This window comes from Stutzerimonas stutzeri, from assembly GCF_024448985.1.
Taxonomy (GTDB): domain Bacteria; phylum Pseudomonadota; class Gammaproteobacteria; order Pseudomonadales; family Pseudomonadaceae; genus Stutzerimonas; species Stutzerimonas stutzeri_AP.
Genome location: NZ_JAMOII010000003.1, coordinates 340,302 through 387,765 on the forward strand (window position 1 = coordinate 340,302; position 47,464 = coordinate 387,765).

The 47,464-nt window shown below is 60.5% G+C and carries 38 protein-coding genes (1 of these 38 running past the window's edge); 23 read left to right on the forward strand and 15 right to left on the reverse strand.

The genetic code is table 11. From position 1 onward, the window contains the following. Both ccoO and ccoN read right to left on the reverse strand, forming a co-directional pair. On the reverse strand, positions 1-570 hold the 5' portion of the coding sequence (gene ccoO / locus NA647_RS07155) for a cytochrome-c oxidase, cbb3-type subunit II (RefSeq protein ID WP_256057033.1). The gene continues 42 nt to the left of window position 1, outside the view; the window shows 570 of its 612 coding nt (coding positions 1-570); its start codon is at positions 568-570; its stop codon lies off the left edge, out of view. Positions 571-584: 14 nt separating this feature from the next. Beyond that, positions 585-2,009: a cytochrome-c oxidase, cbb3-type subunit I gene (ccoN, locus tag NA647_RS07160; protein WP_256057034.1), complete on the reverse strand. Its 1,425-nt coding sequence runs from the start codon at positions 2,007-2,009 to the stop codon at positions 585-587. A gap of 81 nt (positions 2,010-2,090) precedes the next feature. Here ccoN and NA647_RS07165 point away from each other — a divergent pair, with 81 nt between their 5' ends. Continuing rightward, positions 2,091-2,774, forward strand: a complete 684-nt coding sequence (locus NA647_RS07165; protein ID WP_256057035.1) for an alpha/beta family hydrolase — start codon at positions 2,091-2,093, stop codon at positions 2,772-2,774. A 273-nt stretch (positions 2,775-3,047) separates the two neighbouring features. Here the strand turns inward: NA647_RS07165 and NA647_RS07170 are convergent, their stop codons facing one another. Together NA647_RS07170 and acnA are read right to left on the reverse strand one after the other, a co-directional pair. Continuing rightward, entirely contained in the window at positions 3,048-4,616 is a 1,569-nt protein-coding gene (locus NA647_RS07170; RefSeq protein ID WP_256057036.1) for a methyl-accepting chemotaxis protein, read from the reverse strand. Positions 4,617-4,808: 192 nt separating this feature from the next. Next, on the reverse strand, positions 4,809-7,484 hold the full coding sequence (gene acnA / locus NA647_RS07175; RefSeq protein WP_256057037.1) for an aconitate hydratase AcnA: 2,676 nt from the start codon (positions 7,482-7,484) through the stop codon (positions 4,809-4,811). Positions 7,485-7,782: 298 nt separating this feature from the next. On the opposite strand from acnA, the gene rlmM reads away from it, so the two are divergent. Then, positions 7,783-8,832: a 23S rRNA (cytidine(2498)-2'-O)-methyltransferase RlmM gene (gene rlmM / locus NA647_RS07180; RefSeq protein ID WP_256057038.1), complete on the forward strand. Its 1,050-nt coding sequence runs from the start codon at positions 7,783-7,785 to the stop codon at positions 8,830-8,832. A 208-nt stretch (positions 8,833-9,040) separates the two neighbouring features. After that, positions 9,041-9,292 carry a sulfurtransferase TusA gene (gene tusA / locus NA647_RS07185; RefSeq protein ID WP_256057039.1) on the forward strand — a complete coding sequence of 84 codons (252 nt, stop codon included), beginning with the start codon at positions 9,041-9,043 and terminating at the stop codon, positions 9,290-9,292. A gap of 12 nt (positions 9,293-9,304) precedes the next feature. On the opposite strand, the gene NA647_RS07190 is transcribed toward tusA, so the two are convergent. From NA647_RS07190 to coxB, 3 genes are read right to left on the reverse strand one after another with little or no spacing between them, the layout of a single operon-like run. Beyond that, the gene (locus NA647_RS07190) at positions 9,305-9,664 is read right to left on the reverse strand and encodes a hypothetical protein (RefSeq protein ID WP_256057040.1); all 360 of its coding nucleotides are present in this window, start codon (positions 9,662-9,664) and stop codon (positions 9,305-9,307) included. Continuing rightward, a complete protein-coding gene (ctaD, locus tag NA647_RS07195; RefSeq protein ID WP_256057041.1) occupies positions 9,664-12,195 on the reverse strand; it encodes a cytochrome c oxidase subunit I in 2,532 nt (843 codons plus the stop codon). The genes NA647_RS07190 and ctaD overlap by 1 nt, the downstream gene beginning before the upstream one ends. Continuing rightward, complete coding sequence (gene coxB / locus NA647_RS07200; RefSeq protein ID WP_256057080.1) at positions 12,192-13,085, reverse strand: cytochrome c oxidase subunit II; 894 nt, start codon at positions 13,083-13,085, stop codon at positions 12,192-12,194. The genes ctaD and coxB overlap by 4 nt, the downstream gene beginning before the upstream one ends. A gap of 135 nt (positions 13,086-13,220) precedes the next feature. Between coxB and NA647_RS07205 the strand changes: the two genes are divergently transcribed. Continuing rightward, positions 13,221-13,685, forward strand: coding sequence for a DUF2231 domain-containing protein (locus tag NA647_RS07205; protein ID WP_256057042.1), 465 nt, complete (start codon positions 13,221-13,223; stop codon positions 13,683-13,685). Positions 13,686-13,760: 75 nt separating this feature from the next. Here NA647_RS07205 and NA647_RS07210 read toward each other — a convergent pair whose 3' ends face one another. Further along, the gene (locus tag NA647_RS07210) at positions 13,761-14,174 is read right to left on the reverse strand and encodes a CopD family protein (RefSeq protein WP_256057043.1); all 414 of its coding nucleotides are present in this window, start codon (positions 14,172-14,174) and stop codon (positions 13,761-13,763) included. Positions 14,175-14,286: 112 nt separating this feature from the next. Further along, positions 14,287-15,138: an ion transporter gene (locus NA647_RS07215; protein ID WP_256048285.1), complete on the reverse strand. Its 852-nt coding sequence runs from the start codon at positions 15,136-15,138 to the stop codon at positions 14,287-14,289. Positions 15,139-15,390: 252 nt separating this feature from the next. On the opposite strand from NA647_RS07215, the gene moaA reads away from it, so the two are divergent. The 8 genes from moaA (at position 15,391) to fliS (ending at position 28,159) form a co-directional block, all read left to right on the forward strand. Continuing rightward, positions 15,391-16,386 (forward strand): GTP 3',8-cyclase MoaA, encoded by a 996-nt coding sequence (gene moaA / locus NA647_RS07220; protein WP_256057044.1) that lies wholly within the window; start codon positions 15,391-15,393, stop codon positions 16,384-16,386. A 449-nt stretch (positions 16,387-16,835) separates the two neighbouring features. After that, positions 16,836-20,324, forward strand: coding sequence for a chromosome segregation protein SMC (gene smc, locus NA647_RS07225; protein ID WP_256057045.1), 3,489 nt, complete (start codon positions 16,836-16,838; stop codon positions 20,322-20,324). 180 nt (positions 20,325-20,504) lie between these two features. Further along, a complete protein-coding gene (gene zipA, locus NA647_RS07230) occupies positions 20,505-21,323 on the forward strand; it encodes a cell division protein ZipA (RefSeq protein WP_256057046.1) in 819 nt (272 codons plus the stop codon). 383 nt (positions 21,324-21,706) lie between these two features. Then, complete coding sequence (gene ligA, locus NA647_RS07235; RefSeq protein WP_256057047.1) at positions 21,707-24,073, forward strand: NAD-dependent DNA ligase LigA; 2,367 nt, start codon at positions 21,707-21,709, stop codon at positions 24,071-24,073. Positions 24,074-24,609: 536 nt separating this feature from the next. Then, entirely contained in the window at positions 24,610-25,488 is an 879-nt protein-coding gene (locus NA647_RS07240; RefSeq protein ID WP_256057048.1) for a flagellin domain-containing protein, read from the forward strand. A gap of 66 nt (positions 25,489-25,554) precedes the next feature. Next, positions 25,555-25,914, forward strand: coding sequence for a flagellar protein FlaG (locus NA647_RS07245; protein ID WP_256057049.1), 360 nt, complete (start codon positions 25,555-25,557; stop codon positions 25,912-25,914). A gap of 56 nt (positions 25,915-25,970) precedes the next feature. Beyond that, a complete protein-coding gene (gene fliD, locus NA647_RS07250; RefSeq protein WP_256057050.1) occupies positions 25,971-27,416 on the forward strand; it encodes a flagellar filament capping protein FliD in 1,446 nt (481 codons plus the stop codon). Between the two features lie 356 nt (positions 27,417-27,772). Beyond that, positions 27,773-28,159 (forward strand): flagellar export chaperone FliS, encoded by a 387-nt coding sequence (gene fliS, locus NA647_RS07255; RefSeq protein WP_256057051.1) that lies wholly within the window; start codon positions 27,773-27,775, stop codon positions 28,157-28,159. 86 nt (positions 28,160-28,245) lie between these two features. Here fliS and NA647_RS07260 read toward each other — a convergent pair whose 3' ends face one another. Next, positions 28,246-28,527 (reverse strand): pyrimidine/purine nucleoside phosphorylase, encoded by a 282-nt coding sequence (locus NA647_RS07260; protein WP_256057052.1) that lies wholly within the window; start codon positions 28,525-28,527, stop codon positions 28,246-28,248. Between the two features lie 117 nt (positions 28,528-28,644). Next, entirely contained in the window at positions 28,645-28,986 is a 342-nt protein-coding gene (locus tag NA647_RS07265) for a DMT family protein (RefSeq protein WP_019339363.1), read from the reverse strand. A 284-nt stretch (positions 28,987-29,270) separates the two neighbouring features. Here NA647_RS07265 and NA647_RS07270 point away from each other — a divergent pair, with 284 nt between their 5' ends. Then, on the forward strand, positions 29,271-30,911 hold the full coding sequence (locus tag NA647_RS07270; protein ID WP_256057053.1) for a Na+/H+ antiporter: 1,641 nt from the start codon (positions 29,271-29,273) through the stop codon (positions 30,909-30,911). Positions 30,912-31,180: 269 nt separating this feature from the next. Here the strand turns inward: NA647_RS07270 and NA647_RS07275 are convergent, their stop codons facing one another. Further along, on the reverse strand, positions 31,181-31,597 hold the full coding sequence (locus tag NA647_RS07275) for a hypothetical protein (RefSeq protein ID WP_256057055.1): 417 nt from the start codon (positions 31,595-31,597) through the stop codon (positions 31,181-31,183). A gap of 305 nt (positions 31,598-31,902) precedes the next feature. On the opposite strand from NA647_RS07275, the gene NA647_RS07280 reads away from it, so the two are divergent. Then, positions 31,903-32,247: a gamma-glutamylcyclotransferase family protein gene (locus NA647_RS07280; RefSeq protein WP_272889588.1), complete on the forward strand. Its 345-nt coding sequence runs from the start codon at positions 31,903-31,905 to the stop codon at positions 32,245-32,247. Positions 32,248-32,308: 61 nt separating this feature from the next. Here NA647_RS07280 and NA647_RS07285 read toward each other — a convergent pair whose 3' ends face one another. After that, entirely contained in the window at positions 32,309-32,734 is a 426-nt protein-coding gene (locus NA647_RS07285; RefSeq protein ID WP_256057056.1) for a VOC family protein, read from the reverse strand. A 112-nt stretch (positions 32,735-32,846) separates the two neighbouring features. Between NA647_RS07285 and NA647_RS07290 the strand changes: the two genes are divergently transcribed. After that, entirely contained in the window at positions 32,847-33,740 is an 894-nt protein-coding gene (locus NA647_RS07290; protein WP_256057057.1) for a LysR family transcriptional regulator, read from the forward strand. 79 nt (positions 33,741-33,819) lie between these two features. On the opposite strand, the gene NA647_RS07295 is transcribed toward NA647_RS07290, so the two are convergent. Next, the gene (locus tag NA647_RS07295) at positions 33,820-34,824 is read right to left on the reverse strand and encodes a LacI family DNA-binding transcriptional regulator (protein ID WP_256057058.1); all 1,005 of its coding nucleotides are present in this window, start codon (positions 34,822-34,824) and stop codon (positions 33,820-33,822) included. Between the two features lie 157 nt (positions 34,825-34,981). On the opposite strand from NA647_RS07295, the gene NA647_RS07300 reads away from it, so the two are divergent. The 8 genes from NA647_RS07300 to NA647_RS07335 all read left to right on the forward strand — a co-directional run bounded on the left by NA647_RS07300 (position 34,982) and on the right by NA647_RS07335 (position 45,228). Then, positions 34,982-36,142 carry a Gfo/Idh/MocA family protein gene (locus NA647_RS07300; protein ID WP_256057059.1) on the forward strand — a complete coding sequence of 387 codons (1,161 nt, stop codon included), beginning with the start codon at positions 34,982-34,984 and terminating at the stop codon, positions 36,140-36,142. A 9-nt stretch (positions 36,143-36,151) separates the two neighbouring features. After that, on the forward strand, positions 36,152-37,225 hold the full coding sequence (locus tag NA647_RS07305; protein ID WP_256057060.1) for a sugar phosphate isomerase/epimerase family protein: 1,074 nt from the start codon (positions 36,152-36,154) through the stop codon (positions 37,223-37,225). 42 nt (positions 37,226-37,267) lie between these two features. Further along, positions 37,268-38,506 carry a nucleoside permease gene (locus tag NA647_RS07310; RefSeq protein WP_256057061.1) on the forward strand — a complete coding sequence of 413 codons (1,239 nt, stop codon included), beginning with the start codon at positions 37,268-37,270 and terminating at the stop codon, positions 38,504-38,506. Between the two features lie 204 nt (positions 38,507-38,710). Next, a complete protein-coding gene (locus NA647_RS07315; protein WP_256057062.1) occupies positions 38,711-39,550 on the forward strand; it encodes an AraC family transcriptional regulator in 840 nt (279 codons plus the stop codon). Positions 39,551-39,645: 95 nt separating this feature from the next. Continuing rightward, the gene (locus NA647_RS07320) at positions 39,646-40,239 is read left to right on the forward strand and encodes a LysE family translocator (protein ID WP_256057063.1); all 594 of its coding nucleotides are present in this window, start codon (positions 39,646-39,648) and stop codon (positions 40,237-40,239) included. A gap of 206 nt (positions 40,240-40,445) precedes the next feature. Beyond that, positions 40,446-42,110 carry a phosphoglucomutase (alpha-D-glucose-1,6-bisphosphate-dependent) gene (pgm, locus tag NA647_RS07325; protein WP_256057064.1) on the forward strand — a complete coding sequence of 555 codons (1,665 nt, stop codon included), beginning with the start codon at positions 40,446-40,448 and terminating at the stop codon, positions 42,108-42,110. A 579-nt stretch (positions 42,111-42,689) separates the two neighbouring features. Next, positions 42,690-43,460: a 3-hydroxybutyrate dehydrogenase gene (locus NA647_RS07330; protein WP_256057065.1), complete on the forward strand. Its 771-nt coding sequence runs from the start codon at positions 42,690-42,692 to the stop codon at positions 43,458-43,460. A gap of 139 nt (positions 43,461-43,599) precedes the next feature. Further along, positions 43,600-45,228: a methyl-accepting chemotaxis protein gene (locus NA647_RS07335; protein WP_256057066.1), complete on the forward strand. Its 1,629-nt coding sequence runs from the start codon at positions 43,600-43,602 to the stop codon at positions 45,226-45,228. Between the two features lie 432 nt (positions 45,229-45,660). On the opposite strand, the gene NA647_RS07340 is transcribed toward NA647_RS07335, so the two are convergent. Continuing rightward, a complete protein-coding gene (locus NA647_RS07340) occupies positions 45,661-47,148 on the reverse strand; it encodes a sigma-54 interaction domain-containing protein (RefSeq protein WP_256057067.1) in 1,488 nt (495 codons plus the stop codon). Positions 47,149-47,464: the final 316 nt, after the last annotated feature.

A 47,464-nucleotide genomic window follows, 5' to 3' on the forward strand; every position in this document is an offset into this window, starting at 1 on the left:
AGCCACCATGGCATCCATTTCGGTCTTGCCCTTGACCGCGTCCTTGGCACTGGCGATGTCTTCATCGGTGTAAGGCACGCCCAAGGTGCGTAGCGCCGTCATCTTCTTCGCGGTGTCCCGGCCATCGAGGTTGTTTTCCACCAGCCACGGATAAGACGGCATCTTTGATTCCGGCACCACGTTGCGCGGGTTATAGAGGTGCGCACGGTGCCAATCATCGGAGTAGCGGCCGCCGACACGGGCCAGGTCCGGACCGGTACGCTTGGAGCCCCACAGGAACGGGTGGTCGTAGACGCTTTCGCCAGCGACCGAGTAATGGCCGTAGCGCTCGGTCTCGGCGCGGAACGGGCGGATCATCTGCGAATGGCAACCGACACAGCCTTCCTTGATATAGATGTCACGGCCTTCGAGCTGCAGCGCGGTGTAGGGCTTCATGCCTTCCACCGGCTCGTTGACCACGTCCTGGAAGAACAGTGGAACGATCTGAGTCAGGCCGCCGATGCTCACCGCGAGGATCATGAATAGGGTCAGCAGACCGATGTTCTTCTCGAGTTTCTCGTGTTGTTTCATTTCGGTTCGGCTCCTCAGGCGATCTGCGCGGCGGCTTCGTATTCGGCCGGCTTGGCGACACGCACGGTGCGCCAGGTGTTGTAGGCCATCAGCAACATGCCGGCGAAGAAGACCGCACCGCCGATCAGGCGAATGACGAAGCCCGGATGGCTGGCTTCAAGTGCTTCGACGAAGGAGTAGGTGAGCGTGCCGTCTTCGTTGATGGCTCGCCACATCAGGCCTTGAGCGATGCCGTTGACCCACATCGAGGCGATGTAAAGCACGGTGCCGATGGTGGCCAGCCAGAAGTGCGCGTTGATCAGACCAATGCTGTGCATCTGCGCCCGACCGAACACCTTCGGAATCAAGTGATACAGGGCGCCGATCGACACCATGGCAACCCAGCCGAGGGCGCCGGCGTGTACGTGGCCGATAGTCCAGTCGGTGTAGTGGGAGAGGGCATTGACGGTCTTGATGGCCATCATCGGACCTTCGAAGGTCGACATGCCGTAGAACGCCAGGGACACCACCAGGAAGCGCAGGATCGGATCGCTACGCAGTTTGTGCCAGGCGCCCGACAGGGTCATCATGCCGTTGATCATGCCACCCCAGCTCGGCGCCAGCAGAATCAGCGACATCACCATACCCAGGCTTTGCGCCCAGTCCGGCAGCGCGGTGTAGTGCAGGTGATGCGGGCCGGCCCAGATGTAAACGGTGATCAGCGCCCAGAAGTGAACGATCGACAGGCGATAGGAATACACCGGGCGTTCGGCCTGCTTCGGCACGAAGTAATACATGATCCCCAAGAAGCCAGCGGTCAGGAAGAAGCCCACGGCATTGTGACCGTACCACCACTGAACCATGGCGTCGGTGGCGCCGGCGTACAGCGAGTAGGACTTCATCGCCGTGACCGGAATTTCAAGGTTGTTGACCACGTGCAGGATCGCCACGGTCAGGATGAAGCCACCGAAAAACCAGTTGCCAACGTAGATATGCTTGACCTTACGCGTGGCCAGCGTGCCGAAGAACACGATCGCGTAGGACACCCAGACGATGGTGATCAGAATGTCGATCGGCCACTCCAGCTCGGCGTATTCCTTGGAGCTGGTAAAGCCCAGCGGCAGGGTGATCGCGGCGAGCAGGATCACCAGCTGCCAACCCCAGAAGGTGAACGCTGCCAGTTTGGGCGCGAACAGTGTGGCCTGGCAGGTGCGCTGGACGGAGTAGTAGGAGGTTGCGAACAATGCGCAGCCACCGAAGGCGAAAATCACCGCGTTTGTGTGCAAGGGTCGTAAGCGACCGAAGCTCGTCCAGGGCAGGTCGAAGTTGAGCGCGGGCCAGGCAAGCTGTGCGGCGATGAGAACGCCGAGCCCCATCCCGACGATTCCCCAAACCACCGTCATGATGGCGAATTGGCGGACCACCTTATAGTCATAGGCGGTACTGGTTGCTGTGTTCATGTACGGGCTTCCATCCACGGTAATGAGCATGTTTTTCGTCGCGGTAAGCAGACGTTTCTTTCACTGAAAAGCGGGGCAAGGATGAGCAAAGGGCAAATGGCCGGTATTGACGCCGATCAATACTCGCAGGGCGATGAAATCCCATTCATCAGAGCCGACCAGCCACAAGGCGAGGCGTGCGGCAGCTTGATTCTGGCGCACGGAGCGGGCGCGCCGATGGACAGTCCGTTCATGCAACAAATGACCGAACGGCTTCTGGCACGCGGGGTAGCGGTCTTTCGTTTTGAGTTCGCCTACATGGCCGAGCGCCGCGCGACCGGGCGCAAACCGCCGCCCAATCCACAGGCGCAGTTGCTGCAAGAGTGGCGTGCGGTGTATCGCTCGGTGCGACAGCAAACCGCAGGTCGGTTGGCGATTGGTGGCAAGTCAATGGGGGGAAGAATGGCCAGCCTGCTGGCCGATGAATTGGAGGCTGATGCGCTGGTGTGTCTGGGCTATCCGTTCTACGCCACGGGCAAGCCGGACAAACCTCGCGTGGCGCACCTTGCCGAATTGCGCGCGCCGACGCTGATCGTCCAGGGCGAGCGCGATGCCTTGGGCGATCGGGAGACGGTTAGCGGTTATGCGCTAGCGCCAGCGATTCGCCTCCATTGGCTCGCGGCCGCGGACCATGATCTCAAGCCGCTGAAGCGCTCGGGACTGACTCACGAACAGCATCTGGACAGTGCCGCAGGCGAGGTTGCGGCGTTTCTGCGTCATCCATAGCGCCGTCCGAGGGTGTCTGGCTTCCCGAGCAAGGACTCGGTATCCCCCTGGCTCCTGCGGGGCTGCGGGGTTCGCTTAGGCTGAAGAACGCCGCACCCCGGCACAGAAATGCGGCGTTTCGCCTGATTGAACGGTATTACCGTAGGGCCGAACTTGTTCGGCCTTCTCAATCTTTGGCCGAATGAATTCGGCCCTACGTTCAGGCTGAACGGACAGACCCTAGACAGCAAAACGCCCGTGGCAACACGGGCGTCATAGAGGCACGACCTCTGCTCAGCGATTGAAACGCTCCACCAGGGTGTATTGCGAGCGGGCTGTGTTGGCCAGATCCTCGGAAAGCAACGCCGAACTCTGTGCATCGCCCGTCGTCTGCACCGCGAGACGCGCAATATTGCCGACGTTGTGGCTGATTTCGTCTGCCACCGCGCTCTGCTGTTCGGTTGCCGAGGCAATCTGCGACGTCATGTCGATGATGCTTTCCACCGCCGTGCTGATGCCGGCAAGTGCCTTGTCCGCGTCGACCACTTGTTCCACGCCACGGCTCGCCTGCACGCGTCCTTGCTCGGTGGTCTCGACGGCATGCCGTGCCTGCACCTGCAGTTTTTCGATCAGCTGATGGATCTGGCCGGTGGCGGCAGCGGTGCGTTGGGCCAACTGACGGACCTCGTCGGCGACCACCGCGAAACCGCGGCCGCTTTCCCCGGCGCGTGCCGCTTCGATGGCCGCATTAAGCGCCAGCAGGTTGGTCTGGTCCGCGATGCTCTTGATCACATCGACCACTGTGCCGATTTCTTCGCTGTTATGCGCCAGTGCCGAAACCGCATCGCCGGTTTCCGTCACGGCATGGGCCAGCAGTTCGATGGCCTTGCGGGTCTGAGCACCGATTTCACGGCCTTGGGCCGTCAGCTGGCTGGCCTGCTCCGTAGCCCCGGCGGCCAGAGCGACGTTGCTGGCGACTTCCTGGGTCGTTGCGGCCATCTGGTTGATGGCCGTGGCGACCTGCTCGGTTTCGTGGTGCTGACGAGCCAGACCGTCCGAACAACTGTGCGCCAGTTCATCAGCCCGCTTGGCCTGCTGCTGCAGTTGCACGGCACTGTCCTGCAGGCGAGTCAGGCAGGTTTTCAGCCGCGCATGCTCGCTGAGCATCGCCATCTCCAGCCGGGCTTCGACGCCCTGACTGTCGGTGTACATCCGGGCGATCATCGGGTCGCTCATCGATTGCTCGGCCAGACGCACCAGACGATTTACGCCACGCATCTGCCAATGGCGCCCGGCCAGGCCCAGCGGTACGGATAGCAGCGCAGCCAGCGCGAAGCCCCATGCGTGATTGAGCCAGAAGCCGACCATGAAGCCGATCTGGCTGGTCAGAATGAACGGCAGCCAGTTGACCACCAGCGGCAGCAATTTCTCTCGCCGTGGCACGCCGCTTTTGCCGGCATTCAGCCGGGCATAGAGCGCTTCGGCCCGCTGTATCTGTTCGCGGGTGGGCTTGGTACGGACCGACTCGTAACCGATCACATTGCGCTGCATATCCAGCACCGGCGTCACGTAGGCGTTGACCCAGTAATGGTCGCCGTTCTTGCGTCGATTCTTGACGATGCCCATCCAGGGCTTGCCTGCCTTGAGCGTCGTCCACATATGCGCGAATACTGCGGAAGGCACGTCCGGATGACGGATCAGGTTGTGCGGGGAGCCGATCAACTCGCCGCGATCGAAGCCGCTGACTTCGGCAAAGATATCGTTGCAGTAGCTGATTTTGCCTTTCAGGTCGGTAGTGGATATTAACGTTTGCTGATCGGGAAATGCATATTCGCGCTGGGTGATGGGCTGGTTGTTTCGCATATGGAATACGCCTGGCAAATTCGAGATGTCTTGCGTGCTTCTGATTGTTATACGGTCGGTTGACCGTGCTGTTTGTCTTAACGGCACGCAAACCGATTAGTTGAGAAGTGATGGATAAGTGGTCACCGCAAAGTAAAAACGCCCGCCGCAGATCAATGCGAACGGGCGTTCCGGCGGCGGCGCGGCGAGCGCTCAGGCTTCGATCAACTGCCTTAACACATAATGCAGAATGCCGCCGGCCTTGAAGTACTGGACTTCATTGAGGGTGTCGATGCGGCAGAGCACCTGGAAGTTATCTCGGGAACCGTCTGCACGCTCGACATCCACCGTCAGCAACTGACGCGGCTTGATGTCGGCACCAAGACCGCGAATCGAGAGTTTCTCGTTGCCGGTCAGGCCCAGCGATTGCCGGGTCTGCTCGCCAACGAACTGCAGTGCCAGCACGCCCATGCCGATCAGGTTCGAGCGGTGGATGCGCTCGAAGCTTTCGGCAATCACTGCCTTGACGCCGAGCAGGTTGGTGCCCTTGGCTGCCCAGTCCCGGCTGGAGCCGGTGCCGTATTCTTTGCCCGCAACCACCACCAGCGGCACGCCTTCGGCCTGATAGCGCATCGCTGCATCGTAGATCGACATTCGTTCGCCGCTCGGTTGATGCAGTGTGTTGCCGCCTTCTTCGCCGCCAAGCATTTCGTTCTTGATACGAATGTTGGCGAAGGTGCCGCGCATCATCACTTCGTGATTACCACGGCGCGAGCCGTAGGAATTGAAATCTTCCGGCTGCACGCCGAGCTGTTGCAGGTAAACGCCCGCCGGGGAGCTGGCCTTGATGTTGCCGGCTGGCGAGATGTGGTCGGTGGTGATTGAGTCGCCAAACAGCGCCAGGATGCGTGCGTTCTCGACGTCCTTCGGCGGTGCCGGCGGTTGGCCGATGTCTTCGAAGAATGGCGGGTTCTGCACGTAGCTGGAGTTGTTGTTCCACTCGTAGGTGTCGCCCGCCGTTACCGCGATGGACTGCCAGTGTTCGTCGCCGCTGAAGACGTCCGAATAGCGGGTACGGAACATCTGTCCGTCAATCTTGCTGACCGCTTCGTTTACCTCGGCGCTGCTCGGCCAGATGTCCTTGAGATAGACAGGCTGATTCTGCTCGTCGTAGCCCAGCGGGTCCTTGTCCATGTTGATTCGCGTCGTGCCAGCCAGCGCGAAAGCCACCACCAGCGGCGGCGAAGCCAGCCAGTTGGCTTTCACTAACGGATGCACGCGCCCCTCGAAGTTGCGGTTGCCGGAGAGCACCGAGGAAACGACGAGGTCGTTGTCGGTGATCGCCTGGCCAATGGCTTCGGGCAGCGGTCCAGAGTTGCCGATGCATGTCGTGCAGCCATAGCCGACGAGATTGAATCCAAGCTGATCTAGATAGGTGGTCAAGCCGGCACGTTCGAGATAATCGGTGACCACCTTGGAGCCGGGCGCGAGGGAGGACTTAACCCAGGGCGCGCGCGTCAGGCCGCGTTCGAGCGCCTTCTTCGCCACCAGCCCGGCGGCCATCAGCACATTTGGGTTGGAGGTGTTGGTGCAGGAAGTGATCGCCGCGATCACCACCGCACCATGCTTGAGGCCGAAATCCTCGCCGGCCACGGGCACCGAGCTGCTGGCCTGCTGGGTTTTGCCACTGGTTTCCAGCAGAGGATCGAAGCTGGCACCAATATCCCCTAGCGAAACCCTGTCCTGCGGGCGTTTGGGGCCGGCGAGGGACGGCTGTACCTGGCTTAGCTCAAGTTCCAGGGTGGCGGTAAACACCGGATCCGGAGAATTGCTGTCCCGCCACATGCCCTGAGCCTTGCTGTAGGCCTCGACCAAGGCGATGCGGTCTTCGTCACGCCCAGTCAGGCGCAGGTAATCGATGGTGACTTGGTCGACCGGGAAGAAGCCGCAGGTGGCGCCATACTCGGGGGCCATGTTGCCTATGGTCGCGCGGTCAGCGAGGGGGAGGTTGTCAAGACCGGGGCCGAAGAATTCGACGAACTTGCCCACCACACCGTGCTTGCGCAGCATCTGTGTGACGGTAAGGACCAAGTCCGTGGCGGTCACGCCTTCGTTGAGCTTGCCGGTCAGGCGCATGCCGACCACTTCAGGAATCAGCATCGACACGGGCTGCCCGAGCATGGCCGCCTCCGCCTCGATGCCACCGACGCCCCAGCCCAGCACGCCGAGGCCGTTGATCATGGTGGTATGCGAATCGGTGCCGACCAGGGTGTCCGGATAGGCGGTGGTTTCGCCATCCTCTTCCTTTGTCCACACCACCTGGCCCAGGTATTCGAGGTTGACCTGGTGGCAAATGCCGGTGCCCGGCGGCACCACGCGGAAATTGTCGAAGGCCTGCTGGCCCCAGCGCAGGAACTCATAGCGTTCGCCGTTGCGCTGCATTTCGATTTCGACGTTCTGCTCGAACGCCTGATCGCTGCCAAAACGGTCCACCATCACCGAATGGTCGATCACCAGATCCACCGGCGAAAGTGGGTTGATGCGCTGAGGATCGCCGCCCGCTCGGGATACGGCATCGCGCATGGCAGTCAGGTCGACGACGGCCGGCACGCCAGTGAAATCCTGCATCAGCACCCGCGCGGGACGATACTGGATCTCGCGCTCGGAGGTGTGAGTCTTCAGCCATACCGCCAGCGAGGTGAAGTCATCGGCACGCACCGTGACGTTATCCTCCCAGCGCAGCAGATTCTCCAGCAGCACCTTGAGCGAGGTCGGTAGACGACTGATGTCGCCCAGCTGCTTCGCTGCTTCGGGCAGGCTGTAGTAGTGATAGGTCTTGCCGTTAACCTCCAGGCTTCGACGGCAGTTCAAGCTGTCCAGGGATCGCATTCGTCTCTCCTTTTTGCCCGCACGGTCGGGCTGGCTGGATGGGAAGCGTTATGTTGAAGCTAGCTTCTGATGGCATGTTTCGCCACGAAGCTGGCCGCCGACCAGCGTCGACGGCAATGGAGCGCCTCGGTGTTTGCAGGCGCCTGACGGGGCTGTATTCGGGCCCGATTGATTCCAGCTAACTGTTCACTGGACCGGGGCAGCGAGCCTGGGGTTCCCCACTCGGCTATGATGTGCGGCTTTGGTCGCAGAGCGCTTGAGCGCCAATATGCCTTTGCGCTGACTACAGGGTTCGTACATGAAAACATTGCTGCTGCATTGCCGACCGGGCTTCGAGAACGAAGTCTGTGCCGAAATCAGCGACCAAGCCGCACGCCTTGATGTGGCGGGGTACGCCAAGGCTAAACCGGACAGCGCCTGCGCTGAATTCATTTGTAGCGAGGAAAATGGTGCTGAGCGGCTGATGCGCGGCGCGCGCTTCGCGCGGCTGATCTTCCCCCGACAATGGGCTCGAGGCGATTATCTGGCGCTGCCGGAGACTGATCGAATCAGCGTGCTGCTCGACCATCTGAAATCCTATCCAGTCTGCGGAAGCCTCTGGCTGGAAGTGCTGGACACCAATGACGGTAAGGAGCTGTCGACCTTCTGCCGCAAGTTCGAGGCGCCTTTGCGCAAGGCGCTGACGAACGCGGGTCGATTGAGCGTGGGCGGTGACGGCCCGCGTTTGCTACTGACATTCAAAAGTGGTCGCGAAGTTTTCCTTGGTATCGCTGAGGCAGATAACAGCGCCATGTGGCCGATGGGTATCCCGCGTCTGAAATTTCCGCGGCAGGCGCCAAGCCGGTCGACGTTGAAGCTGGAAGAGGCCTGGCATCACTTCATTCCACGTGATCAGTGGGACGAGCGGCTGGCGGCGGGCATGACTGCAGTGGATTTGGGCGCCTCGCCGGGCGGCTGGACCTGGCAGCTGGTCAACCGTGACATCGAGGTGATGGCCGTGGATAACGGCCCGATGAACGAAGCGTTACTCGAGTCGGGGCTGGTTGGCCATTACCGGGCCGATGGGTTCGCCTTTCGCCCCAAGCGTGCGGTGGATTGGATGGTCTGCGATATCGTCGAGAAACCCGCAAAAAATGCCGCTTTGCTGGAGATCTGGATTGGCGAAGGCCTGTGTCGCGAAGCGGTGGTTAACCTCAAACTGCCGATGAAACAACGCTATGCCGAGGTGAAACGTTTGCTGGAACGCATTGCCGATGGGCTTGCCGAACGAGGGGTGAAAGCGAGCATCGGCTGCAAGCAGCTATACCATGACCGCGAAGAAGTGACCTGCCATCTGCGTCGGCTGTGACGCGCTTGGCCGAGTGACCGCGCGATCCGTCTGGGCGACAATGCCGACCTGTTTTAGCAGGCCGTTGAAAAACTACCTGCGTTGGCAATACTGCGTTAAAAACAGCCTCAGAATGCTCATTTAGAACACCTAAACTCCGCTTCTTCGGCTGTTTTTGCCTTGCCTGCCTCGCCTACGTTTTTTCAACGACCTTTTAAGGGAGTTTGTGATGTCTCAATCTGTTGAACTGTCCGCCGACGCTGTGCTCGATGCCAGCGGCCTCAACTGCCCCGAGCCGGTGATGATGCTGCACAACAAGGTGCGCGGCTTGGGTGGGGGCGAATTGCTCAAGGTCATTGCGACCGATCCGTCTACCCAGCGCGATATACCGAAATTCTGCGTGTTTCTGGGTCATGAGCTGGTCGACCAACAGGCTGAAGAAGGAACCTACCTGTACTGGATTCGCAAGAAGCTCGATTGAGCTTCTGAGTTCTCACACGCATGGCGGCAGAAACGCCAGCTGCAGGCCGACAAACACCGTCGACAACGCCGCGATGAAATGAATCCCCGATGCGACCTTGGTGACGAATACTTGGCGTTCGTCGAGATCATGTGGTGGCCGTGAGAGCCTCCAGGACCGCCACCCCAGCCAAAGCAACAGAGCAACCACTAGCACGGTGAATATGCCGAAACTCGCATTCAGCCAATTGAAGATTCCCAGATTGGGATCAGGCGGTGCGATCGAACAGACCACCGCATGCGAGCCGTACATCGCGGCGAACCAGAGGCTCCAGATGGTCAGGCCAAAGGGAATTTGCATCGGATGGAACACTGACGTGCGCCGGTAGCTCATCAGGCACCTCCCCAGGCTGACGGGAACAGAACGATCGCCGCATAGGCACTCCAGACCACACCAAGGTTGTAGTACCAGAGCTGTTCGACGACGACCGGCTCGTAGGGCGCCATCTCACCCACGTAACCGTGATGCACCCGCAGCATCTGCAGCAACGTACAGATGGTCGCCAGGCCGCAATGAATCAGGCTGTAAGCGAGGATCACGAAGATCACCGCGTCGTGGGCGGTTTCGGTCACCTGCAATTTGGCGCTCAGCAACACCCATAACAAGGTGCCGAATTGCGCCACACCGATGGCTGTTACCACGCCCAGGTTGCCCATCAGGCCGCTGATATCGCCACGGCGCAGCCGCGCCGGTATGACACGCATCCACAGCGTACCGAGGGTCAGTAGAACGGCACTGGCGAGCATCAGCCAGCCGTTCAGCTGCGACTGCTCCGGTACCTGCCATTCCGGTGAGACGGTCCACAGATAGAACCAGCCGAACAGCAGCGACAGGTATAGCGTGCCATTAGCCAGCAAAGTGACGCCCATTCCCCAAAGCCCCGGGCCGTCGAAGGTGCGCGAATGCAGCGGAGGCTCGCCGGGTTGGGTGCGTGCATCCGGTGCGGCGGTTGGATGCGCGCCGTTTTCCCAGGACCAGCGGAACAGCACGATCAAGGTAGCGACCGTCGCGATCAGGGCCCCCCAGTAGACCTTGTTCAGAAGGCTCAGGCAGAGCGCGGCGAGAAATACCGAGGCCACGAACGGCCACCAGCTATTTCCAGGCAGATGAATGACCTCACGTACCTTGCCACTCAGCGGGTCCGAGCCCCAGGTCTCCCTCCGTCCGTGATCGATGGTCGTCAACGCATGTTCGGCGCGGTCGATGCTGTGGGGCAGATCCGGATCCTTCCACAGCGGATGACGATCAGTAATGTCCGGCAGGCTGACAAAGTTGTACGGGCTCGGTGGCAGGCTGGTCGCCCATTCCAGCGTGTCGGCGTTCCAGGGATTGGTCTTGGCGGGCTGACCGAAGCGGAAGTGCAACACGATGTCCAGCAGTATGGTGCCGATGCCGATGGCCATGATGAAGCTGCCGATCGATGAAATCAGATTGGGTATGTCCCAGCCCAGACCGGTGTCGTAGGTATAGACCCGGCGCGGCATGCCTATCAGGCCGGTCCAGTGCATGATCAAGAAGGTGGTGTTGAACCCGATGAATACCAGCCAGAACCCCCAGCGGCCCAAGCGCACGGAGGGCATGCGGCCGGAGAAATGCGGCAGCCAGTAGTAGAGTCCGGCCATCAACGGAAAGAACATGCCGCCCACCAGCACGTAATGCATGTGCGCGACGACGAAATGGGTGTCGTGAACCTGCCAGTCAAAGGGCACCAGCGCCACCATCACGCCGGTCAGGCCGCCGCAGACGAAGACGATCAGAAACCCGACCAGCCAAAGCATCGGTACGTGATACACCGGCTTGCCCAGCCACAGGGTTGCGATCCAGGAGAAGATCTGCACCCCGGTGGGGATGGCCACCAGCATGCTCGCCGCCGAGAAGAAGCCCAGCGCCAGCGCCGGGATGCCCACCGTGAACATGTGATGGACCCAGAGCCCGAAGCTGAGAAAGCCCGTGGTCAGGACGCCCAGCACCACCCAACGATAGCCCACCAGCGGACGCTGGCAGAACACCGGCAGCAGCGTCGAGACGATCCCCGCGCCGGGCAGAAAGATGATGTAGACCTCGGGATGGCCGAACAGCCAGAACAGGTGCTGCCAGAGCACCGGGTCGCCGCCCTTGGCCGTGTCGAAGAAGGGCAGGCCGGCGGCGCGCTCCAGCTCCAGGAGAATGCTGCCCAGGATCAGCGGTGGGAAGCCGATGACGATCATCATCGCCATCACCAGGATGTACCAGGCGTAAATCGGCATCTTGTGTAGCGCCATGCCGTTGGTGCGGGTGCGCAGGATCGACACCACCAACTCGACACCCGCGCTTACCGCCGAAATTTCGACGAAGGTAATGCCCAGCAACCAGAAGTCCGAATTCACGCCCGGCATGTGCGAGGCGCTGGACAGCGGCGTATACATGAACCAGCCGGCCTTGGGCGCTACGCCGAGAAATACGCTGGACAGCAGAATGATGCCGCCGAACAGATAGCAGAAATAACCGAGGGCCGAGAGCCGGGGAAAGACCAGATCTCGCGCGCCGAGCATCTTGGGTATCAGATAAACCGCCAGGCCTTCCATCATCGGCACGGCAAACAGAAACATCATCACCGAGCCGTGCATGGTGAAGACCTGGTTGTAGACGTCCGGCTCCATCAGCACATAGCCGGGCATGGCGAGCTGCGTGCGGATCAGCATCGCCATCAGCCCGCCGATCAGGAAGAACACGCCCCCAGTGACCATGAAACGCAGGCCGATACTGGTATGGTTGACGATAGTCAGCGCACGCCAGCCGCGCGGGTTGCCCCAGACGTCATTGAATTGATCGTGAAGCTGATCCGGATCGGTAGAAGGGGCGCTGCCCCGGAACGAAGAAATCATGGAGCGAGCGTCTCCAGCCAATCGGCAATCTGATCTAGGGTTTCTGGCGGAACGTCATCATGAGCAGGCATGCCGTTTCCGAATTTGAGCGACTTGTGTTCGCGCAACCAACGGCGCAGTCCTTCGTGGTCGTTTTCGATCACCCCGGCGCCCAGCGACGGGCGGCTGGCCAGGTCGGTCAGGTCCGGTGCTCGATTGCCGTCGGTTATTCCCGCGACGCGATGGCATTGGCCGCAGCGTTCGTCGAAGACCTGACCGGCCCTACCGGGCGCGCGCTGCGTGAAGTTGAGGTTTTCCCTCGCGGCGATCCATGCGTCGAAGTCGGCGGTGGTCTGGGCTTCGACATGGAGCTTCATGTGGGTGTGCTGAAGGCCGCAGAACTCCGAGCACTGCCCATGAAAGATCCCGGCATGCCCGGCTTCGATGCGAATGACGTTGGTTCGACCCGGCAGCATATCCATCTTTCCGCCAAGACGAGGGACCCAGAACGAGTGGATGACGTCCGCGCTGGTGACGTGCACGTCTATCAGGCGACCGGCAGGGATGATCAGTTGGTTGGCCGTGGTAACGCCGCTGTCGGGGTAGTGCACTTCCCACCACCATTGATGGCCGGTGACCTCCACCTTCAGCGGTTGCTCGCCGTCCACCGGAAGCGGAATCATGCCGCGGCCGGTGGGGATGCCGAATATCAGCAGCACGATGATGCTCACGCTTGGCAGCACGACGCCCCCACCGATGATCCACCAGCGATTGTGCCGTATCGCCTGTTCTTCGCTGGTCTGGCGTGGCTTGCGCGCCAGCGCATAGATCCAGAGTGCGCTGACGACCAGTAGCACCAGCGTGGCAAAGGCGAACATGCCCCACCAGACATTCGCCACCTGTCTTGCCATGGGACTGGCCGGATCGAGTGTGGATAGCGGGCCGCCGCACCCGGCCAATAAAGGAACTGCCAGCGCCAGTGTGGTCAATTTCAAGAAGCTGCCGGCTCGTTCGGCGCGTTCCTCTTCCTGCCGCTGGAGTATCGGATGCCCAATGATCAAAGTTCCATTCATAGCCGCGCCGCGATTGCCGGACACCCACTGCATCCGATGCTGATCCATTTTCCTGTAGCGGCCCTGACTGGGCTGCTGCCGGTGGATCTGGCCCATATCTGGACGCTGGATGATTTCTGGTGGCGTGCCGGGCTCTGGCTCGCCGGTGTGGGCGCGCTGGGCGGCTGGGTCGCGAGCATCTTTGGTCTGATCGACCTGCTTACGGTGCGCGAAATTCGTCAGAAGATCACCGCCTGGTGCCATGCGATCCTTGCGGTGATGATGCTTTCGCTGGCTTCGCTCAACTGGTTGCTGCGCTTCCAGAATGAAGGGGAAAACATGCATCTGTGGGCTCTGTACCTGTCCGCCATCACAGCCGCATTGATATCGCTGGCCGCCTATCTGGGCGGCCGGCTGGTCTACGAGCACGCCGTTGGGGTCGACCTGGACAAGGTCTGAGCCGGATTGCTGTTGATAAGGCTTGAATCGTTCGGTCATGGGCGCTATTCGGTTCGATCGCGGTTGAGTCATGGACTAGAACGGCTTGGCCAGTACCAGCCAGAGCGTCGCGGTAGTGAACATGGCGATGACCACGCCGAGCACGCGGCAACGAGTGGTCACGCTCTGTTCTGGAGTGCGTTCGATATGCAACACAAGCACACCGCAAAGGGCATGACACAGGACCATGCCCGCGACGGTGCTGAGTTTGACGATCAGCCAGCCCGCCATGATTCCGTCGCGCAGAAACAGGGCCGTTCCCGAGCCGATGGCGATCAGCGCAGCCGGCGTGCCGACAAGGTTGAACACCATGCGCGTGAGATGGGCATGGTCCCGGTAAAAAAGCGCATCGGTACGCTTGGTGCCGGCGGCAATGAGCGCAGGCAGGTACAGGAGAGTGCCGCACCAGCACAGCAGGCTTGCGAAGTGCAGCAGTTTGAGCAAGGGCATTCGCGTCTCCATCCGGCCCGCGGCAAGTCAGAGGTTGTGACAACCCTCGACCGAGGCGGTTCGGATGAACGCAGTGGCGCTTGATTCCAGGAACGTCTTCTTCGCGCGCGGCTCAGCTTTCGGCGTCGGGTTCAGGGCGCTTGAAGAGCTGAGTTCCGCACCGGCTGCAGAACGCTGCGTTGGTTTCGTGGCTGAGCTTTTCACAAGTGGGGCAACGATGTTGCAAGCTGTCAGCACGCATTGCAGTAGCCAGCTCGGCAGTGAAAATGCCGGTAGGTACGGCGATGATTGAATAACCCGTGATCATCACCAAGCTCGCCACCGCCTTGCCGAGTGGAGTTTGCGGCACGATGTCACCAAAACCGACGGTAGTGATCGTGACGATCGCCCAGTAAATGCTCATCGGAATGCTGGTGAAGCCTCTCGATGGCCCTTCGATCACATACATCAAGGTGCCGAACACCAGCACCATGGTGGTGACGCTGAGCAGAAAGACAACAATCTTCTGTTTGCTGCCGCGAAGGGCAACCATTAAGAAGTTGGCCTGACTCAGATACTGAGTCAGCTTAAGCACGCGGAACACTCTCAACATCCGGATCGCACGTACCACCAGCAGGTACTGCGCATCCGGCAACAGCAAGGCGATGAACGCGGGGAGTACCGACAGTAGGTCGATGGCTCCGTAAAAACTGAAGATGTACTTGCGCGGCTCCGGGTGGGTATAAATCCGCACGAGATACTCGATAGCGAAAACGGCGGTAAAAAACCATTCGAGACCGAACAGAAACGTGCCGTATTCCAACCGGTAGATCGCGATGCTATCGAGCATCACAACCACGAGGCTGGCGAAAATGAATACCAATAGCCACGTGTCGAATCGTTTACCTGCCGGCGTATTGGTAAAGAAGATGATGACGTAGAGGCGCTCCCGCCAGCCCATCGAACGGAGGGCGTCGTTGTCCATGTGCGTAAGCTCCCGGCAAAACGGAGAAGGCGAATATCCTAACGTGCGAACCGCACCGGCAAAACATCGTTGCGGTCGGCGGTCAGAAAAGCTGGACGGTTTTTCGTTTTTCTTGAATGGGCGGTCAGAGGAGGGGCTTTATAGTGGATTACACCGATCCAAGCTCGATAGAGACCATTTGGCTCCGTACCTTTGCCACGCGTCACGTTCCGGCATAGTCTTAGCCCGCGCATCAAGTGTTTGGAGAGCGACATGCCAGATTCCCAGTTGGTCGATCCATTCGGCCGACGCATCACCTACCTGAGACTGTCGGTCACCGACCGCTGCGACTTTCGCTGCACCTATTGCATGAGCGAAGACATGGTCTTCGCGCCGCGCGCGCAGATTCTCACGTTGGAAGAGCTTTACGCTGTGGCAGATGCGTTCATCAGTCTCGGCGTCAAACGTATCCGCGTGACGGGTGGCGAACCGTTGGTGCGAAAAGGGCTGCCGAGTCTGTTGACTCGTTTGGGTGCGCGCGAAGAATTGGAAGATTTGGCCATCACCACCAACGGCTCGCAATTGCCAGTACTCGCGACAGTCCTGCGCGACGCGGGCGTCAAACGACTTAATGTCAGTCTCGACTCGCTCAAGCGCGAGCGATTCGCCGAGCTGACCCGCCGTGACATGCTTCACCAGGTCATCGAAGGTATCGATGCAGCGCGTAGCGCAGGTTTCCGCCGGATCAAGCTCAACAGCGTGATCCAGAAGGGTAGAAACGACGACGAGGTGCTGGACTTGGTGAATTTCGCCGTGGAGCGCGGGCTGGACATCAGCTTCATCGAGGAAATGCCGCTCGGCAATATCTCCAGCCATGAGCGTGAAATTACCTTTTGTTCCAGCGAAGAGGTGCGTGAACGCATCGAGGTCGGCCACCAGCTGATACGCAGTAGCCACACCACCGGCGGCCCGTCACGCTATTGGCAGGTCGCCGGCAGCGAAACCCAGGTTGGCTTCATCTCGCCCCACAGCAACAACTTCTGCGGTAGCTGCAACCGGGTGCGTGTCACGGCTGAAGGCAAGCTGGTGCTTTGCTTGGGCCATGAGGGTGCCCTGGATCTCAAGACACTGATGCGCAGCCATCCGGGCGACAGCGAGCGACTGCGTCAAGCGTTGGTTGACGCGCTGCAGCTCAAGCCAGAGAAGCATGAATTTCGTACCGACGAGCAAGTGCAAGTGGTGCGCTTCATGAGCATGACCGGCGGTTGAAGCGAGCCGCACGATGGCCTGATGCCGTAGGGTGGACCGGGCGGCGCTCCGCTTCAGCCCACCAGCTACACAGATATCAGGCCACACCAGAACGGAGCTCGCCCCTTACACTTACTTGGTTTCACTCCCGCCGCGATTTAGCCTGTACCGCGTGCGCATCGCCGCATTGGTGGGTTAAAGCCCACCCTACATTGGTCCTGCGTGATGCCGTTGTAGTGGGGCCGGGCTGGGCTCCGCTTCGCCGTAGGGTGGGCCGGGCGGCGCTCCGCTTCAGCCCACCAGAGCTACAAATCTCAGCTACCGAAACTGCGCATCCATCCTCGCGATGACCGTAAGGCTGCATGATAAACTCCGCCGTTTCGCGCCGCCACCCACCCGATGCCAGGAATCCCGATGTTCACGGCGACTCTCTTGTTCGTCCTCACGCTGATTGCCACGGATAGGCCCGCATGCGTCTGAAAAGCATCAAGCTGGCCGGCTTCAAATCTTTCGTCGATCCCACCACTGTGAGCTTCCCCAGCAACATGGCGGCCGTGGTCGGGCCGAACGGCTGCGGAAAATCCAACATCATCGACGCCGTGCGCTGGGTGATGGGCGAAAGTTCGGCGAAAAACCTGCGCGGCGAGTCGATGACCGATGTCATCTTCAATGGATCGAACACGCGCAAGCCGGTGACCCAGGCAAGTATCGAGCTGATATTCGACAACTCCGACGGCACGCTGACCGGCGAGTATGCAGCCTTCGCCGAAATCTCCATCCGCCGCCGCGTGACCCGCGATGCGCAGAACACCTACTTCCTAAATGGCGTGAAATGCCGCCGTCGCGACATTACCGATATCTTCCTCGGCACCGGCCTGGGGCCGCGGAGTTACTCGATCATCGAGCAGGGCATGATCTCCAAGCTGATCGAGGCCAAGCCTGAGGATTTGCGTAACTTCATCGAAGAGGCGGCAGGCATCTCCAAATACAAGGAGCGCCGCCGTGAAACCGAGAATCGCATTCGCCGCACCCATGAAAATCTGGCGCGCCTGACCGATCTGCGCGAAGAGCTCGAGCGTCAGCTGGAACGCTTGCACCGCCAGGCGCAGTCCGCCGAGAAATATCAGGAATACAAGGCCGAAGAGCGTCAGCTCAAGGCGCAATTGTCAGCGTTGCGCTGGCAGGCGCTGAACGAACAGGTCGGCCAGCGTGAGCAAGTAATCGGCGATCAGGAGGTCGGTTTCGAGGCGCTGGTTGCCGAACAGCGCAACGCGGATGCCGGTATCGAGCGGTTGCGTGACGGTCATCACGAGCTGTCCGAGCGCTTCAATCTCATTCAGGGGCGCTTCTATTCGGTCGGAGGCGATATCGCACGGGTCGAGCAGAGCATCCAGCATGGTCAGCAGCGTTTGCGGCAATTGCAGGATGATCTTCGCGAGGCCGAGCAAGCACGATTGGAGACCGAATCGCATCTGGGACACGACCGCACTTTGCTCGCCACCCTAGGCGAGGAGCTGGCAATGCTCGAGCCCGAGCAAGACACCGCCGGCGCGGCAGCCGAGGAAACCGCGGCGCAACTCGAAGACGCCGAAACTGCCATGCAGGCATGGCAGGAGCAGTGGGAACGCTTCAATCAGCAAAGTGCCGAGCCGCGTCGGGCGGCCGAGGTGCAGCAGTCGCGTATCCAGCAGCTCGAACATTCACTGGAACGTCTGAGCGAGCGCCAGCGCCGTCTGGATGACGAACGCACCTTGCTCGCTGCCGATCCGGAAGATGTCGCGGTGGCCGAGATGAGTGAACAATTGGCCGTCAATGAGTTGAGCCTGGAAGAACTGGTCGCCGCCCAAGAGCAGACCGATCAGCAGCTCGAACGCATACGCGAGCAGCTGCAGCAGGCCGGCCAGGCCGAGCAGCAGGCGCAGGGTGAACTGCAGCGGCTTAGCGGCCGCATCGCTTCGCTGGAAGCCCTGCAGCAGGCCGCGATGGATCCAGGCAAAGGCGTTTCCGAATGGTTGCGTGAGCAAGGGCTCGATGAGCGTCCACGCCTCGCCGAAGGGCTGCGCGTCGAGCCGGGCTGGGAGTTGGCGGTCGAAACCGTGATGGGTGCGGATTTACAGGCGGTCTTACTGGACCGATTCGACGGCCTCGATCTGCGTGGCTTCGAGCAGGGCGATCTACGGCTTGTCAGCCCGGCGCAGCGCGGCGGGGACATGGCCAACAGCTTGCTGGATAAGGTCGAGTCAGCTGCCGATCTGTCCCCGTGGCTGGGGCGGGTGCGTCCGGTGGACGATCTGGATCAGGCGCTGGCTGCACGTGGTTCGCTTGTCGAGGGCGAAAGCCTGATCAGCCGTGACGGCTACTGGGTTGGTCGACATTTTTTGCGCGTGCGACGCGCCGGAGAGGCCGAGTCCGGACTGCTGGCGCGCGGTCAGGAACTGGACCGGCTGCAGGCTGAGCGCGATGAGCGCGAACAAAGTCTGGAATTGCAGGGCGAGTGGCTCGGCCAGCTTCGTGAAACACAACGTGAATCGGAAGATCGCCGCGAACAGCAGCGTCGTCAGCATCAAGACCTGTCCCGCCAGCAGGCTGAGCTGAATGCACGATTATCCGCCAGCCAGGCCAGGCTGGAGCAGCTCAGCTTGCGCCGTGTTCGACTAGATGAAGAGCTTTCCGAACTGTCCGAACAGCGCGAGCTTGAAACCGAACAGCTCGGCGAGGCTCGATTGCATCTGCAGGATGCGCTCGACGCAATGGCAGCGGATACCGAACAACGCGAAACATTGCTGGCGAGCCGCGATGGCATCCGCGAGTCTCTCGACCGGGTTCGACAGGAGGCCCGCCAGCACAAGGACCACGCGCACCAGCTGGCCGTGCGAGTCGGCTCGCTGAAAGCCCAGCATGATTCCACTCGTCAGGCCTTGGAGCGCCTCGAGCAACAATTCGAACGGGCGATGGAGCGTCGCGAGCAGCTCAGTCTGAATCTGGAAGAGGGTGAAGCCCCGCTCGACGAACTGCGTATGAAGCTCGAGGAGTTGCTCGAGCGGCGCATGGGCGTCGAAGAGGAGCTCAGGATGGCTCGCCTGGCGCTCGAAGACGCCGACCGAGAATTGCGCGATGTCGAGAAGCGTCGTACCCAGGCCGAACAGCAGGCGCAACTATTACGCGGCCAGCTCGAACAGCAGCGCATGGAGTGGCAAGCGCTCAGCGTTCGGCGCAAGGCGTTGCAGGATCAGCTGCACGAAGATGGCTTCGATCTGCATGGCGTGCTGGCGACGCTGCCTGCTGGCGCAGCGGAGGCGGAGTGGGAGGCCGAACTCGAGCGCCTTGCTGCGCGTATCCAGCGCCTCGGTCCGATCAACTTGGCGGCGATCGACGAATATCACCAGCAATCGGAACGAAAGCGCTATCTCGATGCGCAGAATGACGACCTCACCGAGGCGCTGGATACGCTGGAAAACGTCATTCGCAAGATCGACAAGGAAACCCGCAATCGCTTCAAGGACACCTTCGACCAGATCAATGGCGGGCTGCAGGCGCTTTTTCCCAAGGTTTTCGGTGGCGGCAGCGCTTATCTGGAACTTACCGGGGAAGATTTACTCGATACCGGGGTGGCGATCATGGCGCGCCCGCCGGGCAAGAAGAACAGCACCATCCACCTGTTGTCAGGCGGCGAAAAAGCACTGACCGCTCTGGCGCTCGTGTTTGCGATCTTTCAGCTCAACCCGGCACCGTTCTGCATGCTCGATGAAGTGGATGCACCCTTGGACGACGCTAACGTTGGGCGCTACGCGCGTCTGGTCAAGGAAATGTCCGAAAAGGTGCAGTTCATCTACATCACGCACAACAAGATCGCGATGGAGATGGCTGATCAGCTGATGGGCGTGACCATGCATGAACCGGGTTGCTCAAGGTTGGTGGCCGTCGATGTGGAACAGGCGGTAGCGCTGGTGGAGGCTTGAGACGCGCTAGTTCGAGGTGTTTTTGAGGGAAACGGAGACCAATAAAAGAGCCGTGTCGGGCGGTGCACATCTACCGTTCGTCGTGCTAGTTTAGAGCGCAATTTTTGCGATGCGCAGATGAGCCTGTTCAGCGGCTGTGAATCTGCGTCTTTATCATCGATTTCAGGGGTTTAAGCATTAATGGATATCGGTCTGCGCGAGTGGCTGATCCTGATCGGCATCATTGTTATCGCCGGCATTCTTTTCGATGGCTGGCGCCGGATGCGCGGCAGCAAAGGCAAGTTGAAATTCAAGCTGGATCGCAACATCGCCAATAGTTTCCCTGACGAAGGGGACTCCAACGAACTGCTGGGGCCGCCGCGCGTCATTAGCCGAGCCAATGAGCCATCGCTGGACGAAACGGATCTCCCATCCATGAGCGCGCGCGAGACAGTCAAGCGGCGCACCAGCGAACCCCAGCAGGGCGACCTGCACTTCGCCAGTGACGAGCCGGTCCCGACATTGCTCGAGCCTGTGGCAGATGATGACGGTGAGGCGAGCGAGTCCGAGCATGAACTGCCTCCGGTCGAGGAAGTGTTGGTTATCAACGTGATTTCCCGCGACCCGCACGGCTTCCGTGGTCCGGCGCTGCTGCAGAATATTCTGGAAAGCGGCCTGCGTTTCGGCGAAATGGACATTTTCCATCGTCACGAAAGCATGGCAGGCAATGGCGAGGTGCTGTTTTCCATGGCCAACGCCGTCAAGCCCGGCACATTCGATCTGGATGACATCGACCACTTCACTACGCCGGCCGTGAGCTTCTTCCTCGGCCTGCCCGGCCCGCGTCATCCCAAGCAGGCATTCGACGTGATGGTCGCCGCAGCCCGCAAACTATCCTCGGAACTGAATGGCGAACTGAAGGACGATCAGCGCAGCGTGCTGACCGCACAAACCATCGAGCACTACCGCCAGCGCATCGTCGAATACGAACGCCGGCAGATGACCGTCAAGCACCGCTGAGCGGCGTTAATCGGCGTTATGTAGGGTGGGCTTCAGCCCACCGTGAACTCCTGTGGTGGGCTGAAGCCCACCCTACTAGGAGGCGCACCCCCGCGGCGAAGCAGCCTGCGATACCCTCCGAACGACCGACCCCCCGCGCAACCTGCGTTCAATTGCATTCGTAGGGTGGGCTCAGCCCACCGGGTGTGAACGTCTCCGGTGGTGAGCTGAGGCGGAGCGCCGTCCGGCCGACCCAAGCATGTCCTGCTAATGCCGCCCGGGCCGCCTGAAACTCGCGTAACCCAGCCACTATTTGCTGAATCGGCTAAAATCCCGCGCGTTATATCAACCAAAGGCGCGCTGAGACTGTCTGACCAGCATTGCCACTGCCACGGCTCCGTTATATGCCTTCCGCCCAAACTGCTGCCGAGCGCATCGCCGAACTGCGCAGCGAAATCGACGCTCACAACTACCGCTACTACGTACTCGACGAGCCCAGCGTTCCCGACGCCGAATACGACCGCCTGTTCAAAGCGCTCAAAGCTCTCGAAACCGAACACCCGGAGCTGGTTACCCCGGACTCACCGACTCAGCGCGTCGGTGGCGCAGCGTTAGCCGCATTCGGCCAGGTGCGCCACGAAGTGCCGATGTTGAGCCTGGGCAATGCCTTCGAAGAACAGGACCTGCTCGATTTCGACCGGCGCGCCCGCGACGGGCTGGACTTGCCAGCACGCGATCTGTTCGGCAACGGCGCCGAGCTGGAATACAGCTGCGAACCGAAACTCGACGGCCTGGCCGTCAGCCTGCTCTACGAAAACGGCCAGCTGGTACGCGGCGCCACACGTGGCGACGGCAGCACCGGTGAGGACATCAGCACCAACGTCCGCACCATCCGCAATATCCCGCTCAAACTGCATGGCAACGGCTGGCCGTCGGTGCTGGAAGTACGTGGTGAGATCTACATGCCCAAGGCCGGCTTCGAGGCGTTGAACGCACGCCAGTTGGAAGCGGGCGGCAAGCCCTTCGCCAATCCACGCAACGCCGCAGCCGGAAGTCTGCGCCAGCTCGACTCGAAGATAACAGCCAGCCGCCCGCTGGAACTTTGCGCCTACGGCGTCGGCCGCAGCGATGGCGAGCTGCCGGACACACACATCGGCATCCTCAACGCGCTCAAGGGGTGGGGTTTGCCCATCAGCCGCGAGCTGAAACTGGCCAAGGGCGTCGCTGAATGCCGTGCTTATTACCAGTCCATCGGCGAGAAGCGCGACGCGTTGCCTTATGAGATCGACGGCGTGGTGTTCAAGGTCAACTCGACCGCTCAACAGCGCGAGCTGGGTTTCCGTGCGCGCGAACCACGCTGGGCCATCGCGCATAAGTTTCCGGCCCGCGAGGAAGTGACCGAACTGCTGGATGTGGAATTCCAGGTAGGCCGCACCGGCGCCATCACGCCGGTCGCACGGCTGAAGCCTGTACAGGTCGCTGGCGTGACGGTTTCGAACGCCACGCTGCACAACATGGATGAAGTGGCGCGCCTGGGCGTGATGATCGGCGACACGGTTATCGTGCGTCGCGCGGGCGATGTCATCCCGCAAATTCTCGGTGTGATCCCGGAGCGTCGTCCTGAAAATGCGCGGGCCGTTCACGTGCCGGAACAATGCCCAGTCTGCGGCTCTGCCGTTGAGCGTACCCAGCTGATCAAGCGCAGCAAGGGCCGGGAGTCCGTCAGCGAGGGTTCGATCTATCGTTGCGTAGGCCGTCTGGCCTGCCAGGCGCAGCTCAAGCAGGCGATCATTCATTTCGTTTCGCGTCGCGCCTTGGACATCGACGGGCTCGGTGACAAGATTGTCGAGCAGCTGGTCGATACCGGACTGGTCAATTCGCCAGCCGATCTTTACTGCCTGACCTTCGAGCAGGTATTAGGGCTAGAAGGCTTCGCCGAAGTGTCGAGCCGCAACCTGCTCAAATCCATCGATGCCAGCCGCACGCCGTCCTTAGCGCGCTTCATCTATGCGCTGGGCATTCCCGACGTGGGCGAGGGCACGGCCAAACTTCTGGCGCGGGCGCTGGGTTCCCTGGGTCGTATCAGCCGGGCGTTGCCGGATGTGCTGGTCTACCTGCCGGACGTCGGCCTGGAAGTTGCCCATGAAATACATAGCTTCTTCGAGGACGAGCACAACCAGCTCGTTATCGAACAGCTGCGCGAGCGTGGCGTGCAGCTGCAGGAGGAGGGCGACGTGCATCCTGAGTTCGCCGCCTGCGCGACGCTCGCCGGACTGCTCGACAAGCTCAACATTCCGTTTATCGCCGCCACCGGTGCCCAGCGTCTCGCCGACCGTTTCGGTAGCCTCAAGGGCATCATCGAAGCCGACTGGCTCGATCTGCGCCAGGTCGAGCGCTTCAATGAAAAAGCCGCTCGCGCATTACGTGACTATTTCGACGACCCGACCAACGCCGAGCGCGCCTACGCAATCGAGGCCCAGCTACATGAGTTCGGCATGCACTGGCAAAGCGAGCGAAAGGCGGCGCAAGGCTTACCGTTGGCGGGCCAAACCTGGGTGTTGACCGGCACGCTGGAAAGCATGAGCCGCGACGAGGCGAAGGCAAGGTTGGAAGCGCTGGGCGCGAAAGTTTCGGGGTCGGTATCGGCGAAGACCAGCGTAGTGGTGGCCGGGCCGGGCGCAGGGTCGAAGCTGGCTAAAGCCAACGAACTTGGCGTTGCGGTGGAGGACGAGGAGTCGTTCCTGCAACGACTCGCGGCGCTCGAAAACTAACCTACAACCAGCGCCGGTTTCTGGCGAACTACGCATCCTCTTGGGCGGGTACAGTTCGCCAATAAGCAGGCACCCCAGATCCGCCGACCGCTTGTACCCGTCCCGCGACGGGACAGCAGTGCGGTGGACGAAAGGCAAAAGCTTCGCGCCGAGGGCGGCCCTCCTACAAAAGCAGCGGCATTACTCTGACCCGTGGGAGGCGCGCCCTCGCGGCGAAAAGGGCTTCCAGGCCACTCCAAAAACCAAACACACCCGCACGCATCTACCGTCCACCTCACCCTTTCTTTTTTATCCATTAAAGATTTCCACCCAGCGTCCGAAAACCTTCGCAGGCGGGCTCGCTTGTTTGCGGATTCGCCGGTGTCGTACAGGTTGTTCTCGGGGCTTGCAAAAATATTTTCGATTGCCTCCTAAAGCTCACCGAAACGACGCCGATAAGCTAATCGAATGCGAACTCAATGGGTGCCTGGGCAAAAAGCCGGCCCGGAGTCGCAAGCTCAGGCAACCATAGTAACTAGCGCCCTTGGAGGCACATCATGGCTCTTACAGTCAACACTAATATTGCGTCGCTCAACACTCAGCGCAACCTGAATAAATCGTCCAACGCGCTGACGACCTCTATGGAGCGTCTGTCCACCGGAAGCCGGATTAACGGGGCGAAAGATGATGCTGCTGGTTTGCAGATTTCAAACCGCCTTACTAGCCAAATTAACGGCATTGGTGTAGCAGTGCGCAACGCGAATGACGGCATTTCGATGGTTCAGACAGCAGAAGGCGCGTTGCAGCAATCTACCAATATCCTACAGCGGATGCGCGACCTTGTTCTTCAAGCCGGCAATGGCAGCAACAGCACCGAGGATAAGGAGTCTCTTAATCTCGAAGTAAAGGAGCTTCAGACAGAGCTTAACCGTATCGCTGAAACAACGTCGTTTGGAACGAAGAAGCTCCTCGATGGCAACGTAGGGGGCGGGGCGGAAGGCTCAGAGGAAACCAAGGTTTCCTTCCAAGTAGGCGCCTACGGTGGCACGGGAGACTCTATCGAAGTTGATTTTGGCGGCAAAATGGATGCGGAAACACTTAAGGTGGATGCCGCAGCTGTAGACCTTACGAAGATCGGTGCAGATGCTGATCCGCTTACGGTTTCGGATATGCTTGAGTCGATTGATGCCGCTATCTCAACTATTGATACCCAGCGTGCGACTTTCGGTGCAGTACAAAACCGCTTCGACAATACTATTTCTAACTTGCAGAATATTCAGGAGAACGTATCTGCCGCTCGGGGCCGTATCCAGGATACTGACTTCGCCGCTGAGACGGCTAATTTGAGCAAGAACCAGATTCTGCAGCAGGCCGGCACGGCGATTCTGGCCCAGGCCAAGCAGCTGCCGCAGGCTGTTCTGAGCCTGCTCCAGTAACGGCGGTAGGCGTTAAAGTTGGAGGCAGATGACGATCTGCCTCCTTTGATTCATAAGAGGTGAATCATGGACGTCGGTAAAATAGCCGTTACAGCACTTCCGAAAGTTACGTCACCTGCGAAGGAAGCGATACCTGGCTCTCATGTGGACGCCGGGTTTTTGTCGTTTGGTTCGTCTAAAACGGCAGAGCAAAGCGGTGACAAACAAAAAGAGTTTAGCGATACGTTGGCGCAGCTTCGCGCCCAAATACAAGGCCAGCAGCGCAATCTCACTTTTAACGTGGATGATTCTACAGGTGATGTAGTGGTGCAGGTCCTCGATGGCGACTCGGGAAAGGTGATACGACAAATACCTTCCGAGGAGATTTTGCGACTGTCCGAGCGCTTGGACGAAATGCGTAGTCTGCTATTCGAGGCCAAGGCTTAGCGGCACGGTTTTTGTTTGTTGTATCTCATGTGTGATTTATTTGACGAGGTGAGGCTATGGCTGGCGTAACGGGCATTGGTTCGGGGATCGATATCGACAGCATTGTCAAAAGCATGGTGACCGCCGAGCGTGCGCCTAAGGAAGCCCAGCTCGCCAGCCTCGAAAAAAAAACCACGACACAAATTACTGCGGTTGGCGCTTTGAAAAGTGCCATCAGCGATTTCCAGACGGCGCTTAGTGCCCTTAACAAGCCGGAGCTTTTTCAAGCGCGTTCGGCTACGTCCAGCAAGTCGGATTTGGTTGGCATCACTGCCAGCAAAAGTGCTGGTGCAGGCAGCTATCAGGTTGAGGTCAAGGCGCTTGCAACTAGCAGCAAAGTTGCTCTGGCTGCAATCACCAATACGGCCGATGTGCCGGCCCGGTTTGCTAGTGGATCGCTGGAAATATCGTTGGGTGTGCCGGGCACTCCTCCTACGAAGGAATCGTTTTCCATCACAGTTGATGAGAGCAATAATTCTCTCGCAGGGATGCGTGATGCCATCAACGCGGCCGGCAAGGAGATGGGTGTCAGTGCCACTATCGTGACCGATAAGGACGGCTCGCGGCTGCTCCTCAGCAGCAACAAAACTGGCGCAGGACGGGACATCTCTGTGGCAGTACCTTCGGCGGCGCCGGGAAATGGGCTTATCAGTCTTTCTACCTTAGCGTTCGACGGTACTGGAACTAGTAGCGGGCCAGGCGCTCGGGTACTGGCCTCGGCGCAGAGTGCTCAGCTTTTTGTTGATGGTCTGGAAGTGATCAGCGAGACGAATAAAGTCGAGAGCGCGATTGAGGGCGTTACGCTCGATCTCATGGCTGAAACGGCTGAGAACGAGCCGCTGACGATCAGTGTTGCGGAAGACAAGGAAGGCGTTAAAACGCAGATTCAATCCTTCGTCGATAGTTATAACAAGCTGATCGGCGTCATTAATGCTCAAACCAAGGTCATCTCCGCTGGCGATGGCAACGCTCCAGTAACTGGCGCGTTGGTAGGGGATGCGACGGCACGCGCATTACTCAATACGATCCGCAGCGAATTGGTGAATATGCAAGGCGACGGTGCACTGCGCGCCTTGACCGATATCGGCATCACGACGCAAAAGGACGGTACGCTCGCTATCGACAGCGGAAGGCTGGACAAAGCGATGGCTGACAACTTCAGCGAACTACCGGGCTTGTTTGCGGGCGATAAAGGCCTTGCTTCTCGTCTGAATGAAAAACTCAAGCCGTACACGCAGACTGGCGGTATTCTCGAGCAGCGTAATAAAGCGATGGAGGAGACTCGCTCCGATATCAAAACGCAGCGGGAAGGCTTGGACCGGCGCATCATCTCGTTGCAAGAGCGCCTTTATAAGCAATTCAATGCGATGGACTTGTTGGTGGGGCAGTTATCCAATACCTCCTCTAGTCTTCTGGCCTCGCTCGAGAATCTGCCTTGGGCGGCGGGTAATTCCAAGAGATAAAAGCTGCGCTGGTCAGTGAATTTTGGTGGGCTGAAGCCCATCTCGAACGGCTAAGAGCTTCGCCCCGAGGGCGGGTTTCCCACAAATAGCGACAAACGCCGCACTGCTTCTGGTAGGAGGCGCGACCCGCAGCGAATGCAGGCTAAGGCACACTGAAGTGCTAAGCCTCGCTCCGAGGTGGCGTGCGGAGAACTGTCCGTTGAGCCCGTCAAATTAGTGGGCCTTGCTATCAAACAGAATCCGCCACCGAGGCGGTTTTCCTTTTTCCGATCTATTTTCTCCGTCTGCTATCAAGCTTGAGCGACCACGACCGATAAGCTGTACATGCAAATTGATGTGGCAAGGGGCTCATCCAAATGAATGCTATGGCAGCAATGAGGCAGTACCAGCAAGTCGGCGTTAAGGCCCAGGTTACCGAGGCCGATCCGCACCGTTTGATTCAGATGTTGATGCAGGGCGGGCTGGACCGTATCGCTCAGGCCAAGGGCGCCATGGAGCGTGAGGCCTATGCGGAAAAAGGCACGCTGATTGGTAAAGCGATCAGTATTATCGGTGGCTTGCGCGACGTGCTGGACAAGCAGGCGGGCGGCGAGCTGGCGGAAAATCTGGATCGCCTGTACGAGTTCATGACGATGCGGCTGTTCGAAGCGAGTCGGCATAACGACATGAGCAAGCTCGATGAAGTGGCGAGTCTGCTCGGCGAGATCAAGCAAGGCTGGGACGGCATCGCGCCCAGGGGCTGATTCAGCCGCAGCAGCTATAGGCTGCCCATCGTCAACGCAACGCTAACGCACTGTCTGGCAACTGAGCCAGCCAGTGCGTTTTGCTTTCAGCGGTACTCGCAAAGATAAGCGGTATCCGTTGCAACCTTCAGCTGGAACTTGCTGTTGGCCGGCACGGTGAACTGGGTGCCGGTGCTAAAGGTCTCGTAGTTGTCGCTTCCCGGCAGTTTGACGTCCAGGCTGCCGGCGATCACGTGCATCACTTCCAGCTGGTTGGTGCCAAATTCGTAATCGCCCGCAGCCATGACGCCGATGGTGGCCGGGCCTGCTGCCATTTCGAAGGCGATGGATTTGACGGTGCCGTCGAAGTACTCGTTGACCTTGAACATTGGAAAACCTCTAAGGTGCGGAAAAGGGCGGCCAGTATGCCGAAGCGGCCAGATGGCGTCATCTGGCCGCTGATTTTTCGAATGAGTGTCGTGTCTGCGTGCTTGGTAGGGGCATGCTCACGAGCGGAAAATGAAGTAAACCGCACCGAGTAGGCATAGCCCGGCCCAAAGGTAATCGAGCTTCAGCGGTTGCTGCATATAGAGCACGCTGAAGGGTACGAAGATCGCAAGGGTGATCACTTCCTGCATGATCTTCAGCTGGCCGATGGACAACTCCGTATAGCCGATGCGGTTGGCGGGCACCATGATCAGGTATTCGAACAGGGCGATGCCCCAGCTGATCAACGCTGCGATCAGCCAGGGTTTGCCGTTGAGCGTTTTGAGATGGCCGTACCAGGCAAAGGTCATGAATAGATTGGAGACGCAGAGCAGGGCGGCAGTCTGAATCCAGATGGGCACTGGAAGTCTCCGGGTTGGTGCCTGGTGCCGTTTACCCTTCCGATCCCGATGAAGCCGCTCTCGCCGCCTACAGACAGGCTTCTGTAATCCGCTGCATAGGGGCGACCGGGTTGCTCAATTGAGTAGCGTGGGGATCTGGGCGCGATATCTTACGTCGCAGGGCTTGAGGTCGTTGGGACGGTTCTGACGAACGAGCCGGCTATATCAAACCGCCTGGCTATACTTTTTTTCACATGCGCGCACTTCCCGCACGCCCAACTATTCCGCAGAGACCTACCGGCCCTATGGAAACGCTTTATCTAATCTTTTTGCTGTTGCTTGCGGTGGGCGCAAGCCGGGTTCTAGCCAATGTCATACCGGTGCCGCTGCCGATCTTGCAGATCCTGATGGGCAGCATGCTGGCGCTTCCGCCGTTCGGGATGGGCGTTGAGCTGCGGCCGGAGATCTTCATGTTGCTGTTCATTCCTCCGTTGCTGTTCTACGACGGCTGGAAGATTCCCAAGCGCGAGTTCACTGAGCATGGCGCGGAAATGACGGCCATGGCGCTGGTGCTCGTGCTGCTGATCCTGGTAGTGGTCGGTTACTTCATCCACTGGTTGCTGCCGACGATTCCGCTGGCGGCAAGCTTTGCACTGGCGGCCATTCTTTCGCCAACCGATGCGCTGGCCGTAATCGCCATCGCCCAAGGCCGACTTCCGCGTCATATGGCGCACCAGCTGGAAGGCGAGGCGATGATGAACGATGCCACTGGCCTGGTCTCGTTCAAATTCGCATTGGCCGCCGCCATTACCGGCACCTTTTCGCTGACGACGGTCACCGGCGAGTTTTTTGTCATCGCGCTGGGTGGCCTGCTCATTGGCGCCGGCCTGAGCTGGGCGGTGGGTAAGGCCAAGCAATGGATGACCGCACGGGACCTGTTCGATCCCTCGGCCTATGTGCTAATGATTCTGCTGCTGCCCTTTGCCGCGTTCTTCCTGGCTGAGCATGCGGGCATGTCCGGCATCCTCTCGGCCGTGGCGGCGGGTATGGTGCAGAGCCGCATCGACATGCTGCCGGTGAAGACCAGCACGCGCATCCTCAACCGCAGCATTTGGGAGATGCTCGATTTCAGCTTTAACGGTCTGGTGTTCCTACTGCTGGGGCTGCAATTCCCGCGGATCGTGGAGCGGGTTTGGGAAGCGGCTGGGCAGCAGAGCTACAGCATGCCGATGTTGATCTTCAGCGCATTGGCGATCATGGCGCTGCTGCTGGTGATCCGCTTCGGCTTCGTTTTCGCCTATCACTGGAGCGAGGCGCGGGTACTTCGGGCGCTCGGAAAGACGGTCCAGCCCAAACCCCTCAGGCTGTTTTCCGCACTCAGTGCCGTGGCGGGCGTGCGTGGGGCAATCACGCTGGCTGGCGTCCTGTCGATTCCACTGATGATTGGCGACACGCCATTTCCGGGGCGCGATCTGATGATTTTTCTGGCGGCCGCCGTGATCATCTTGTCGTTGCTGGTCGGCGCGTTGGGTATCCCGTATTTCCTCAAGCATCTGCCCAACAACGATGTCGAACAACATAGGGAAGAACTCAAGAAAGCCCGTCGGATCGCCGCCCAGGCTGCGGTCACCTGGCTGGAAAACTGGAAACAGGCCAACCCCGTGGAGGATCCCGACGAGGCGCTGCTACGCAGCGAGGTCACGGCTCGGATTACCGAGTCCTATCGGCACGACATCGAAGCCTTGATGGAACACCAGGATCGGGCGAACCAGGCGCGCCAGACGCAGGTGCTGGAGCGCGACATTCGCGTGCGGGCCATCGCTGTGCAGCGCAAGGAACTGTACCGGATGAGAAAGCGCCACCTGATCGACGAGCAGATGCTGCAGATCCTGCTGCGTGAACTCGATTACGAGGAAGCGGCGCTTGGGGCGGGCGACACGGTTTAGGCGATGTCTCGTCTCGCGACGGGCCCGCTCTTCGGGTGCCAGAAGGCGCCGGCAAAGTTGTAGGGCCGAACTTGTTCGGCCTTCGCAGATCTGCGGCCGAGTGAATACGGCCCTACAGAGTTCCTGGGCATGCTGACTCACCGTTCGCATCCGCACCGGAGCCTGTTTGTGCGCGAGGCAAGGCCGCCCCGATCCCGGCGGGTGTGGAGCGCCGACCGGCCTGGCGACATTTGGAGCAGCACGCGGATTGCATGAAACGGCAACAGACTTTAGCGACCGGCCTGATCCTGGTGTGGCTCGGGTTCGAGCACAGCGATGGTATTGCTGCTGCGCTTGAACGACACCAGCTCGGCTAGCCAGGCCTGTAATACAGGCGAATTGCCTTTCTGGTTGCGTAGTGCGATGGAGATGATCTCGCGGGCGATGGTCACCATCGCACTTTTGCTACCCAGAAAATGCCAGCTGAACCAGCCGTCGCCATAGGTCAGCGGCATCTTCTGGCCGGGTGCGAGGGGGATGTAAACCTTTACCGACAGATCGAACAGCACCTCCGGCTTGGAGATGATCAGCAGCTTTACGTCCGCCACCTTGCTCAACCAGTAGCGATGATCGAAACGACCCCCAGTCAGCGCTGCGGATTGGCTCAGGGCTTCGTTGATCAGCGCTCTGTTATCGATGAGTTGCACGGTAAGGTTTCCGTTTGCAGAGTGGCCATGCCGCCTCTCGAATCTGCTGCATGCGAGCAGAGACGAGACCGGCTGTGTAGGGCGCCTCGAAGGGGGCGGATCGGACCGCGCCCGCCTCGCTTGGCATGTCGGTTTATCGGTCCATCGGGGCTTTTGTTTAGCCCCGAGCGTCGAAATATCTGTCTGGCACCGGTTGTGCCCCGATAGTCACCAAAGCGGCCTCGCTAGACCGGCTGAATGGCTGCCTACTTTTAGCGCATGGCCTGATCTGTGCTTAATTACCGAATGCATTGAGGAAGCGATCCATGATCGAGCGACTTTTTGTATACGGCTCCCTCGCACCTGGGCGGCCGAACGAGCACATCCTGGCGGCGATTCCCGGTACCTGGGAGCCCGCAAGCGTGTCGGGCAGGTTGCGTGAAGAAGGTTGGGGCGCGGCGCTGGGGTTTCCCGGTCTCGATCTGGATGAACGCGGCGAGACGATCGAGGGCTTCGTGCTCAGTTCAGAGGCGTTTGCGGCGCATTGGGCAAGGCTCGATGAGTTCGAAGGCGACGCCTACAAACGCATCCTGGCGGACGTCAGACTCGGCAGCGGTCAGACTGTAAAAGCGTATATCTATGCGCTCGGGGCAGGTTCAGCTAGAGACTAATCAAGCGCTGCGAATTGCTTGCCGCATCTCCGCAGCGCGTCGTTTCAGATTCCCGCCAAGCTCACTTGGCGAACAACTGGCTCATGTCTTTGAATGCCTTGAATTCCAGCGCATTGCCGCAGGGATCGAAGAGGAACATCGTGGCCTGCTCGCCAACCTGTCCCTTGAAGCGCACATAAGGCTCGATGACGAATTGGGTGCCCAGCGAGCGCAGGCGCTCGGCCAGGACTTCCCACTCCCGCCAGCTCAGCACGATGCCGAAGTGCGGTACCGGCACGTCATGACCGTCCACCGCGTTGGTGTGCGCTGCGTCCTGAGACTGGGTTTTCGGATGTTCATGGATCACCAGCTGATGCCCGTAGAAATCGAAGTCGACCCAGTGCTCAGATGAACGCCCTTCGGCAAGGCCGAACACTTCCCCGTAGAAATGGCGTGCCGCCGGCAAGTCGTAAACGGGAATCGCAAGGTGAAAAGGGGAAAGGCTCATCTGGGCTTCCTTCTTATAGTGAAACGGAAGCGACATTCTTGCCGATTTTTCCCGCCTTTCGACAACGGATATGTTTTGATTCGAGCCTTAAGAATATCGATGGATCGTGCCGATGATTCGTGAACTGAAAACCTTCCTGGCTATCGTCCGGTGCGGCAGTTTCGCTGCTGCGGGCAACCAGATCGGCCTGACCCAGTCGGCCGTGAGCGCTCAGATCAGGAATCTCGAAGATGCGTTAGGTATGCGTTTATTCGATCGAACGGGGCGTTCAGCTCATCTCAACGCAGCCGGGCTGCGTTCGGTGCCGCTAGCCGAACAGATCCTCGACACCTTCGCACTGATGGGGCAGCCGGAGTCGCTGAGCGAATACCGTGGCGAACTGCGCATCGGTGCCATCGCCACCGTGCAGACCGGATTGCTGCCGCGGGTGCTGCTGCGTTTGCTGCGCGAAGCTCCGGGCGTCGCGCCCAAGCTCGTTCCGGGCGTTTCGCTGAATCTACTGTCGCAGGTCGACGCTGGCGACATCGACCTCGCGGTAATGATCCGGCCGCCATTTGCGCTACCCAAGGAATTGCACGCCGAGCTGATCCAGAAGGAACCCTTCGTGCTGATCGCGCCGTTGAACATCGAAGGCGACGACCCGTTCAAGCTGCTCGTTGAGCATCCCTTCGTGCGCTACGACCGTAGCTCCTTCGGCGGCCGACAGGTGAGTCACTTTTTGCGCAAACACAATCTGGACGTGCGTCCGGGCCTCGAACTGGACGAGCTGGATGCCATCGTCAAGATGGTCGAAAGCGGCTTGGGCGTGGCGCTGGTACCGACGGCGGGGCTGTGGCTCGAACGCGCGCCCACGGTCCGCATCATTTCCCTCGGCAGCGCTACTTTTTATCGCGAGTTAGTGCTCGTCAGCCGCCACAGCGCGCAGCGATTACCTCTGCATCAGCTGTTTCGGCGCAGCCTGTGGGAGGAGCTGAGCGGAGGTGAGCCCGGCATTGACGAGCAGTGAAAGCGCTTCACCTGGACGGCGAAACAGGCGCCGGCCACGTGGGTCTGAGCGCCACCTCTGGTCAGCAGAGTTACGGCGTTCAGCGCGGCGCAGGTCCCGTGCTGCCGCGCAATATCAGGCTGTACGGCAACACCAGGTGAGGAATGTCGAGCGGTAATTGCTCGAATTGCGCCACCAGCATCTCGACTGCGTGTCTCCCGAACGCCTCGGCGGGCTGGGCGATGGTCGTCAGCGGTGGATCGCTAAAAGCGGCGAAGGGAATGTCATCGAAACCGGCGATCGACACGTCCTGCGGAACGCGCAGCCCCGATTGGCGGATGCGCTGCATCGCACCGATCGCCATTTCATCGTTTTCGCAGAAGATCGCGGTCGGTTGATTCGGGTTATCGAGCAGTTGGCCGGCAGCGTCATATCCAGCCTGCAAGGTGAAATTGCCGCGGCGCAGCAGTTCCGGATCGAGCGCGATGCCTGCGTCATTCAATGCATCCTCGTATCCGGCGATACGCTCTCGGGTCAGGGGACTGCCTTGCGGGCCCTTGATCAGACCGATGCGGCGATGGCCCAGCGCGAGCAAGTGTTCGGTCATTGTGCGGGCCGCAGCGCGATTATCCAGGCGAACGGTCGGGCAGGGCGGAACGTCGAGCACTTCGCAGGCATTGACCATCGGTGGTAGCGCATTGCCGTGGAGGCAGGTTTCAGCGAAAGGATTGAACGCGCGCAGTTGAATCACGCCGTCGGCCTGATGGGCATGGACCAGCTCGGCGTAGGCGATCTCGACGTCTTCGCGGCCCAGGGTATTGCACAGCAGCACGCGGTAATCAACGGCCTGCGCGGCTTCCTGAATACCGCTTATGACGCGCGCGAAAAACACGTTGGCGATCGCTGGGACCAGCACGACGAGGTTGCGCGTCTTGCGCGAGCGGAACTGTACGGCCATCAGGTTTGGGCGATAACCGGCTTGTTCGACCGCTGCGTGCACCCGGTCACGGGTCTGCGGTGAAACCCGTTCCGGCGACTTCAACGTGCGCGAAACGGTGGCGACGGAAACGCCAGCCAACTCAGCCACCTTGCGAATATTTGGCATAACTCCTCGATGGTCATCGGCCGTGCTCGATCGGCCAGCGGGCAACTAGCGTAACGCAGCGCTTCCAACTTGACAGCAAGGCTTTCGGTGCTACCTTCTGAGCGAATGTAACCGGTTACATTGGTTGTAATCAAAACTTTAAGTTTGGAGTAAGGGCATGGATTCGACCGGTCGATCAAAGGTCCGGGTAGGCATGGTGGGTGGTGGCGAAGGCGCTTTCATTGGCCAGGTGCACCGACAGGCGATGCGCCTCGACGGCCATATCGAGCTGGTTTGTGGCGCCTTTAGCCGCGACCCCGAAAACAACAGGCGAAGTGGTGCGGCACTGCATCTCGACCCGCAGCGCTGTTATGACTCTTGGGACGTGCTGTTGGAGGCCGAGCAGGCGCGACCGGCGGATCAGCGCATGGAATTGCTGGTCGTCGTCACGCCCAATCATCTGCATGCGCCTATAGCCGAGGCGGCTCTGCAGGCTGGCTTCCACGTGTTTTCCGAGAAGCCGGCAGCGCTGTCGCTGGCGGATATGCAGGCGCTTGCTGCAACCCAGGCCGGCAGCGGCCAGCTGTATGGGCTGGCGCACACTTACCAGGGCTATCCGATGATCTGGCAGGCGCGGCATATGGTGCAGGCCGGCGCGCTCGGTCGATTGCGCAAAATTTTTGTTGAGTATCCGCAAGGTTGGCTGAGCGAGGACCAGGCCGGGCAGGGCAACAAGCAGGCGGCTTGGCGCGGTGAGCCGGCTCAAGCGGGGCCGAGCGGCTGCATGGGCGACATCGGCATTCACGCGTTCAACCTCGCCGAGTTTGTCAGCGGCCAGCGCATCGAGCGGCTATGCGCGGATCTTGGCGTGCATGTCGCGGGACGGCAGCTCGACGATGACGGTGCTGTGCTGTTCCAGACCGACGGTGGCGCAAGCGGCGTGCTAATCGCCAGCCAAGTCTGCACGGGCGAAGAGAACGCCCTGACGTTGCGCTTGTATGGCGAGCGCGGCGGCCTCGAATGGCGCCAGGAAGAGCCGAACAGCCTGGTTCATCGTCCGCTCGGCGAGGCGCTGCGCGTACTGCGTGCCGGTGTCGATCAGCGTTGGCTGTGCGACCACGCGCTTCGGCGTCTGCGCCTGCCTGCCGGGCATCCGGAGGGGTATCTCGAGGCGATGGCCAATCTCTATACCAACTTTGCCACGTCCATCCGCTCGGGAAGCGCGCTCGAAGTTCCGGGTATTGATGCCGGCCTGCGTGGCATGGCCTTCATCGAGACGGTCATCGCCAGCCATCACAGCGATGCCAAGTGGACGACCTTCGCCGCGACCGAACGATAGGAACTCAAAATGCAGCAACCTAAGACACCCAGCGGTATTCGCGGCCCGGCCATTTTCCTGGCGCAGTTCCTCGGGCCGGAAGCGCCATTCGATAACCTGCCAAACCTTGCGCGCTGGGCGGCTTCGCTCGGCTATTGCGGGGTTCAGCTTCCAACGCTCGGAACGCAGTGCCTGGACCTTCAACGAGCCGCCGAAAGCCAAACCTACTGCGACGAACTGAAAGGGCTTTGCGCCGAGGCGGGCGTCGAAATCAGCGAGCTTTCGACTCACTTGCAGGGCCAGCTGGTCGCGGTACATCCAGCATTCGACGGCCTGTTCGATGACTTCGCCCCGGCCGAGCTGCGTGGCAAGCCAAAGGCCCGTACCGAATGGGCGATCGATCAATTGCACCTCGCAGCCAAGGCCAGTCGCCGTTTGGGCCTGACCGCCCATGCAACGTTTTCCGGTGCGCTGTTATGGCCTTACATGTATCCCTGGCCACAGCGACCAAGCGGTCTGGTCGAGGAGGGCTTCGCCGAACTGGCGCGGCGCTGGCGACCGATCCTCGATGCGTTCGAGGAAGCCGGGGTCGACCTGTGCTTCGAGATTCACCCCGGTGAGGACCTTCACGACGGCGCCTCCTTCGAGCGCTTCCTCGATGCGGTCGATCAGCATCCACGCGCGAAGATTCTCTACGACCCGAGCCACATGCTGCTGCAGCAACTGGATTACGTCGGGTTCATCGACCGCTATCACGAGCGCATCGGCATGTTTCATGTGAAAGACGCCGAGTTTCGCCCGGATGCACGTTCCGGTGTCTACGGCGGCTATCAGAGCTGGACCGAGCGCCCTGGCCGATTCCGTTCGCTGGGCGACGGCCAGATCGATTTCAAACAGATATTCAGCAAGCTAACGCAGTACGGCTATGAGGGCTGGGCAGTACTCGAATGGGAGTGCTGCCTCAAGGATGCCGCGCAGGGGGCAGAGGAAGGTGCCCGTTTCATTCGGCAGCAGTTGATCAACCGCGCCACGCGGGCCTTCGACGATTTCGCCGGTGTTGCGAGCAGTGCCTCGCGAAACCGCCGACTACTGGGACTCGATTAAGTCGTTCTCCTGATAAACGTGCACAACAATAAGGACAAGACCATGAGCACACTCAATGCGCGGCTGAGCCTGATGATGTTTCTGCAGTTCTTCATCTGGGGCGGCTGGTTCGTCACCCTCGGCACCTTTCTGGCTAACAACCTGAGCGCGACCGGCGGCCAGATCGGTATGGCGTTCTCGACCCAATCCTGGGGCGCGATTTTGGCGCCGTTCGTGATCGGCCTGATCGCCGATCGCTACTTCAACGCCGAGCGCTTGCTCGCCATCCTGCATCTGGTCGGCGCCGTGTTGTTGTTCCAGCTTTACCGGGCCAGCGACTTCAGTGCGTTCTATCCTTACGTGCTGGGCTACATGATCGTTTACATGCCCACATTGGCCCTCGTGAACGCCGTGGCCTTCCGGCAGATGCGTGACCCGGCGCTGGAGTTTTCGAAGATTCGTGTCTGGGGCACGGTGGGTTGGATCATCGCCGGGCTGGTGATCAGTTTTCTGTTCGGCTGGGATTCCCAGCAAGCCATCGCTGCCGGTGCGCTACGCAACACCTTCCTGATGTGCGCCATCGCCTCGGCGTTGCTTGGGCTGTACAGCTTCAGCCTGCCGAGTACACCGCCGCTGGCCCGGCGCGAGCAGGGCGGGCTCAAGGAAGCCCTGGGTCTGGATGCACTCAAGTTGCTGAAGGACCGCAGCTTCGCGATCTTCTTCCTCGCCTCGGTGCTGATCTGCATTCCGCTTGCTTTCTACTACCAGAACGCCAACCCCTTCCTCGCAGAAATCGGCGTGGACAACCCGACCGGCAAGATGACCCTGGGGCAGATTTCCGAGGTGCTGTTCATGTTGCTGCTGCCGCTGTTCATCCAGCGCTTCGGCATCAAGAAGACCCTGCTGCTGGGCATGCTGGCCTGGACGTTGCGCTATGCGCTGTTCGCCTACGGTAACAACGGCGATCTGCTGTTCATGTTGGTGGCCGGTATCGCCCTGCACGGGATCTGCTATGACTTCTTCTTCGTCTCTGGACAGATATATACCGACGCCAAGGCCGGTGAGACCTATAAGGGCTCAGCACAAGGCTTGATCACGCTGGCAACTTACGGCGTCGGCATGCTTATCGGCTTCTGGGTTGCCGGGAAGGTCACCGATCACTTCGCGACCATGGATGGCCATGACTGGCAAAGCATCTGGCTGTTCCCGGCGGTATTCGCATTGGGCGTCTTCCTGACGTTCCTGTTCGCCTTCCGTGAACAGCGGCCGGCAGGGCTCGCGTCCGCTGCCAAGACGGCTTGAGGGAAAACCGCCGGTCGCTTATGGCCGGCGGTTTCCATGCCGGCAAACGCGTAGCGACGTTTAGCCAGCGCTACGAAAGATCAATGGGGCCCGATGGCCGTGCCCGCATTTGCACAAATCTTCTATGACTGCCCGCAATCTCCTAACAGAATGCAGGGTCACAGGCCTGCGGCCTGTAGCCATTTCGTCATCGAAGAGCTAACCATGGGTGCCAACAGCTGGGTCGATTTGAAGCTGGATGCCGAAACGGGCATCGAGACCATTCGCGCTCATTTCGAGGGGCATGCCTACGATCCGCACTGGCATGACAGTTACCTCGTCGGCTTTACGGAGCAGGGCGTGCAGCAGTTTCACTGCCGCAAGGTGTTGCACAGCAGCACTGTAGGGCAGGGTTTTTTGCTGGAGCCCGGTGAGATTCATGACGGTCATGCGCCAACGCCCGGCGGCTTCACCTATTCGATGCTCTACCTGCAACCGCAATGGCTCGAAATGCAGCTGAGGGCGCTGTTCGAGGAAGCGCCTGAGCATTGCCTGCCAAGCTTTGCCGAAACCTTGGCGAGCGAGCCGGATCTGATAAATCACATCGCCAGGGCATTCCAGGCGATGCACGGCTCGGACCTGCGAATCGTCCGGCACGCGGCGCTGGATGCGTTGTTGGAAAAACTGTCCAGCCATGTCGACTGGCGGCGGAAAACGGAGCTGAGCCCGAGGTTGCCTTCGGTGGCGATCAGGGCTCGGGAGTTTTTGCATGCTCACCTGGATCAGGACATCGGCCTGGACGACTTGGTCCAGGTTGCCGGCGTGGATCGTTTCCGGCTGTCCCGAGCGTTCAAAGCGGCCTTCGGTTTAGCGCCGCATGCCTATCTGGTGCAGCTGCGCCTCAGTCTGGCGCGCAAGTTGTTGCGTCAGGGACTGGCTCCGGCGAGCGTCGCGGTGCAGCTGGGGTTCGCCGACCAAAGCCATCTCGGTCGCTGGTTCCGTCGTGCCTATGGTCTGAGCCCGGCGGCCTATCGCAAGCGCTGCTCAAACCTTCCAGACCGCTGACGCGTCCCGCCGGAACATTGCGGAAACACCCACTCGGAGTTTCTGCCCATGTTTTCGATTCTTTCAAAGCCCCGAATTCATTGGGAGTTGGCGCGATGAGCCAGTTCCTGCCATTCGTTCTGTTTGCTTTCGTGGCGTCGATTACGCCTGGGCCGACCAATATTCTGGTCCTCAGCAACAGCAGCCTGTATGGATTGCGCGCCGCGGTGCCCATCGTACTCGGCGCCTGTGCCGCGGCCGCGATGATCGTGCTGCTGGTTGGATGGGGGTTGGGAGGGGTTTTGCTGCGTTACCCCATGGTGCAGCAGGGTATGGGCTGGCTCGGTGTGGCCTGGATCAGCATGTTGGCCTGGCAGCTGTTCCGTAGCCCGGCGACCGGACTCGACACGGATCTAGCAAGCAAGCGCATGGGTGCCTGCGGCGGCGCCGCGTTGCAACTGATCAACCCCAAGACCTGGATGATGGCGTTCGCGGTCATCAGCGTTTTTACCGGAGCGGATGCCGGCTCGTATCAATACTCTGTATATGCGCTGATTTTCTTTCTCGTCGCGGTGCCTTGCCTGGCCGCATGGGCCGTGCTCGGCCGGGGCGCGGCACGGGTTCTGCGTTCGGCGCGTTCGTTACGACGATTCAATCAGGGCATGGCGCTGTTGTTGCTCGCTTCGGCATGGGCAAGCCTGCTGGCATGAAAGGAAGCGGGCTTCGTCGCGGTGATAAACGGCAATATCATGCGCGCCTGAGCTAGCCAAACATTCCGCCTGCTGTATGGGGAACCAAAGCCCCTGAACCGATGGTCTTAGCGCGTAGATAATGGCATCGACCAATGCCTTGATTGCTCCCGTGCGGGCCACGGTTTGCCTGATGCGACGTTTTCATTCTTCCAAAGGAACGACAGATGAGTCTCGACCTCAACGCAGGACGCTTGCCTGAAGAACACACCCTGACCAACCTTCCGCGCCTGATTTCGCGCTACTACAGCGAGCGTCCCGATCCCTCGGATCCGGCGCAGCAGGTCTCGTTCGGCACCTCCGGTCATCGCGGCTCGTCGCTGAAGAACAGCTTCAACGAGCGGCACATCCTTGCCGTGACCCAGGCGATCTGCGATTACCGCCGCGAGCAGGGCATCGACGGTCCGATTTTCGTTGGCATGGATACCCATGCGCTATCCGAACCCGCGTTTGTGTCGGCGCTTGAAGTGCTGGCGGCCAACGGCGTTGAGACGCGCATTGATGCCGGCTGCAGCGAAACCAATGGCGAGCCGGGCTACACGCCGACGCCGGCCATCTCCAACGCCATCCTCGAATACAACGCGGGCCGCAGCGGTGGCCTGGCCGATGGCATCGTCATTACGCCCTCGCACAACCCGCCGGCCGATGGCGGCTTCAAGTACAACCCCACCAACGGCGGCCCGGCGGATACGGGCGTGACCAAGTGGATTCAGGATCGCGCTAACGCCTTGCTCGTAGCCGGGCTGAAAGGTGTCAAGCGGATGGATTACGCCCGTGCGCTGAAAGCGCCGACCATTCAGCGCTTCGATTTCATCGAACACTATGTAGGTGGTCTGGGCCAGGTGATCGACCTCGAAGCGATCCGTAACTCCGGCCTGAAGTTCGGCGTCGACCCGCTCGGCGGTGCCGGCGTGCATTACTGGACGCGCATCGCCGAACGTTACGGGCTACCGCTCGACGTGCTCTCGACGCGCGTCGATCCGACCTTCCGCTTCATGCGCCTGGATTGGGACGGCAAGATCCGCATGGATTGCAGCTCGCCGCACGCCATGGCTGGGCTGATCGAGAACAAGGACCGCTTCGACGTGTCCTTTGCCTGTGACACGGACCATGACCGCCATGGCATCGTTGCGCGTTCGGTTGGGCTGCTGAACCCCAACCATTACCTGGCCGTTGCGATCGAATACCTGTTCACCCACCGCCCCGAATGGAGTGCGCAGGCCGGAATCGGCAAGACGCTGGTCTCGTCGTCGATGATCGATCGGGTAGCCAAGGGCATCGACCGTCAGGTCGTGGAAGTGCCGGTGGGCTTCAAGTGGTTCGTCGATGGTTTGATGGACGGCAGCCTGGGCTTTGGCGGCGAAGAATCGGCGGGTGCGTCCTTCCTGCGCAAGAACGGCGGCGCCTGGTCGACCGACAAGGACGGCCTGATTCTCGGCCTGCTGGCGGCGGAGATCACTGCTGTAACCGGCAAGGACCCGGGCGAGCGCTATCAGGCGCTGACCGAGCGTTTCGGTGCGCCGGTGTACCAGCGTATCGACGCTCCGGCCGATCGCGAGCAGAAGGCCAAACTGGGCAAACTCTCGGCCTCGCAGGTGAAAGCGGGCGATCTAGCCGGCCAGCCGATCACGCAGATTCTCACCGAAGCGCCGGGCAACGGCGCCGCTATTGGCGGGCTCAAGGTCGTGACCGATAACGGCTGGTTCGCCGCTCGGCCCTCCGGTACCGAAGACGTCTACAAGATCTACGCCGAAAGCTTCGAAGGCGAGGCGCACTTGAAGCGCATCCAGGAAGAAGCCAAGGCACTGGTGGACGGCGTGCTGGCTGGGTGAGGTGAGGAGTGACTGGCTGGTGTTCGGTGAAAGCGATGGAGCCGCCGCACGCCGGCGAGTTGCTTGCGCCGAAGTGCTTGGGCGGTTGCGATGGCGCCGCGACTGTCCGGCGCGTATCGAGCCCGATTGCAGGGCTGTCCAGCGGCTCGGACATAGGTTCGGGCTGCCATGTGTCGCCTTATGAGCATGTACAGGATGCTGGACATTGAGTTGGCCGGCTAACGGATAAGTACCACCCATTTCCTCCATTCGAGCGCGCGCTATGTCGGGCACCTCGACCTTTTTGCGTCGCCGCTCGCCGCTCTGGCATGGCTTTCGCTCTGGTTTTCCAGTCTCGCTTGTTTCCGTACCGCACCTTCGATGTAGACCGACGGTGCGGACGGCGCGATCAGAACAATAAGGAAAACCGTACATGAATGCCCCACGCGAACTTTTCGGCGGATCAGCCGCCGGCACCCGACCGTCCCGCCTTGCCATCACCTTGCCCAGCACACTTCATATCAGCCGCTACTCTGATTGTCAGCAGGGTGTCTTGAGCACCGCTGCCCTGAGCGTCACTCGCAGCAATCGGAGACAGCCATGATTCTGAAAGGCAAAGCAGCCCTGGTCACCGGTTCGACCAGCGGGATCGGTCTGGGCATCGCCTGCAAACTGGCAGAAGCGGGCGCCGACGTGATGCTCAATGGCTTCGGCGATGTGGAAGCGGCCATCGCTCGCGTATCCGGCTATGGCACCCGCGTGCTGCATCACTCAGCCGACGTATCCGACGCCGAACAGATCGCCGCGATGGTCAGCCAGACCGAGCGTGATTTCGGTTCCCTCGATGTGCTGGTCAACAACGCCGGCATTCAGCACGTAGCTCCGATCGAAAGTTTCCCGGTCGAGCGTTGGGACAGCATCATCGCCATCAATCTGTCCTCGGTATTCCACACCATGCGTTTGGCGCTGCCGGGCATGCGCGAGCGCAACTGGGGGCGGATCGTCAACATCTCCTCGGTTCACGGTCTGGTGGCTTCGGCGCAGAAATCGGCCTACGTGGCCGCCAAGCACGGGGTGATCGGCCTGACCAAGACGGTCGCTCTGGAAACCGCATCCACCTCAGTGACCTGCAATGCGCTCTGCCCAGGCTGGGTACTGACGCCGCTGGTACAGCAGCAGATCGACAGCAAGACGCAAACCCATGGCGACCCGGTCCGCGCGACGCGGGAGCTGCTGATGGAGAAGCAACCTTCGCTGGATTTCGTGACGCCCGAGGAGCTGGGTGATCTGACGCTATTTCTCTGTAGCGACGCCGCCAAGCAGGTACGCGGCGCAGCCTGGAACGTCGATGGCGGCTGGCTGGCGCAGTGACGCTGCGGGCCTGATCGACCGTGTTGGGGCAAGCCTTCACGTTTAACGCACTTAGGAACGGCGCCTGAGCTCTATGCGCTGGTGAGCAGTTGCGGTTCGCCAATGGTTGGCGCGCTGCCTTCATAAGGATGACGTCTCGATGAACAGCTTCTTTCGTCAGTTTCGTATCGCTCAGCGGGTCTGGATGCTTACCCTGGGTTTCGGTGTGGTCGTAGTCCTGTTCACCTGGTGGATGGTGGCCAGTCTGCAACGCAGTCTGACCGAAGAAAAAATGGCCGCCGTGGATGCCGCACTGACCACCGCCGTACGGGTGATGGAGCATTACGAGGGCAAAGCGCACGCTGGTGAAATCACGCTTCCAGAGGCGCAAACCGGCGCAATGGAAGTGATCGGCACCATCCGTTACCTGGGCGACCACTACCTGTGGATCAACAACATGGATTTTGTCTGGCTGATGCACCCGGTCAGCCCGCAACTGGTCGGTCGCGATCTGCGTGATTTGAAGGACAAGGCCGGCAAGCCATTCGTGCAGCAGCTGGTGGACGGTGTGCGCAGCAACGGCTCCATGCGGCTCGAATATCTTTGGCCGCGTCCGGGCGCAACGGAACCCGAGCTCAAGCTGACCGAGGCACGTGGCTTCAAACCCTGGAGCTGGATGGTGTCCAGCGGCATTCACCCCGCCGATATCGATGCCGTGGTGAATCGCGAAGTGACAACCGCCCTGTTCGTCGGCGCGTTAATCCTCGCTGCGTTGGCGGGGTTCAGCATGCTGGTGATCCGCAGCATTACCGGCCCCTTGCGTGCAACGGTCGCCACCCTTGAGAAGGCTGCCGAGGGCCGCACCGACCTTACCGTACGCCTGCCCACACAGGGCCGTGACGAGCTCGTTCAGATGGCCCGCAGCTTCAACACGCTCATGGAGGCCGCCGGCGGCGTGGTCGGGCAGGCCAACCTGAAACTGATGACTGCCAGCGAGGACCTGTCGCAAATCACCTCGGACGCCCAGCGCGATGCCGAGCGCCAGGAAAGCGAAACCATCAGCCTGGCCGCCGCCATGAATGAGATGGTTGCCACCGTGCAGGAAGTTGCGCGTAGCGCCAGTCTCGCGGCTGATTCGACCAAACAGACAGAAGCAGAGGCCGCGCAAGGTCGGCGGATGGTCGAGCAGACCATGCAGGAAATCGCCGATCTGACCCGCGATCTGTCGCAAGCGCGTGCGGTGGTGGAAAAGCTGGCGAAGGACTCCCGCGACATCGGCACCGTGCTCGACGTGATCAATGGCGTCGCCGAACAGACCAATCTGCTTGCGCTCAATGCCGCGATCGAGGCCGCTCGCGCCGGTGAGCATGGGCGGGGTTTTGCGGTGGTGGCCGACGAGGTGCGCTCGCTGGCGCAACGCACCCAGCGCTCGACTCAAGAGATCCATGCAATCATCGAGCGGCTTCAGTCAGGCGCGACCACAGCCGTCGAGCGCATGGCTCGTAATGCGGAAAAGGCGCAGTTGACGATGGATCAGGCGGCGCGCGCAGGTGAATCGCTCGGCGCCATTACGGTCGCGGTCTCGACCATTAACGACATGAATCTGCAGATCGCGACGGCCGCCGAGGAACAGACCGCTACGGCTGAGGAAATCAATCGTAGCGTCAACGGCATCCGCGACACCGCCGGCTCCGCTGGGCAGACGGTCACCCGAACTCGCGCCGCCAGTACCGAGCTGCGGCTATTGGCGCAAGAGCTTTGTGGTCAGATCGAACGGCTGAATGCCTGATCGGCTAAGGCGGTGGCGTCGGCTGTAGGGCAGAACCTCGTTCGGCAGATTTGCAAAGGCCGAACAAGTTCGGCCCTACGGTATGCCGTTCACTTAGGCGAAACGCCGCATTCCTGTGTAGGTTGCGGCGTTTTTCTGGGCTAAGGGAAACCCGCCGCCTACTACGAGGGGGACGCCGAGTCCTTGCTCGCGAAGCTCTTTGCTCGACCCAGGCCACTCAAGAGCTTCGCGAGCAAGCTCGCTCCTACAGACAGGGCCATCAGCCGTGGTGTTTGCATTAAGTGGACAGCATTACGCCCCTACGAGACTTAAGGCCCGGCCATGTGCTTGACCTGGTAGGGCCGAATTTATTCGGCCGTAGATTTACGAGGCCGAACAGTTCGGCCCTGCGAGGAGGCGGTTGTGACGGCAGTGAAACGGGAGCGGAGCTGGCTAACGCTCGCTCAGCCCATGCAGCTGCAGTTTCGAGTACAGGCTCGCGCGGGAGATGCCCAGCTCGACGGCGGCACGGCGGCGGTTGCCTTTGCAGGCTCGCAGTGCGTGTTGCAGCGCGCGACGTTCGGCCTGGGCAATGCTTTCGGCCAGCAGCTGCAGCGGTGCTGCTTCCAAGACGGATGGTTCGGCGGGGAGCGGCATTGCTGTTGGCGGCACAGATGCGGCGCTGCTGCTCTGCTCGCCAAGTAACGGCAGCAGATGCCGCGCTTCCAGCGGCAGGCCATCGGCATTCAATTGAGCTCGCTCCAGCAGGTTGCTCAATTCGCGGACATTGCCGCGCCAGGGTTGGCCGCAGAGCAGCGCTACGGCTTCGGGCGTGAGCTCCATCGGCGCATGGCCGGATCGATTGGCGATGTCATCAAGCAGATGCTCGACCAGCGCGGGAATGTCGCTGGCACGTTCGCGCAACGATGGCACCTTGAGCGCGAGGACATTGAGGCGGTAGTAGAGATCGTCCCGGAATTGTCCGGCGGCAACCTTGGCTTCCAGACCGATGTGGGTCGCGGCAATGACCCGTACGTTCAGCGGTTTGACCTGGTTGGAGCCGAGGGGCTCGATTTCCTGTTCCTGCAGCACTCGCAGCAGTTTCGCCTGCAGTGGCATGGGCAGATCACCGATTTCATCGAGGAACAGCGTGCCGCCGTTGGCGACTTCGAATTTGCCGATACGCGCCTTGCGATCCGCGCCGGTGAATGCGCCTGGGGCGGTGCCGAACAGCTCGGCCTCTACCAGGGTTTCCGGGATAGCCGCGACGTTGACCGCAACGAAAGGGCCGTTGGCCCGTGGCGAAAGGTTGTGGATGCCCTGGGCGAGCAACTCCTTGCCGGTGCCGGTCTCGCCGCGGATCAACACCGTGGCGTCAAGCTGTGCCGCGCGGCGGGCCTGACGCTTGACCTCGCTGGCGGCTGGGCTGGTACCGATGAAGCCAGCAATGGTGTAACGCGCGCGGCGGGCCTTGGCCAACTCGTTCTGAGTCGCGACCAGCTGCGTCTGCAGAACGTTGAACTTGGACATCAGCGGTCTGAGGTGCTGCGCCCGGTCGAACAGCACGAAGCCCAGCGCGCCGACCAGGGTGCCATCCTCGTCCCGTAGCGGAATGCGGGTCACCACGAAATGCTCATCGCCGAATGCCATCAGGTCGAGCATGCTGGGCAGCCCGCTTTCCATTACCTCGCGCAGACGGCTGGCTGGCAGCACCTCTTCGATTTCCTTGCCAAGCACGCTGCGCGGATCGCTGATACCGACCTTTGCGGCGTACTTGTCATTGATCCAGACGATGCGCGCCTGGCGGTTGACCGCGATGGTGCCTTCGCACTGGGCGTTGAGGTGATCGAACAACAGCGGCATCGCCACGGCGCGAAAGCGCTCCGGGGAGACGCCGATTATCAAACCATTGTGATCGAGGTCGTTGCGCGCAATCGCCATGGGCAGGGATGTCCGTTTGGGTTCCAACCGATTATGGAAGGCCCCGGCTGCCTCGGGCAAGGCAGCCGGGGCGAGGGCGCATGCAGGCCGTTGAAAAACGTTGGCGAGGCAGGCAAGACAAGGCGCAACGACGAGCGGGAGTAACAGCCGAAGGCTGGCCCGAAGGGCGAGCGCAGCGAGTCAAACGGCCGAGGAAGCGGATCGGACTCGCGAACGAGTTTACGTGTTGTACATGAGCTTCTGAGGCCGTTTTCAACGCCGTATTGCCAACGCAGGTAGTTTTTCAACAGCCTGCTAGCGCGCATATACCTCTTTA

Excerpts from the sequence above, each read along its gene's own strand:
- ccoN (WP_256057034.1), bottom strand. The coding sequence starts at position 2,009 with ATGAACACAGCAACCAGTACCGCCTATGACTATAAGGTGGTCCGCCAA.
- NA647_RS07165 (WP_256057035.1), top strand. The coding sequence starts at position 2,091 with ATGAGCAAAGGGCAAATGGCCGGTATTGACGCCGATCAATACTCGCAG.
- NA647_RS07170 (WP_256057036.1), bottom strand. The coding sequence starts at position 4,616 with ATGCGAAACAACCAGCCCATCACCCAGCGCGAATATGCATTTCCCGAT.
- acnA (WP_256057037.1), bottom strand. The coding sequence starts at position 7,484 with ATGCGATCCCTGGACAGCTTGAACTGCCGTCGAAGCCTGGAGGTTAAC.
- rlmM (WP_256057038.1), top strand. The coding sequence starts at position 7,783 with ATGAAAACATTGCTGCTGCATTGCCGACCGGGCTTCGAGAACGAAGTC.
- tusA (WP_256057039.1), top strand. The coding sequence starts at position 9,041 with ATGTCTCAATCTGTTGAACTGTCCGCCGACGCTGTGCTCGATGCCAGC.
- NA647_RS07190 (WP_256057040.1), bottom strand. The coding sequence starts at position 9,664 with ATGAGCTACCGGCGCACGTCAGTGTTCCATCCGATGCAAATTCCCTTT.
- ctaD (WP_256057041.1), bottom strand. The coding sequence starts at position 12,195 with ATGATTTCTTCGTTCCGGGGCAGCGCCCCTTCTACCGATCCGGATCAG.
- coxB (WP_256057080.1), bottom strand. The coding sequence starts at position 13,085 with ATGGCAAGACAGGTGGCGAATGTCTGGTGGGGCATGTTCGCCTTTGCC.
- NA647_RS07205 (WP_256057042.1), top strand. The coding sequence starts at position 13,221 with ATGCCCAATGATCAAAGTTCCATTCATAGCCGCGCCGCGATTGCCGGA.
- NA647_RS07210 (WP_256057043.1), bottom strand. The coding sequence starts at position 14,174 with ATGCCCTTGCTCAAACTGCTGCACTTCGCAAGCCTGCTGTGCTGGTGC.
- NA647_RS07215 (WP_256048285.1), bottom strand. The coding sequence starts at position 15,138 with ATGGACAACGACGCCCTCCGTTCGATGGGCTGGCGGGAGCGCCTCTAC.
- moaA (WP_256057044.1), top strand. The coding sequence starts at position 15,391 with ATGCCAGATTCCCAGTTGGTCGATCCATTCGGCCGACGCATCACCTAC.
- smc (WP_256057045.1), top strand. The coding sequence starts at position 16,836 with ATGCGTCTGAAAAGCATCAAGCTGGCCGGCTTCAAATCTTTCGTCGAT.
- zipA (WP_256057046.1), top strand. The coding sequence starts at position 20,505 with ATGGATATCGGTCTGCGCGAGTGGCTGATCCTGATCGGCATCATTGTT.
- ligA (WP_256057047.1), top strand. The coding sequence starts at position 21,707 with ATGCCTTCCGCCCAAACTGCTGCCGAGCGCATCGCCGAACTGCGCAGC.
- NA647_RS07240 (WP_256057048.1), top strand. The coding sequence starts at position 24,610 with ATGGCTCTTACAGTCAACACTAATATTGCGTCGCTCAACACTCAGCGC.
- NA647_RS07245 (WP_256057049.1), top strand. The coding sequence starts at position 25,555 with ATGGACGTCGGTAAAATAGCCGTTACAGCACTTCCGAAAGTTACGTCA.
- fliD (WP_256057050.1), top strand. The coding sequence starts at position 25,971 with ATGGCTGGCGTAACGGGCATTGGTTCGGGGATCGATATCGACAGCATT.
- fliS (WP_256057051.1), top strand. The coding sequence starts at position 27,773 with ATGAATGCTATGGCAGCAATGAGGCAGTACCAGCAAGTCGGCGTTAAG.
- NA647_RS07260 (WP_256057052.1), bottom strand. The coding sequence starts at position 28,527 with ATGTTCAAGGTCAACGAGTACTTCGACGGCACCGTCAAATCCATCGCC.
- NA647_RS07270 (WP_256057053.1), top strand. The coding sequence starts at position 29,271 with ATGGAAACGCTTTATCTAATCTTTTTGCTGTTGCTTGCGGTGGGCGCA.
- NA647_RS07280 (WP_272889588.1), top strand. The coding sequence starts at position 31,903 with ATGATCGAGCGACTTTTTGTATACGGCTCCCTCGCACCTGGGCGGCCG.
- NA647_RS07285 (WP_256057056.1), bottom strand. The coding sequence starts at position 32,734 with ATGAGCCTTTCCCCTTTTCACCTTGCGATTCCCGTTTACGACTTGCCG.
- NA647_RS07290 (WP_256057057.1), top strand. The coding sequence starts at position 32,847 with ATGATTCGTGAACTGAAAACCTTCCTGGCTATCGTCCGGTGCGGCAGT.
- NA647_RS07295 (WP_256057058.1), bottom strand. The coding sequence starts at position 34,824 with ATGCCAAATATTCGCAAGGTGGCTGAGTTGGCTGGCGTTTCCGTCGCC.
- NA647_RS07300 (WP_256057059.1), top strand. The coding sequence starts at position 34,982 with ATGGATTCGACCGGTCGATCAAAGGTCCGGGTAGGCATGGTGGGTGGT.
- NA647_RS07305 (WP_256057060.1), top strand. The coding sequence starts at position 36,152 with ATGCAGCAACCTAAGACACCCAGCGGTATTCGCGGCCCGGCCATTTTC.
- NA647_RS07310 (WP_256057061.1), top strand. The coding sequence starts at position 37,268 with ATGAGCACACTCAATGCGCGGCTGAGCCTGATGATGTTTCTGCAGTTC.
- NA647_RS07315 (WP_256057062.1), top strand. The coding sequence starts at position 38,711 with ATGGGTGCCAACAGCTGGGTCGATTTGAAGCTGGATGCCGAAACGGGC.
- NA647_RS07320 (WP_256057063.1), top strand. The coding sequence starts at position 39,646 with ATGAGCCAGTTCCTGCCATTCGTTCTGTTTGCTTTCGTGGCGTCGATT.
- pgm (WP_256057064.1), top strand. The coding sequence starts at position 40,446 with ATGAGTCTCGACCTCAACGCAGGACGCTTGCCTGAAGAACACACCCTG.
- NA647_RS07330 (WP_256057065.1), top strand. The coding sequence starts at position 42,690 with ATGATTCTGAAAGGCAAAGCAGCCCTGGTCACCGGTTCGACCAGCGGG.
- NA647_RS07335 (WP_256057066.1), top strand. The coding sequence starts at position 43,600 with ATGAACAGCTTCTTTCGTCAGTTTCGTATCGCTCAGCGGGTCTGGATG.
- NA647_RS07340 (WP_256057067.1), bottom strand. The coding sequence starts at position 47,148 with ATGGCGATTGCGCGCAACGACCTCGATCACAATGGTTTGATAATCGGC.